Raw genomic sequence first — 48,896 nt, 5'->3', positions numbered from 1 at the left:
TATATTGTTCTCAAGGACATGAAAATTCCCCAGGTAGTCGCTTTTGTCTCCAGTGTGGTGAAAAGTTGTTGGATACACCCATAAGTTATAGTATCCAACCGGGACTAACTTTAGGCGATCGCTATGTGATTGTGCGTCAAATTGGCCAAGGTGGTTTTGGACGCACTTATTTAGCTGAAGATGTCAATCGTTTCCGCGAACTTTGTGTTTTAAAAGAATTCTCCCCCCAAGTTCAAACCGCCTACGTTGTCCAAAAAGCTGAAGAACTGTTTGAGAGAGAAGCGAGTGTTCTCTATAAACTGCAACATCCCCAAATTCCCCGCTTCCGGGAACTGCTTCGGATGAACTTAGGGGGGAAAGAATATCTGTTTTTGGTGCAAGATTATGTGGAAGGGGAAACTTACAATTCGTTGTTAAATACCCGACTACAACAGGGTTTGCGCTTTACAGAGGCGGAAGTACGCCAATTGTTGCTTTCAATTTTGCCAGTGTTAGAGTCTATTCACCCTCTGGCAAAATTAGATTTTTAGAAGATTCTAGCCAGCGAAGTTTGTCAACTAAATTACCAGAAAACGGATTTTACGAGTTTGTCGTGGTTTCCACAGCATCGAAACCAGTAGATTATCAACTCAGCATCACAGTAGAAAATCCTGCCCCTCCCCCATCGCCAACACCAACGCCCACAGAAACACCAGCGCCCACAGAAACACCCACGCCAACGCCAACTCCTACACCAACTCCCACAGAAACCCCCACTCCTACATCGACACCAACGCCAGAGACAGCACCTCAATAAACCGCGTTGCATAGTTGCAGGATGTTTCGCAACTTCCAAAATTCTCCCCCTGCCCCCCCTGCCTCCCCTGCCTCCCCTGCCCCCCGCCTCAAATTATCCCTTGTCCACAACCCCTAAACGCAACGCAATTCGCTTGTATTTCGTTGCATCATAGGGTGTACCTCTGTGCATTACCTGGGAGTTGTCCCAAAAAATAATATCTCCTGGCTGCCAAACATGGGAGTAGATTGGTGTACAGTCTAGAACAGTCGCAAACAAATCCTGCCAGAAACGTTTTGCTTCCTCTGGTCTATCTTCCATACCAACTGCGATCGCAGTGTCCGAACCTAGATATAATCCCTTTTTACCAGTGACTTTATGAGTAGAGACGATGGGATGCAGTTTCTTTGGTACATCCTCTACATTGCTACTCTTAAAAAACATTGGTGGTGAGTGATACATCGACATCTGCTCTAACTGGTGCTGATGTTGATGATCTAGGTTATTATAAGCCTCTATCATGTCAAGAAACTCTGTAGTATGGGGCTGCCCATTTACACCTTCTGGAGGCACTTCCACACCATAAAGCATGACAACATATAGTGCATTCATATCCAGTCCCTCTGTGACAGGGACGCCATCCTTATCATGATGCCATTCCCAAGCAAACTTTCCTACAGGTGTTTCAGTAAGTCCCTTGGGATTACCCAAGATATACACACCCTGGCTTTGCAGGTCTGGACTAATATCGGGATCTAATGTTTTGGTTTTGGAATAGCCAAACATGAAGTCACCAAAGGTTTTGCTAGAAAATTCTCTCAACTGCTGTGCGGTGATGTGTTGCTGTCTAACTACCACAACGCCGTGTTTCCAAAGTGATTCCTTTAATTCACGCGACTCTAGATTTGTGAGGTTGCTAAGATTGCAACCCCGCAGGACTTCAACTCCGAGCCTTGATTGGTGTTTAGTTATTGGAGTCATTGTTATGCAATTATTTTTGGAGCAAACTATATTAACAATTAGTTAGTGTAAATAAAAAATTTGTCTAAATAAACTTTTGATCATTGAGAATTGTTTCGACAGTTTCAGTGGGTATGCAATAGCTAATTTTCCCAACCCAGATAACTACCCAAAAGAGGTTGCAGACAATTCTGTGCGCCAAACGGTAGAACTTTTATTGAATGGCTACTTACAGCAGAACTATGAAATAAACAGGCTTTATCCCTAGTTTTGAGACTTAGGTTGTATATAGGAATCCGGTTTGATTTCTGAAAATATACGTAGGATGTGTTAGCACGGAGAGTACGGCATCAAACTCGTGTTCATAGTGCGTTACGAACTCCGTTCTAACACACTCTACAATACTTAATTTCGTTCAAAAATCAAATAGTAATCCTATATAAGACTAATATTTGATTTCTCAAGAAGCTCCGTACAGATCGAAAAACCTAATTCCCTACTCCCTACTCCCCACTACCCGCCCACGTAGATAATTTCAAAATCAAATACGATTCCTATACTTCACCAGATTGAAATCCTCTGTAATTTGGATAGACATAACTTTTTCAATTCTTTGACAAGCTCCTGTCACATCAAGCTCTTAACTTTAAAAAGATTAGCTTTGGCAAAATAATTATACGCGACAACAACCAGAAAAATCTAGACGAGTTCTTGACTTTGACCTTTTAAAGTCAAGCTACAAAACGATTATAGTCAAATTAATGTTAGCAACTTAATTATCAAAATTAAGAATTGCATTCTAATTGCATTTTTGAATTTCACACTAATCCTCTCGGATTGAAATTTATACCAATTCTCCAACTTGCGGGATCTAAGTTTCTTAATTGCGTTAGCGTCTCTAAGAGTTGTCCATTGCAAATTGGTATTATTTTCCTGTAAATCAACAAGTATTTCTGAAGGTTCAAATAACTATGAATAGTCTATCTACCCAGTCTCTAGAAGAAAGTAATAAAAATGAAAAACCTTTATCTCCTGGTGATTCAGTGCGTGCTTATCTGCGCGAGATTGGACGTATACCTTTATTAACTCATGAGCAAGAGATTAATTTTGGCAAGCAAGTTCAACAAATGATGGCTTTACTTGCTGCCAAAGAAAAATTAGCTATTCAATTAAAACGCCAACCGACACAGCAAGAATGGGTTGAAAATATAAATATCGATGAAAAAGCACTGCTGCAACAGCTACATCAGGGATATGAAGCCAAGCATATAATGATTCAGGCTAACCTGCGACTTGTGGTATCTATTGCTAAGAAGTATCAAAGACGTAACCTAGATTTTCTGGACTTAGTTCAAGAAGGAAGTTTAGGTTTAGAGCGAGGAATTGAAAAATTTGACCCTACTAAAGGGTACAAGTTTTCAACCTATGGCTATTGGTGGATTCGTCAGGCAATTACACGAGCGATCGCCGAACAAGGACGTACTATCCGCTTGCCTATTCATATTACAGAAAAGCTGAACAAAATCAAGCGGATTCAACGTGAACTAACTCAAAAATTAGGTCGTACTCCGACAGTAGTTGATATCGCCAATGAACTATCTTTAGAACCTAAAGAAATTCGACATTATTTACTCTTAGCACGTCAAACTGTCTCTCTAGAATTGCGAGTTGGCTCAGAAAAAGAAACAGAATTACAAGAGATGTTGGAGGATGATGGACTCTCGCCAGAATTATACGCTGACCAAAAGTTTCTCCAACAAAATATTCAAAATTTGTTGGCTAAATTAAATCCCCAGCAACGGGAAATATTAACTTTACGTTTTGGTTTAACAGATGGAAATGAACTTTCTTTAGCGCAGATTGGTCAACGTATGGGTATTAGTCGAGAACGAGTGCGACAGATAGAGCTACAAGCTTTGGCTACTCTACGAAGACATAAGGATAAGATACACAACTATCTAGCTAGTTAATTCGTAATGGGGATTTATACCCCGCCACAAAACTTACTGCTTGTTATTTGCTCTTTACTTAAAACCAGCAGAGTTTGGTAAACTCTAATGCGCGATGTCTACGATAAGCCGATAAGAGCATCTACGCAATCTACAAAAACAGAGATTGAACAGTTAAATCCTTTTGGGTAATGGTGAAGTTACGCTGTTCTGCTGTGGCAATGAATGAAACGATCGCTTCACACGCCACAGCAACAGTTAACATTACTAAGTTTCGTGTCAGGGGATAATCACAAACATCATCATTCACCTCGGAAGGAACGCGATAAACGTCATTCCAAATCACTTCTGCATAATCAGCCGATAGCCCAGCATGAAGACAAGGAATGCTTAATTGTTCAGCATAATTTTTCACTGTTTGACGTGCCACACTATTGTCAAAGACATCGACAATTAGCTGGCTGTCTTTGAGTAGTTGAGTTGTATTTGCTGATGTCAATTCAAGAGTTTTAGCATCAACTTTAGTACCAATTGCTCGATATAAATTATTCGCTAAAATTTTCGCTTTGAAGGCTCCAACATCAGAACGGTAATAAGGCTGAGTCGAAAGGTTACGCTCTTCAATGCGATCGCAATCTATCACTGTAAGTTTATCAAAACCAGACCGAGCTAAGTTTTCTGCAATGTTAGCTCCTAATGCTCCAGCGCCACAAATTGTTACAGGATAATTTTTTAGCTTTGCCATCACAGCATTGCTGCGGTAAAGCTGCTCGTGAAAAAACATGTTCATTGTCTTCACCACTCTTGATGTTCCATTACACCTACTAAGGATTGCAAGTCAAAATCGCGATCGCGTCCACTCAGACAAATACCAGAACTGACAACAGTCAAGTCAGTTTTAGCGATCGCACTAGTGTGGCGAACACCATCAGCAGTTGTCCAATCGACTGTCCAATAATCGCCGCGATCGTGAAATTGATTTAATTCACCGCCGCCCATCCGCAATGCCTTTTTGAGTCGCTTTTCATCTTGTTGGGGTTGAGTAAAGCCCTCAATGCGCCGAGTTGCTAATTCATACACTGTGCGGATTTCTGGAGTAATGCCCTTAAACTGTAATTCCTCAGCAGGAATGAGTTGCTTAACAGCAGATTGCAGAGTTTCAACAATTGCCGGATCGGTACGGCGATCGACTTCCTCGAACCAGCAAGACTGTCCATTCCAACGGGCAATAATTTGCTCAAAGGTAACGCCTTCGGTAACTAAGTGGACTGCGATCGGTTTAACTACCTTCAACCGTTGACGCATATCTGCTTCATTCACAGGGTATGCTAACCAAGTTTGTTTTTGCAGTTGATGTGCTAACCGCAGTCGTATTTGGGGAAAGTGTTGTAGGTATTCTGCAATCTGGGGTAAGTCTGCTTCTTCTACAACCGTTGCTGTTTTCTCATCCACAAGCTGAAAGATGCCCCAACCTTCAAATTTACTAGGCTTTGGACTGAAGGTGTAGATCATCCCAGCTACCCGTGTGCGAACTCGTCCACCTTTGACACAGGGAGCAAGGAATTGGGTTGTAGATAATTGTGCTTGTGCGATCGCAATTTGGTTGATTAGCTTATGGATGTCAGGCATAATTATCTCTATTTACGCATAATTACTCAAGATTTCTCCCAATATATGAGTATATAAAAGAACATCTGTTTTTAATAAAACAGTAATTAGACAACTATTTTCATTGGGTGAAACAATGTTTTTGCATTTTGCATATATTGGAATGTGCTTATTATCGATTGTGATATCTTTCTATGTGAAAGATAAATTTGAGAATTTTCTAGAAAGAAATACAACAATTGCAAATGAAAAATCATTAGAAGATTATAAAAAACTCGTGCGTCTTAATATGTATGGAGCGCTGATTCAAATAGTTTTATTTGTTGGTGCATTTGTTAGCGGTATTGCTTATATTCTTAATCAAGGTTGCACAGGGGTATTTTCATTCTTTCTACTATGGTTTGCTGCTAGTGTTATGAAACAGTTAGGCCAGGTTGAAGAAAAAGTACGTACACTCAGTTGTGCAACTGCTGAACTAGAGCGTCAATACACAAAAATTTCCCATACTTGGAAGAAAAAAGCTTTTCCCGATTTCTAAATTTTATGACTAGATGAATCCAGTAAATACAGTAGCCTTGTATTTATTAAGTAAAATTTCAATTGACCAAATAAATTTAAAAATTATGACTACCCAAATACAACAAATATCAGAGTACAAAAAAAGGTTAGCATCTGCTTACCGGGCAATTTACGCAGTTGGAGTTTTGGGTGTTTTTCTGGGATTACTGGCATTAATAGCTGGCAATCAACTTCCTGAAGGTATGATATTGGGAATTTCGTTTTTACTTTTTGGTTTACTCTATCTAGTTCTAGGCTTTTTTGTACAACGTAAATCCAAACTTGCGTTGGGTATTGCAGTGGGATTTATGCTGCTAAATTTCTTAACTGGCATTCACAATATGATTCAAACAGGTAAACCAGTTGGCTTAATTATTCCCATCGTATTTTTCAGTCAGACATGGGAAGGATTTAAAGCTATACAAGTATTGAAGTCCAAGACTTGAAGTAAATCTGAATGAGAAAACTTCGGCTCATCGTCCTACCCTACTTAATATTTTTTATAAATAGCCTATTAATTACAAATTAGTATCATTATTTCCTCCGTGCAAGTTGGTGGAGCATTGCGTGTTCTCAGTTACTAGAGGGACTCCACTGGTGAGTTGTTACACACTCTTTCAAGGATGACTACTTTTAAGCCTACCTCCCAGGTTCTTCGTACTCCCCGTTCACACACGCCCACTGTATTTGGCAGTGTTACCTTTCCTCTCGTACTAGTATGTAGGCTCCAAGAGTTGGGGCACGCAGGGATTAATAATACATTGTGCTACAAAAATGTAATGGTAATTGCCATACTTCAGAACTTACTTATCCTCTCTTACAGGTAACGGCATATCCAAAATCTCCATTAGCAAATCCAGACGAGAGGGGCGCGTTAGCAATGGGACGATGTTCGGCAAACTATAGTAGTCACCCGCGAAAGTGAACGTATCTACAGGTGTTTGCTGCTGCTTCAGTTGAGTCTCTACCCAGTTGTAATGAGTACCTACACGAACAATCACCACGTTCGGCATTATCGCCAACTCTCGGCAATAATTCTTGTAGACTTCACCGAAGTAAGGAGCCGCATTTTCGCCCTCATCCGTCACTAGGATAATCTGGTCAACCACCTGCTTCTTCTTCCGCATTGCTTCCAATGCACAGCCGATGCTAGTACCACCGCCTGCATTGATGTGCTGGAAAGCACGCTCCCAGTCGCTCAACTCCTTGCCTTTTGCCGTAACAGCGTAAGGAATGGTGTCGAAGGCGTAGACAAACAGTTCTGCCTGAGTGATACTACAAATTTCGCATTCCGATGCGTGTCATTTAGATTTTCTTGTAGCGAAAGTTCCTATTAATAAGGGTTATACGATTTCGCTGTAATAATACAAATACGTTGGTAAGGGCATAGCATTACCATGTCCCAACGAGAAATCTATATCTATTAGGGTTTTCGTGAATTGGTATTACAAATTATTCTTTGCTGAAACTGAGCGATCGCGCAACGTGTTGTAAGACTTGCGAAAGTTTTGCAGTCGGGATGTTAATATTGCATACAATTAACTGCGGTTATCTATCTGAGCGCGTTGTAAACTTCCAGAAAAGTCAACATAAACACTTTTCCATTCCGTGAAAACATCCATTGCAGTAGTTCCAGCTTCGCGGTGTCCGTTACCGGTTTGTTTCACACCGCCAAAGGGCAAGTGTACCTCTGCGCCAATAGTGGGGCCGTTAATATAGGTGATACCTGCTTCGATGTCGCGCATGGCAGTAAAAGCCCGGTTGATATCGCAGGTGTAAACTGAAGAAGAAAGACCGTAATTGCTATCGTTGAGAATTGCGATCGCTTCCTCAAAAGAACTAACTTCAATCAATGCCACCACTGGCCCAAATATCTCTTCACGCGCAACGCGCATATCGGGAGTTACATCATCCAAAATAGTTGGTTGAAAGAAGTAACCGTTTTTCAATGAACCTTCACTGGCAATTTCTCCACCAATTAAAACCTTTGCTCCTTCCTCACGGGCGATATCCAAATACTTGCTCACCTGTTGAAGTTGCTTTTCATTGACAATCGGCCCAATATCTGTATCAGAGTCAGTGCCAGCACCCAAGCGTAACTTGCTGGTACGCTCATAGAGCATGGCGGTAAATTTTTCTTTAATATCACGATGCAAAATCAGGCGACTAGTAGCCGTACATCGTTGACCGGTTGTTCCAAATGCTCCCCATACTGCACCATCAAGAGCAAGTTCCAAATCGGCATCTTCCATTACCACTTGGGCATTTTTACCACCCATTTCTAAACAGACACGCTTGTGAGTGCGTCCGCAAGTAGCGCCAACAAAAGCACCTGTTTCTGAAGAACCAGTAAACGATACCAAATCTACATTTGGATGTTCAACTAAAGCTTTACCCACCTCCTCTCCCACACCATGCACCAAGTTAATTACTCCTGGTGGTAAACCTGCTTGTTGGAAAATTTCAATCAATTTAGTTGCACAGGCGGAGGTGTCTTCGGCAGGTTTGAGGATAACTGTATTTCCACACACCAAAGCTGGCATAGCTTTCCAGCAAGGAATTGCCACAGGGAAATTCCAGGGAGTAATTAAGGCACAAACTCCTATGGGCATCCGCACAGTCATGGCGAATTTATTGGACATTTCCGACGGTGTGGTTTGCCCAAATAGTCGCCGTCCTTCGCCAGCAGTGTAAAAGGCGCAGTCAATACCTTCTTGCACATCTCCCCTGGCTTCTGTCAAGGGTTTACCCATTTCCCGACTGATTAACTGAGCAAGTTCTTCTTTATGCTGGAGTAATATTTCCCCAACACGAAATATGTATTCTGCCCTAGCTGGAGCCGGGACTTTGCGCCAACTGTAGTAGGCTTTACGGGCGGCGGCTACTGCTGTATCTACATCCTTAAGTTGCGATCGGGGAAATGTGGCAACCACTTCGGTTTTGTCAGCAGGGTTGCGACTTTCTAAAGTTGCTTCCCCTACAGCACTCAACCATTGACCGTCTATGTAATTGCGGCAAGATAGGGGAGTTGTCATCTTGAAAATCTCCGGCTGATGATCCACTGGAACTTGTGTACTAAGTTTGCTTGCTTTCTAGGTTATCCTCAAGTTTAAGAAATTGGGGTAAGAAGCAAATATCGATATAAAAATTAAGGCACTAATGCCAACACCCCGACAGGAGAACCAGAACCACCACGCAACCTGAGAATGCCGATCGCTAGAGTAGTACCTTTCGGTGGCAATTGATCCAAATTGGTGAGATTCTCCAATACAATGCGCGGTTTCTCCAACACCAAGTGGTTAATAGCAAAACTGTTATCCTGTCCGGGGTCTACACCATGAGTATCAATTCCTACCCCTGCTATTTGCCGTTCATCCAATAATAATTGAGTCGCATCGCTACCAAACCCTGGAAAGTGGGCAATTCCTTGAGAATCATGATTTAGGAATGCACTTTTATCTAACCACTTTTTTTGCCAACCAGTATTCAGTATAACTACGCAACCAGGATAAATTTCTCCGTATTCTTCTTCCCAAGCTAGAACATCAGCAATGGTCAGGGCATAATCAGGATTAACTGCTGTGGCAAGGCGTTTATCTATGACTACCGCAGGTACAACCAAAGACTGGGCGGGGTATTGGTCAATTCCCACAGCATAACTATGAAAACTGTTAGGGGCGTTGATATGAGTAGCGCTATGTTCCCCCAAGGAGAAACGTCGTAGGTAATAGCTATCATTATTCAGTTCAGCTACAGTTTCAAATTCTACTGGAGGGTCGCCAGACCATTGGGGAATATCTATGTCAATTACATGACTTAGATGGATAACGCGTGTGTAGGTGATACTATTTTGACTTTGGGGTTGTATCATAATTCTTCTTTCCCCCTACTTCTCTTCCCAAACTGCCTCAAGAGCCTGCCTGAACCAAGAAATTCCTTAACCGAATGGTATTGCACTACACCTACGCAAACATAATAATACCATTACAACGTTTTTTAAACGATTAAACTGCAACATTTCTACTATAGGAATCCGGTTTGATTTGGAGAAAATATACGTAGGATGTGTTAGCACAGAGAGTACGGCATCAAACTCGTGTTCATAGTGCGTTACGAACTCCGTTCTAACACACTCTACAATACTTAATTTCGTTCAAAAATCAAATAGTAATCCTATACTATTTCTCCGTATTAGAATAAATAATCCCCCAATTCCTGTAACTTTCAGGTGGTTGGGGGGGTTCAAATGTTGCAGCAAAAAGTGAATTAATCTTAAGTTAACAACTAATAGGTTAACTTTTGATTAAATTTTGGTTAAGATTGTGTAATATTTACAAATCCGGTTGCTGCTTGAATGGAATCACGATCGCAAACTCAGCACCTTCTCCTGGTGCTGAAATACACTGGATTTGCCCGCCATGTTTTTTGACAATAATTTGGTAACTAATTGATAACCCCATGCCCGTGCCTTTACCGACGGGTTTCGTAGTAAAGAAGGGGTCAAATACACGTTTGCGTACTTCCTCAGTCATGCCTGCGCCGTTGTCGGCAATGCCAATGATTATATGGTCTTCTTGGATGAGGGTGCGAATGCGAATTTGGGGAGTAGTGAGTAGGGAGTAGGGAGTAGGGAGTGGTTCTTTCCCCACTCCCCATTCCCCATTCCCCACTCCCTCTTCTAAAGCATCGATCGCATTTGTTAACAGATTCATAAACACCTGATTCATGTGTCCAGCGTGACACATTACTGGTGGCAGGTTGGCGTAGTCTCGGATTACTTGGATTTCGGAATGTCTTGATTTGGCTTTCAGGCGATTTTGCAACAGCAGCAAGGTGTTATCAATACCTTCGTGAATATCCACTGGCTTTGTGCCGTCTTCATCAAGGCGAGAGAAATTGCGTAAAGATAGGACAATCTGCCGAATGCGTTCGGCTCCCATATCCATAGAATCTAAAATTTTCGGCAAATCTTGCTTGAGAAAGTCTAAATCAATGGCGTAGATTTGTTCGTGAATCTCTGGTGTTGGTGGGCAATAGTTTTGTTGATAAAGGTCTACCAAGTGCAGCAAATCCTTGGTATATTCACGGGCGTGGCTAATATTGCCGTAAATAAAATTGACGGGATTATTGATTTCGTGGGCAATACCTGCAACCAATTGTCCTAAACTGGACATTTTTTCAGTTTGAATCAGTTGTGCTTGGGTTTGTTGAAGTTCTAGCAGCGCCGCTTCTAGTTGCTGGGCTTTGTCTTGGGCTGTTTGGGCAGCGATGCGACTTTGGGTGTAAAGTTTTGCTTGGTCAATGGCGATCGCTAGTTGAACTGTAACTGCTTGTAATAATTCTACTTCGCTGTCTAGCCAAGGCCGGAAGCCACTACAAGAACCACAGCTAAATGTGCCAATTTCCCCTGATTGGGTATGTACGGGGAGCGACATAAAAGCAGTGAAACCAAAATCCTGCAAAAATTGCTGTGCAATGTCATCGCTGACAGTCTCAACATCATTAATGCGGATGATTTCTTTGTTCAAGGTTTTGGCTGCGATTAGTTCGATTTCTGCATTAGTTGCTTCTTGCTGATTAAGCAAACAGGGGAAAGAGGAACTTTTCGCCTCATATACTCTCTCCCAGTAGGGTACATCAGCGTCTTGCCGATACCAAAAAAAGGCGCAGCGATCAATCTGGAATAAGTTGCGAATCTCCTGTACTGCGGTTTCCACAATGTAATTGAGATCCAGGGAAGCTCGAATCTGGTTAGAAAGACGATTGAGTAAGGCTTCTCGTTGGGCGCTTTCTCTAAGTGCAACTTCTGCAAGTTTTCGGTCAGTGGTGTCATAGCATATACCAACAAAGTTTAAAACATTACCATTGGCGTCTTTAATAACAGATGAGTTGCTGGTATGCCATCGCCAAGTACCATTTTTGTGTTTTACGCGATATTCAATTGCGTCTTGTTTCTCACTTGTTGTCAAAATTCTTTGAAAATAATCGGCACAGATATGCACATCGTCAGGATGTACAAAGGGAACAAAGGATTTGCCTTCAACTTCTGCAACCTCATGTCCAAAAATTTCTGTCCAGTTAGGAGAAACGTAGGAAAATATCCCTTCAAGTGTTAGGGCAAAAATAATGTTATTGGCGTTTTCGACAATGCTGCGAAACTTGTTATCGCTTTCTCTGAATGCTGCTTGGATGTTGTCGCTGGTGTGGCGGACAAGAATTATGATTTGCTGGTCTGGTAATGGTAATAACCTAGCTTCAAAATTATTCTTCCCGGATGGTAGCGCTAAGGTATATTCAAAACTGACTTCATATTGAGTTTCAAGTACTTGAGTTATTGCTTGGTAGAAGCGATCGCCTACAGCGATCGGTAGGCATTCTCGCAAACTCTTGCCCTGCCAATCTCCTGTTGAGATATACGGGTAATCCAGCTTCCCTGGTTTGTAATCTAGAATACTTCTATCAGCATCAATACGAAAGTATAAATCAGGAAGCGCTTGCAAAATCGCTGCAAATTCTGATGTTTTTTGCTGTAACTGTGCTTCAACTGCTTGGCGTTTTGCAGTTTCAGCTTGTAGTTCTTCTAGTGCTTTTGCTAATTCTATTTCTTCCTCTTCCACCATGATTTGGTTAATGTTGCTCTGCACTTTTTTAGAAAACACTTTTGCCTGCCTGCTCTGCCTAAATTATTAAGGTAATAGTCTGAAAATAGGATTTGTTAATAGATATATAATTTTCATTTCAATCTGTTATTTATTTTAATGCTTTATTTAGTTTTATATTTACAACAATTTCTCTTTTACTGTAAATAAATTAAAAAAATACTAAAGTTATCATTAAGATTAACTTCAGCATATTTGTGAAATTTAAGCTATCCATGTGTCAGGAAATTTGTTGGCTTTGAGTCTTCTTAAAATTCCTTATAAATTCATCTTAACTATGTAATTGCATTGCTCAAAAAGGTGATTTAGCTTTACGGAAACTACATGATTCACTATGAGATGTTTACATCTTTATCAGAAATTCACAATAATCATAAAATTCATATCAAATCAATATTGATTTTTTATCAAGAAGAATCCAGCATGAATTAGAGTCTTGGTGACTCAATACCGTGCGGTTAAGGAATTTCTTGAGAGAAGAATTACTTAACAATAGCTCTCTTTCCTGAAGAGCTTCCCTTACAACGCCAGCTTATCCGAACTGGATTAGAAGTCGCGGCTATAAAGACTAAACCCACGAAGGTGGGTTGGAAATTTTTAATTTTTTATCTTTTGGGCGTAGGTAGACAATGCTAATGTAGTAGCGAATTATATTCACCTAATGCTTTTCGGACATCCTCTTAAAATAAAGGCTATAAAAGGGTGTAATACCCACGTCTTTACTAAGGAGTCTCTAGTTAAATTGTGGTATAAAACTCTACTTTATTAATTCTGACTCCTGTTAGCGGATAGCTAAGGTTTAGCCCATTCTGACTTCTGAATTCTTCTTAAATTTTCCAATTCAAACCTGATTTTTCAAAATTGTCTTGACCGTTCAAAACGCCTCATCCCAAAATTGCAAATTAAATGAGAGAAATGCTAAATGTGATATCAACACGTTGCAACAATGACTAGCAATCGCATTTTATATGTTATAAAGCTCACAGAAATTAATGTTAGGCGGAAACTACTTTATGGAACCAGATAAACTGGGCCGTTTTAAGGAGTACGGCGAATTCATCCTCCGAAAGATAGATTCTGTGCCCCAGCACCCTTCAAAACAAGAAGATTGGGTTCCAGCTAGTCTTGACGACTGTCTCCTGCGTCTGCGGTCAGCTGCCCAGAAAACTGTAGACCTGGCAACTTCACCTGTCAAAATTGGGGTGATGGGGGAATTCAGTAGTGGGAAAACTTTACTTTTAGGCAGTCTAATTGGATATGCTGATGCTTTGCCTGTCAGCGAAAACCCCACTACAGGTAATGTTACCGCCATACACATCATACCGCAAGATGACTTTGCCACTACACAATTAAGTAATTTCACTGTAGATTATCTTTCTCATGAAGGGGTACATGAGTGTCTACGCTTCATGCTAGGGGAAGCCAATAAACGGACAACAGCAGCAGGGCTTCCTCCGATACCAGTATCAAAACTCAACTCTGGCACAGATATTATTGGCTGGTGTGAAGAAGCATGGAATAGCAGTAACAATTTAGAGCTACGTTATTTACTCCGGGAGTTGGTATTATTCCTGCGGGCTTATCAAGCTTATGGGGAAGTTATGTGTGGTGGGCGTTACCAGATTGATGCTACCACGGCCCGCGAAGGGCTACAGCTAGTCGAACAGCCAATGGCAATCCAAACTCTGAAATTTGAAGATTTACCTCCAGCGCATATCCGATTACCAAGTCCACCCCAGAGGCTACCAACAAAGTTATTACAAAACAGTTTCCCACTGATCCGCCGCGTGGATATTGATGTAAAAATATCACGGGAAATTTGGGATTTTGCAGGTGCAGCCAAATTTATTCTTATCGACTTTCCGGGATTAGGGGCTGCTAATTCGGGAGCTAGGGATACCTTTTTGTCACTGCGAGAATTGGCAGAAGTACAAACAATTTTGGTATTGCTAAATGGTAAATCTCCTGGGAGCGATCGCGCCAATAAAATCTTTACGATGATGCAGCAGCAGCGACCAGGACAAGACCTGAAAGATTTAATTCTCGTCGGTGTGGGTCGCTTCGATCAACTACCCCTAGATAGCGAAGGTGGCGAAAGAGAACTTGACCAATTAATTGAAGATAGCCATTTACAAGAAGAAACCGTTTTCCAAAAACTCAAAGTTCTGCAAACTACCATTGACGGTGCAGAAGCGTTTACAACTCAAAAAGACCGCATCGTTTTACTATCGCCCCTGTTGGGACTAGCTGAATTAGCAAAACGTTCTAGTAGCGTGAAAGCAGGCTCAACAGAGTTTTTGGCTAACTTAGACTATCCTGATTATTTAGATCGATCTAAACGGCTACAAGAAAAATGGCACCGCTTAAGTGAACAACTATTAGGATCTAACACTCGCAGTTATTTGGGCAGACAGCTAGGTTACTTTAGTCAAGATGGGGGACTTAGTAAGCTGCGGGAATTGATTCAAACCCACGTAGCGACTCATGGTCTAAAGCAACTATATGAAGATACTCGGAGATCGGCTGATGTAGTGAGTCAGCAACAAGATCACTTGAAGGACATCATAGATGAAATTCACGAGCAAGGTATCCCTACAGGTGATAGTCCCGCCTTTATCGAGTTGCGCTTTATGGTCGAAAGCTTAGATAAAATCTATCGGAATTTTCAAAAAGATTTAGGGAAAGAACCACTCAAAGACCGGCGCGGTGTTGTCGTCAGCGATGTAGTAAAAGACGAACTCACTTTTAGAATCCTGAATTGGAACCAGTGGACTTTACTCTTCAACAAAGCTAACAATGGAGCGATCGCTCTGGCAGAATCTAAAGGTGCAGCCGGGAAATTATTTGATCGGGGAAATCGCGTCAATAGTTCCCTTCCAACTAAGAGCGATGATTTTTATCCAGTATTTGAGAAAACCGTTAAAGAAGTAGAAGATTTTGCCCGCGATCGCATCCATCAAGCAGTGGTAGATTTGTTAAATCAATTGTCAAATTATGTCGCCCCAGAGCGCGAACAATTGCAGGCATTTTTCCATCCAGATATGGAACAAGAAATCGAAGAAAAATTTGGTTTTGAAGATGCCGATCTATTTTACAAATTATTACTAGGATGCGATCCTAATGAATGGAAAGAAGCAATTATTTCTGAAATCAGTAGTAAAAACAAAACCGTTGCCCCCGAAATTATCTTTCCTCTAGCACGTCAAGACGAGAAACACAACGTTGGTCAAATTTTTGACTGGGCACCAGAAAAAAGTCAAGGTTTACCTAGATCGAGCAACCACCAACTTTTAGTACTGCGGCTGCGAGATGAAATTACTGCTAGCGCCAGCCTCCATCTTGTGCAGTATGTTAGCGAAGTTAATCAGCAAATAAATTCCGAACTTGAAGGTATTTTGGATCAAATTATTCCTAGTTTGCAAAACCTGTCAAAAAAAGAAACTTTGCTGAGATATTTAGCGGCTGGAGACTTGCCATCTGAAATAAAAATTCCTACTTGGTTGCAGATTATTTCAGAACTTGCTGCTGTTTCTTACTTAGATGATTTGAGATAAGCTAACTCAGAAAGTGACTGATTGCGATCGGGTAGGTTTATGAGGATGTATTTGTGAGACGTGATGCAATTTTTTATGCAATTTTCAAGCGTGTCCCAGGATTGTTTTTCGAGTTAGTAGAACAGCCACCAGCCGAAGCTGCTAGCTATCGTTTTGAATCAGTTGAAGTTAAAGAACCAACATTTCGGATTGATGGGGTATTTTTACCTCCACCGGATGCAACATCTCAGACGATCTTTTTTGCTGAGGTGCAATTCCAAAAAGATGAGTTACTGTACCATTTATAAATTTGCCAACTTAAGTCGTGAAGAGGTAGAGGCAATGTTAGGAGTTAAGTTAGAAGAAACTAAGGTTTATCAAGAAGCAAAACTTGAACTTATACCTCGGTTCTTAGATTATGGTATTTCGATAGAAGAGGTTGCCCAGTTACTGAACTTAACTATCGAACAAGTCGAACAAGTAAGACTTGCAACTGAGCAAGAATCTTCAACATCAACTTAATAACTGCTGTAATTTTCATAGCGATCGCCTAGTTTGGGCTACGCCTACGCCGTTTCATATAAAAGCGTAGCCCGACGTAAATATCGCGCCAAATAAAAAAGCCAGTGCTAAAGAGAATCAATGGTACAAGACCAAAGATTCTCTAAATTTGTAATTTTATGATAGAACATTACAGTTTTTAGCCAGGTATAAAACAAACAACAAAAAGTGATACTATAATGAACCCTTTTCAACTCAATAAATATAACGATCAAGAACCAAGCGAGAAACAACAAAAAAGATTTCCAGGATGGTTTGCTTTAGATTTTGGCACATCGAATTCCACAGTTACACTTTTCGATCCAATTGAAGTACCGATCGCAGAAATTCTCCCCAAAGAACAAGAAATGCGACTGCGCGATCGCTTATCACAATGGCTGAGTTCTCCCGCCTCAGTGGCTTTACCAGATGTCAGCGCTGATGATTGGGAAAAGTTTATTGTAGAAATTAGCAGAAATCTAGAAATAGAACCCAGCCGATTGAGTGAAGTCTTTGAAAGTGACAATAAAGAGCGCTTTTTGGAAGCAATTCGCCAAATTGAACTCTCTTTAGGAAATAGCGAGAGATTCCGCCGTGCTGTCAGCAAAAAACTTTACCAAATTTATCATGAGGTGTTTCGCGTCCCTACCCTAGAGTCGCAAAATCTGATTCCAGTTGTGCTGGATATTGATCGCCGCGATACGGAAATTCCTAGCGAGTCGGAAATTTCGCAGTTAAGCGATTTAAAACTGCGAATGGGAAGGGAAGCTAGAGATAACCGAAAAAAAGCGATCGCTCAAGGTACAAGTGGTTCTTTAAAGGAAATTATCAGCAGATTTCACCATTCACCTAAACGCTATTTTGGTCAAGATCGTTTGTTTCCAGTTATTTTGGATGGTGAAGAAGAATTAATTACCGCTAATCAACTGATCCAATGTGCTTGGGCGCATTTAATCGAGTTAACTGAAGATTACCGCCAACGCGCCCAACGCAGGTTTTCAGAAGGAGATTTTTTAACAGCAGTTGTCACCTACCCCACCGTCGCCCCACCAGTTGTTCGCAAGGAAGTTAAGGAATTAGTTGAGCAGTTGGGGATCGATGATGTGCAAACTGCTTATGATGAAGCCGTTTCTGTGGCGATATTCTTTTTATGGCGAGAATTTGGTGGTAATCTCAACATTGGCATCGAGTCATTCAAAACTCGTTGTCGTCAAGCAGGAAACAAATGGTCACAAAATGTTCTCGTTTTGGATATTGGCGGGGGAACCACAGACTTAGCTTTAATTGAACTGACTTTAGAAGATAAAACTCCTAGTTTTGCTGATTATGAAGACCGAGGTTTAGGAGGACGTTACTATAAACTCACTCCCAAACTATTAGGCTCATCTGGTCATTTACAGTTAGGCGGTGAGTTAATTACACTGCGAATTTTTAGATTATTAAAAGTTGCGATCGCAGATTTCTTATTGACATCAGTAACAACAGGTAATATAGAAAGCGAAAAGCTAGAAGATTTAATTAACTCTGAGTTAAACGAGCGCTTTTTAGAACAAGGCAAATTCAAAACTGGTAGTCTTTTAAAATGTCTAGATAAAGAAAATCCAGAAGGCGATATTGCTTACAAAGATGCCCTAGATACTGCCGAGAAAGTATTACCCACTCGTTGGCAACAAGCGCCCCAACGCCTGCAATCATTTTATATCCTCTGGGATCATGCAGAAGCAGCTAAACTGAAACTTGGGCAAAAGCCACCAGCAGATAATTCTCTATTAACCTTCACACTTTCTGAACAACAAATTTCTGAACTGCTCACCCAAAGCGCTGTAAAATTACAAGTTAAAGATCCAAATAGCATCTGCATTACCCTAGATAACCAGCAATTTGAACGAGCCGCAGTTTCCGGAATTAAAGAAGCGATCGGTATTGCCAAAGGATTAATGGAAAGTCGCTTGCGTCCTGATGATATCACCAAAGATTCTTGGAATTCCCAAAAAGTTGATTGGTTAATTTTGTCTGGAAAAACTTGTAATTTAGACATAGTGCAACGCCAAATCTACCAAGAATTTAGTAAGTCTCCATATTTTGTGTGGAATCCAGAGCGAATTACTTTTGTGCTGGAATTTACCAAATTAGCTACCTCCGCCGGTGCTTGCTATGCTGAGAAACTGCGAAGATTGAGATTCGATCCAGAAGAGTCTAAAAGCTTGCTGCGTAAGGGAGCCAACCAGCTAGAAATTGATGTCAAAAATCTGTTTTATTATTTACCCTGCAACTTCAAACGCAAAACTCAAAGTAACGATTTACTAACCATATTCAAGGCTGGACAAGAACTCTATCAACTAGCACCTTCGGAAACTGTTGCCAAAGTTCGGACTGCATGGCAAGGAATCCAATTAACTAATATTATTTACCGTCAAGACTACGAGGATGGAGATTTACGACTATGGGGTAGCTTTGACGGCAAAAATCTCATGAATAAACTAGGAATGCAAGAAGCAGAGTTTTTGAGAAAAATTAAAGTTCAGTTTGAGATTGACCAAACTCTTGAATTTAGTGTATTGCTTTGTCAGGGAAATCCACATTATTTAATTGACATTCCTGGCATTGATTTGGAATCAGTAGTTTCAGAAAAATTACCGCTATTTGCTGATGGTAAATTGAACTGGAATATTGCTGTGGAACGCTTCAATAAAGATTTAAATGATGGTGATATTGCCGTTAATGTTCTTGAGTCCGCAACTGTTGATCAACCAGATGCCTATCATCTTGTGTTTGAAGTAGGAAATGATGGTAGTAAGCTGTTCCAAAAATTTCACTATCTGCGCGATGGCGTGACGAAACCAGGAATTGGGTTAATTAGTAATCCCTTACCTCCCTTCCCGCAAACTGGCCAACACACCTTCTATATTTATCAAACAGACGCTGAAACCAACAGTAAAAAATGGATCAGAATTGGCGCACTCAGCAAACCAGATGTAACAACAGATTACCCTTGCCAATATCGTGTAACTCTCGACGATCAAGGCATTTTGCGGATGCACGCCGGTGAAGTTCCTTACTGGACATCAAACAGTCAAGAATGTCTCAAAGAAGAAGGATGCGTTTATATTGCTGAATTAGAATTGCAGCCCAACGAAGTTGATAAAGAACGCGATCCCTTTTGCGGTATACATTAAACCTTTGCGTTCCTCTGCGCTAACCTTTGCGTTCCTCTGCGTTGAAAAAATTAAGATTTTTAAACGCAGAGGGGCGCAAAGTAAACGCTAAGGGGCGCAGAGGTTTGCCAAGTTTAATTCGCTATAAAAATATTTGGAGGTGAGATTCATGCAGCACTTGCGTCAATTATTAGAGATAGAGAATTCAGAGTTAGCCCAGTTACTGCGGTTTAGTTTGTATGGACTAGAGGCGACTTTAAATCAGGCTCGCACAGAATTACCACTAGATCCAGGATCTAAAATATGCGATGAGGTGCTGCAAGAACTTCATAACCTGTTGGAACCTTCACCTCCACAGCCAAATACTGGTTGGGAAGATACGCCAGATGAGTTAAAACTAAGTCACCTGCGGAAAGTTTTTGATTCTGACTCAGAACTTAATTATTATCTGGGTAATTCCCAACTGCAAAGCACAACTGACTCAGATTTGTGGAATGAGATTCAACGCAAACTGCTACGAGTACCAGAGGATTTAGCTGCAACTTGGCGATCGCGCACCTTAGATTTAGCCCAAGAAGTTGGTGCGATCGCAGATAATTCTAACCTCTATCAACTTCCCTTTATCCGCGACGAAATTATCTACCCCGGACTTAGTGGTACTGTTCAAACTCAGGGATTAACCTTGTATCAACAGGCACTCTCAAATTCTAAAATTCCCCAAGGTGATGTATCTGATTTACCAGCAGCATTCCTATTTTTATATATGAATTTTATCGAAATAGACCCAGATTTACATCATGCTTTAAAGAGCGTTTTTAGCTTCGATGTCATTTCCTTACACTCCAAAGCAGAACAGCGCGATCAATATATTGATGCTTTAAGCGATCGCTTCCAACGCACCCAAAAAGCAGAGAAAAATACTGATCCCCTGTCAATTCTCCATGCTTGGATTGACATGGACGAAGCGATACATTCCCTAGTATTCGTTCCACCGGCTGAACGCTATTCTTGGTGGGGAAAGCTACAACATGAATCACGGCGCATCCTGAAGAAAGTCGCTGACGAAGCTATTAATGCAGGTAATGAAGTGCGAATTCGCCAATTATCGGGACTTTATGCAGATATCTGTGCTTCATCTAAGGATGACTTACAACTAGACTGTGGTGGTATTCCTGGTGAAGTCTTAACTTGTCTTCGAGTATATGCGCGAATTAACCAGGAAGAATCTCCAGGTCGTGTAATATTTCGCTCATCACGTTAATTGCTGGCGAATTTTCTAATTCTTGAGATTATGAGGCAAGGCAGAAGATTTTGCCAATCCCCGCCTTGCCTCATAATCTAATGAAGGTAAAAACGTTTAAACTTATAAAATGCCCCAGAAGTGTAGAATCCCTTGACCAGAAAAGACTTCAAGTGCAACGGCAGATAAAAAACCAATCATTGCAAAACGACCGTTCCAATTTTCGCTCTGAGGAGTGAAGCCCCAGCGCAAAGCATTAGGATCTTCTGGAACCGAAGCCGTAGTCTTCTTAACGTCTGCCATAAATAATACTCCGAGCTTTTATGTTGTAACAGTTATTACTGCCTGTAAAGTAATGTAACAGGTTTTTACGAAAATGCAACATAAACTTTATTTGTATATATTACGGGTACGTAGTTTTATCTTAACAGGTTTGCGATCGCCTACGACGGCAAGCTACGCCCCAACAGCCAATTACCTATGACTCACTACCGGGAAAAAAGATAGGTAAGACAAACGCTGTCAGAATTCCACCCAACACAATCACCTCAATAATTCTGAGGTAAAAATTGTTTTGTATAAAATTATTCATTTCCGCACCAAAGTTCGTTTGTAAGCTAGTCAACCAAGTACGGAAACGACTAGACCATTTAGTAGGGCTATCTTCTGGGCGAAACTTCCACGAAAACATTGAGAGTAACAACGGCGCACCACCCACCTTGGTAGACATCAAAACATGAATCGCCACACAGCCAACCATGACAACCCAGGCACTAAGGTGAAGAGAGTACCAAATATGATGTAGCTGCCCTGCTGGAAGCCATTCTTCCTTCATCATCCTGCCAGAGTTCACAGCCAAAATAGCAGCAATGAGCATGAGAGTATTTGCTAGACGTTGCAAGCTAACCCACCAAATCGGCTTGCCAACCTGGGTTAGTTGCTGCAAAGAATCAGATTGAAGCAAACGCTTTTGTCCAGCATGAAAGCTATAGAGGGCAAAAGCAGGGAGAATAAGCAAGAAAAATAATGCAAAAGTGCCGTGAATACCCTGAATATCCCCAATTTGAGGAAATGGTATTTTACCAAATCGGCGATCGTAAGTGTTGTAAACCAAAAATCCGGTAATAATTGCTGCGATAACTAAAATTCCACTTAAGCCGTGGAGAATTCGCAACAACAAAGGTTGATAGGGTGCAGAACGGGGCATAAAAATAATCCTAAGTAGATGATTGTAGGAGTTTTGAATAGATAATTTAAGCTTTTAGTGAGACAAGAAAATTGCCCTGGATATTTCACATAAGAATTACAATTGTTTTTAATAATAGTGGTTGATCTCTACTGCGTGGTAGCTCAATATTTATATCATAAACAAAAACGTTATCTATTGTTGATAAATTAAGTTAATATGACATTTATGCTTACATATAGTACCTGAAGTTTAGCGCGGTGAGTCTGGTTTTAAGCTTTGAATTAAGTGATGAAGTTTACGCAGTATTGCAACAACAAGCCGAGGTTGCAGGCGTATCTCTTGCAGAATTGGTAGCTACTTCCATAGAACAGCAGTATACTTCTCTAAGACGTGAAAATTCGCAACCTGAAACAGAGAAAGAAGCCGCTCGCCAACGTTTCCGAAGTCATGCTGGAAGCATTAACCTCGGTTACGTTACAGGAGCAGAAAATAAAAGCATTGATGCTGATTTAGTCAGAGCATACAGCAATACATCTGAGGAAACAAATTGAATGCTTATATTAGCCCAAGTGTGACGATTTATAATTATGCTCAAAAGCCCTCTCCGATATCCTGGTGGTAAGTCTAAAGCAATCAATCAAATAGTTGAATACTTGCCAGAGAGCTTTTCTGAATTTCGAGAACCTTTTGTGGGTGGTGGTTCTGTATTTATTTATGTAAGACAAACGTTTCCTGATATCAAAATTTGGATTAACGATTTAAACCGCGAACTCTTCTTATTCTGGAAGGTTGCCCAGTCTGATATAACTCAGTTAGTGAAAGAAATTCGACATATTAAAGTCAAATATACAGATGGAAAATTACTCTTTACAGAATTAACTAGTGTAGATGTAAATAATTTATCTGATTTAGAAAGAGCAGTTAGGTTTTTCGTACTCAATAGAATTACTTTTTCAGGAACTGTAGAATCAGGCGGTTTTTCTGAACAAGCTTTTCATAAAAGATTTACTGATTCTTCAATAGAACGGCTAGAAAAGTTAGAAAATATTCTATCAGAAAATGTCCAAATTACTAATTTAGATTACAGCCAACTATTAAAAGCAGAAGAGAAAAATGTATTTTTATTTTTAGATCCACCATATTTTAGCGCTACAAAATCAAAACTATACGGCAAAGATGGTGACTTGCACACTTCTTTTGAACATCAGAGGTTTGCTAATCTTTTGCAACAATGTCATCATCGCTGGCTAATAACCTACGACGACTCACTGCACATTCGAGAAAATTTTCAATGGGCTAATATCTCAGAGTGGGAATTACAGTATGGGATGAATAACTATAAGCAGAGTGGTGCGGCTAAAGGAAAAGAGTTATTCATTACTAACTACGAAGTTAAACTTTATTTGGAGAAAAAATCACAAGTTCAGGATCTTGCTAATCCACCTTTGCAATTAAGCCTTGAGATTTAAACCTAACTTTGATAGCTTCCAATTTTCCGGTAGGATAACCCCATAGCTCTCAATATAGCTACAACATACAAACCTTAGCTATGATAACTTCCCCAATCCCTGCTCAAGAATCCTCTGCTAGCTGGTATGTCCTGCTGCAACAATTAATAGATGGTCAATCCTTATCCCGTACTCAAGCTGCTGAATTGATGCAAGGTTGGCTCAATGAAGCGGTTCCCCCAGAGTTGTCAGGGGCTATTTTAACAGCGCTTAACTTTAGAGGCATTTCTGCCGACGAGTTAACCGGCATGGCTGAAGTATTACAATCTCAATGTTCCCCACTCAGCACTCAGCACTTAGACTTCACGACTGTAATAGATACCTGTGGCACTGGTGGAGATGGTTCATCAACCTTTAATATTTCTACAGCCGTTGCATTTGTCGCCGCAGCATCTGGTATACCTGTCGCCAAACACGGCAATCGTTCAGCCTCAAGTCTTACGGGGAGTGCAGATGTCTTGGAAGCCTTGGGTGTAAACTTGAGTGCCTCTAGTGAAAAAGTACAAGCCGCATTACAAGAGGTAGGGATCACTTTCTTGTTTGCCCCTGGTTGGCATCCAGCACTCAAGGCGGTTGCCTCATTACGGCGGACTTTGAAGGTGCGAACAATTTTTAATTTGCTCGGGCCGTTAGTAAATCCCTTGCGCCCAACTGGACAGGTAGTGGGCTTATTTACTCCCAAACTTTTGGCAATAGTTGCCGAGGCTTTACAGAATTTGGGCAAGGAAAAAGCGATTGTGCTGCACGGGCGAGAAAAACTTGATGAGGCTGGGTTAGGAGATTTAACTGACTTGGCGGTGTTATCAGATGGAGAAGTGCAGTTAACTAGCATTAATCCCCTAGATTTGGATTTAACACCTGCTTCTATAGGTATGCTTCGGGGTGGCGATGTCCAAGAGAATGCGGAGATTCTCAAGGCGGTACTCCAAGGTAAGGGAACTCAGGCACAACAGGATGCAGTAGCGTTGAATGCATCGTTGGCGCTGCAAGTAGCAGGTTCGATCGCACTCCTCGATCACGCCCAAGGGATTAAAATCGCTAAGGATATCCTACAAAGCGGGGCAGCTTGGACGAAGTTGGAGGAGTTAGTTGAGTTTCTGGCGGATTGATTTGCGATCGCAATTGCGGACGAAACTCTACCACATTACGTTTGATGGTGACATCGTAGTTACCAAAAAAGTCATGTCCTAAAAGTCCAGTTTCTAGTTCCGTACCTGCGATCGCTACTGCTACTCTATTTACTGTTACCCCGCCAACTGCCATCGAATTAACGTAGCCCACAGGAAATTCTACAGCTCTGGAACTCGCGGTATTTGCCTTAGCTTTCCCCACTGGCACTATTCCCAAGGTATTTGCCATCTCTTGGGTAATTACAGTGCCACTGGCTCCCGTATCCACAATCATGTCAAATTGTTGCTGACCATTAAAGGTAACTTCAACAATTGGTGTTCCACCAATTCGCCTTTTAATCGGGGCTGTAAATACTTCCTGAGCTGGAATTACTACTGCTGATGAGGGCAAAGCTGGTTTTGGCGGTAACGGGCTTATTTCTTGTGGAGGCGATAGAGGTGAGGTATACTTTGGTGTGGTTATTCTCTGGGGAACCACAACTACTATCCTCTTCGGTTCGGCAACGCGCACAGGGCGAGGATTAGCTTGTTGTTGGGCATATTTAACTTGGCGACGATATTCAGTAATTTTAGTTTGAGCGATCGCAAATTCTGGGCTTTGTCGCCGGACTCTTTGCATCAGCGCGATCGCATCCTGGTACTGATTCGCCACCAAAATCCAATCACCTGGAGATTGAGCAGATCGGCTGATGCTCCAAGCGCCAACGGCTTTATCTAGCCCCATCTCAAAAAGACTTGGTTCACTTTCAGACGGTAGCGGCTCTAACGGCTGTGCTTCTGGGGTAGAGGTAACTGCTGGTGTTGTTGGTTCAACGGCAGGCTGTACTGATGCCTGCTCCCCAATTGGCGCGGGTTGCTCATTGCCACCAGTCGCAGTGTTCCGTTGGTCTTCACTACAGGCAACACACAAAACCGCTAGAGCGCTTGATAGAAAAATTAGGGTTGCACGGGATAAGAAAGACTGAAGCATAATTAATTTTAACCGTCCAAGCTTTGCCAAAGCCACTCCCGCTAATTTAATTCCCTTTTAATTTTAATTAACTATTCTAAAAACTCCCAATTGTTCAACTCATGGGATAATTAACAATCGCAGTATTGGGGAATAGGGAAGAAGCAGGAGAGGCAGGGGAGACAAAGGGACAAGATGACAAGGTGACAAAAGGTGAGAACTTGCAACAAGTCTTTCCCCCACTCCCCACTCCCCACTCCCCACTCCCCACTCCCCACTCCCCACTCCCCACTCCCCACTCCCCACTCCCCACTCCCCAATTTACTATGCCCTTGTCTGACGCAATACCTGCTTTACTTGTCCTGGCAGATGGAACCACTTATCGCGGTTGGTCTTTCGGTGCTACGGGAACCGCGATCGGAGAAGTGGTATTCAACACTGGTATGACCGGCTACCAAGAAGTCCTGACTGACCCAAGTTACTGCGGTCAAATTATCATTTTTACCTATCCTGAATTAGGCAATACTGGGGTAAATTCTGAAGATGAAGAATCAGATGGGCCCCAAGTTCGGGGTGCGATCGCCCGGAATATTTGTCACCGTCCGAGTAACTGGCGATCGACACAATCCTTACCAGACTACCTTAAACAAAACCAAGTACCAGGGATCTACGGCATCGATACCCGCGCTCTCACCCGCAAAATTCGGATGTTTGGAGCCATGAACGGTGGCATTTCCACAACCATTCTCGATGAGGCAGAATTGCTAGAGCAGGTACTAGCAGCTCCCAACATGGCAGGATTAAATCTGGTTCGGCAAGTTACCACACCAAAGGCTTATGAATGGTCAGATCCCACAATTCCAGCTTGGGAATTCAACTCGGAAGCTGCGGAAAATCTTGGAGAACCCTTTACCGTTGTTGCCCTTGACTTTGGCGTAAAACGCAATATTTTGCGTCGCTTAACAAGTTATGGCTGTCGGGTAATTGTTGTGCCTGCTGATACGCCGCCAGAGGAAATCCTCAACTACAATCCAGATGGTGTGTTTCTTTCAAATGGACCTGGCGACCCTGCTGCCGTCACTGAAGGTATTGCAACTGCCAAAGCGCTTCTGTTAAGTGAAAAGCCCATCTTTGGTATTTGTATGGGACACCAAATTTTAGGTCATGCACTAGGGGCAGAAACCTATAAACTCAAATTTGGTCATCGTGGTTTAAATCAGCCAGCTGGTTTACAACAACGCATAGAAATTACCAGCCAAAACCATAGTTTTGCTATAGACCCAGATTCTTTACCTGCGGCAGTTGTGGAAATCAGTCACCTAAACTTAAACGATCGCACCATTGCTGGAGTCCGTCACAAATCTCTACCTGTATTCTCCGTCCAATATCATCCAGAAGCCAGTCCTGGTCCCCACGATGCCGATTACTTGTTTGAGCAATTTGTTCAAGCCATGCGAACAGCACGTCAAGCCGAGACTGCCGAAGTGAGGTAAAAATAGGGAATGGGGCATGGGGCATGGGGTATGAGACATGGGGACTAACTAGGGACTAGGAAAGAGTTTTCCAATGCCCAATCCCCAATCCCCAATGCCCAATCCCCTAGTAGATTGTAGACAACTTGCTCAAAAACCATCTATACTTGAGCGTTCACTTTAACTCATGAGGAGGGAATTATTGCTGATCCATTGAATCTAACCGTTAGCCTGAGGGGCACTCGTGAAGTCCGGGATAACTGTCAGCTATTCCGCCTCACAGGTTTGTTAGATGCCTTTTCTGAGCCGACATTTCGCAAGGTACTTGGCAGTAAGATTGACGAGGGCCCTAAGCATATTATTTTGGATCTCTCACAAATCGACTTTATTGATAGCTCTGGCTTGGGTGCTTTGGTGCAGCTAGCCAAGCAGGCTCAAACTGCCGAAGGCACTTTGCAAATCGTCACAAATGCCCGGGTAACTCAAACGGTCAAGCTTGTTCGCCTAGAGAAGTTTCTCTCCCTGCAAAAATCAGTTGAAGAAGCTCTAGAAAACGTCAAGTAGTCTTGATTGCTTGAACCGAGAGATCAATTCGGCTATCCAGATTCAACATCGGATAGCTTAATTTTTAAAACTTCTGGCAGAAAACCTCTCTCCTTGTGGGAGAGGCACAAAGCCAGTTAAACTATTATGTTTAAAGTTGAGCAATAATAAAGATATAGACGCCCAGTTCTTGGGTATGTAATTTTTGGATTATTATCGGATAAACAATCAAGTCTGAGAAAATTGTAAGAAATACAAAGCCAGCAGATTTGTTTATAGGTAAACTTGACTTGATAGTGTATAGTTAAAAATTGTCACTTACTAAGTAAGCATGACAATGCGATCAAGTAACAGGGTGAGTTTGATGTCAAAATTTTACCCTATCTTAGGCACAGACCACAAGTAGGCAAAATTAGATTTATGGGCGTTGACATCAGGGCAAGCTAAATGCCAACTCTTAATCAAAAAGATAGAATTAGTAAGTATTTCTGATAGTATTGATTATGCTAAGTATAGGATTATGGCTTACTTCAGAAAAATCAGTCTTTGCAAAGAATGCCTGCCAAATAGAGCCAGTAAAGGAATGATTTATTTGTGAAGTCACAGGAGGAAGAGGTATTAGATGGACAAGATGAAATTTCTAAACAGACTTTATCTTGGACTCAAGCACTCTTGACAACCACAGCGCCATTCCAACAGATTTCCCTCTCACAAGTGCAACAAATTTCTCCTACTGCTTTAGCATATTTGGGGGATGCAATTTATGAGTTGTATGTTAGAATGCTCTATCTGCTGCCATTGCGGCGGACAGGAATTTACCATCGTCTGGTAGTGGAGCAGGTAAGAGCGGAAACACAAGCGCTACATTTGCGATCGCTGATTCCTTATCTGAGGGACACCGAATTAGAAATTGTCCGACGGGGTAGAAACGCCGCTACAGGACGCCCTAAGCGACTTAATCCCGAAATTTATCAACAGGCAACCAGTCTAGAAACCTTAATTGGCTACTTATATCTCACCGATTACCAGCGTCTAACCGAACTGTTGCAAATGCTTCATGTAGAAAAAGAGTGAGAACTTAATTTTACAGTAGCCATATCAGTAGATTTGGTTCAAGAAATTGACGTAATTGTGATGACCAACCATACGCTATATCTATAACTCAAATGCAGAATAAACCCAGAAAAGTCAGAACTTCTAACGAACCCAATCGTGGGCAACCTGTAAAAATTCAGGGTAAGCGTGTTGTTACTAATCCGACTCGCAATCCTAGAAAAATAGATAGCAACCCCGTCTCTAGTACTAATCCGACTCGTAATCCCAAGAAAATAGATGTTGCTAATCCGACTCGTAATCCCAGGAAAATAGATGTTACTAATCCGACTCGTAATCCCAGGAAAATAGATAGCAACCCCATTGACAACTCCCGCCAACGAAATAGCAACTTCTCCCAGCCACCTGTATCTACACCGACAGAAGAAGATAATGATCTCATCTACGGTCGTCATCCAGTATTGAGTGCGTTGCAAAATCAGCGCAATCTCAACCGTCTCTGGATTACTACCCGTCTGCGCTACGACCCCAGCTTTCACCATTTTCTCTTGCAAGCGAAAGAAAATGGCACAGTTATTGATGAGGTTGAACCCAAGCGTTTAGACTATCTTACCAATGGAGCCAATCATCAAGGTGTGGCAGCACAAGTTGCTCCTTACGCTTACATGGAATTGCCCGATCTAATTGAACAGGCAAAAGCTGTAACTGATCCCGTAATCGTAGTGGCTGATGGAATTACTGATCCCCACAACTTGGGAGCAATTATTCGCACCGCCGAAGCAATAGGCGCTCAAGGTTTGGTGATTCCCCAAAGAAGGGCATCTGGGATCACTTCTACTGTGATGAAAGTAGCAGCAGGCGCTTTAGAAAACTTTGCTGTAGCTAGAGTTGTCAACCTCAGCCGTGCCTTAGAAGAATTAAAAGCAGCTGGCTATTGGATTTACGGCACTGCTGCTAGTGGAAGCGAACCTGTGCATACAGTGAATTTCACTGGGCCAATCGTTTTGGTAATCGGCTCAGAAGGTGAAGGTCTGAGTATGTTGACTCAACGCTCCTGTGATTTCTTAGTATCGATTCCTCTACAAGGTAAGACTCCCAGTCTCAATGCTTCTGTAGCAGCAGGTATGACCCTTTATGAAATTTATCGCCAGCGATCGCTAAATACCCTGCACTTAGATAAATTACAAAAAATATCTTTGAAAAAATAACAGTAACAGAGTATAAAGAAATGTAAAAGATAATAAAGCAACATATCGTTTAACACCCTGTAGATGTTTATAAACTGGCTAAAACCATGAAAACCATTTGGCATAACCTCAAGGAAGTGTTAATTAACACATTCGACTTCATCGGCTTGGCTTGGTGGGTAGAAATTGGGACGCAAAATCCCCGTTGTACATACTACTTCGGGCCATTTTTGAGTTCTTCTGATGCAAAATTGTCAAGCGTTGGATATATAGAAGATTTGGAGAGCGAAGGAGCGCAAGGAATTTCTGTAAATATCAAGCGCTGCAAACCTAATAACTTAACAATTGCTGAAGACTTGGGGGAAAGATTTGACCGCAAAGTACAGCCTGCCTTTGGCGGTCAGATTTAAGTTAAGTTAGGCCAGAGAATGGATAAAGATGCGAGAATGCAGGGACGCAAAGACACGGAGAGATTGAGAATTCTTTTACCGCGTTAATGCGTCTTTTTCACTCACCGTGTCACCACATCTTCACTCTCGATTTATTCTTCGTCAATAGTCAAAATTTTTTAAATATTTGGACTATTGACCACCAATTACCTGCGGATGAACTTCCAGCCAATGATCAATGTCATTCAGCACCTGCTGGGGGACTTCCCACGGAAAAAGATGGGCGGTGTTGGGATAGCATTGCCATTGAGAATTGTTGAGGTGTTGAGCAGTTTCTAAGCTGGAACTAGATGTGATGTGGCGGTCTTGTTCACCAGCAAGTACTAAACTAGGACATTCTATTTGTTGCAAATCTAGAAGTCGGTTGTATCCCGATTGAATTTCACTGTAAAGGGCGCGAGTAGCAGCACGAGAGGTTTGCAAATAAGCTGGTACTGCTTCTGTAGCGATATAGTTGTAACTGGTAGATGTATGTTGTTGGATTAAGTAGCGGAAAAGCGATCGCTTGCCAAAAGTATCAATATTCCATTGCCAACTCGGTTTTATATAGTTTATTAAGCCGGCAATGCCAGTATATAAATTATCCTGCCAAGTGATAGGAGGATGACTGCCACGGGGTTTTGCGGCTGTCGCCACCAAAATCAGCCCTGTAATGCGCTCTGGCAAACGTAATGCCAGTTCCATTGCCAGAATACCCCCAAGTGACCATCCCAATACTAGGCACTTTTCAATCTCAAAGCGGTCTAGCAGCGCTTCTAAATCAGTTAAATGGTCATTCATATTAAAATTACCATTCCAGCGACTTTTGCCGTATCCACGTAAATCAGGGGCAAAAGTTTTATAACTTTTTGATAAATGATTAGTAAAGACAGATAGACTACGACCAGTACCAGGATGACCATGTAAGCCGAGAATGGGGAATCCTTGACCTTGGATGTAGACATTGAGACGGAAAGCAGTGGTAGGATGGCGATCGCTCATTACTCGTTGTTCTCCTGTCTAGCGATCGCTTCTATCCCTGTCATATTCGCTTCATCCCTTTCTGCTGTCCGCTCTAAAATTGCCTCAATTCGATCTAGCCTTTTTGTCATAGTAGTTCGTTATATTTATTATTTTTCTAATCTTGTCATACGGCTAGCTACCAAGTATTGCAGTGTTCGATTACAGTTCAAGTTGCTGCATACAGTATTCAAGTGTGAGGAAGTTTGATATCCAAAAAAGGGGAATTAATATCTAAAAGCCAATTTTCATCTACAAATTCTAAATTTTCATCATAGACAAGAAGCAACTCACCGATTCTTTGAGCGTTATGAATTGACTGAGCTATAGCATCAATACCAGAGACTGTGAAAACAAACTTTAGCTTTAGAAACCGTTTTTTGTGAGTAAAGCCAATAGAACTGCTAACTAATTCTGTTTCGAGGCTACGAGGCAAAGTTATTGTTTCATAATACTTATTTTGCTCATCCCAGTAGCCACAAACTTTATAATCACATAGCTTGAGATGTTCTTGAACTAGTCTACGGGCGTCTAAGTTTTCTAAGATTTCAGTCAAATCCCGCCATACTGGATGATTTTTTAATTCTAGTCTTGTCATATTTATTCTGCACTAATGTTCTGTTACTAAACCTGGAAAGTGCAATACACCATCAATAAACTTTGCATGAAATCGCTTATCGCCGCCTTTACCTAACACTTTTGATTTCAAATCGTACCCCTCTTCTTGGGAAGCAACAAGCCCAGCATTAGCACGTGGCGGAACTTGCCCTTTCTCAATCGCTTTTAAATGTTTGCCATTATGGTCATACTTGATTCCCAGTTTTATTTGCTCTTGGCTAAAGGAAACTAGTAAATCACTCGTTGTTTGATATATGATATCAGATTCAATATCTGCCCAGTTATTGGGTAGAGCTAGCATTTAATTTACTGTTGATGACAATTTTACACCTTTGGCCAAATGTGTTCAAATTAAACCCTTTAACTTATCACAGTTTTAAGAAATTGGTTCAAAAACCATTTGAGGGATCAACACTTCGTCTTGTAATTGCCCTACACCTAAAAAGCGAGTCTCTTCATCATAAACTCGCACTATTTCAGGAACATCGAAAGTTAGAGAAATTCGCTGACCTTGACACCATTTTTGAGCAGATGTTGCTGGTAAAGTAACCGATGACAAATGTTGTAAAGCTGCATCTGGAAAAATCGGTTGAAATGTATCGGCTTGTAGTTTAGTTTCTAAGTCGCTCAAAGTGAGACTATCTGTTAAATTGAAACCACTGCTTTGAGTGCGAATCAAAGCGGCAAGAGTGCCACCAGTTTCTAAAATTGCACCTAAATCACGAGCGATCGCTCTAATATATGTACCAGAACCACAGGCGATCGCCACATCCAATTCGGGAAAATCCCCTTCTCTCCAGTCCAAAATATCTATCTGAAAAACTTCCACTGTTCGCACTGGAACTTCCACCGTTTTACCTTGGCGTGCTAAATCGTAAAGGCGTTTACCATCCACTTGAATTGCACTGTAACTCGGTGGTATTTGCTCAATCTTGCCTTCAAATTGTGGTAATACATTTTTCACCTGTGCCAAACTCAATCCAGCACAAGGTTGAGAAGTGATGATTTCACCTTGTAAATCATCGGTTGTAGTACGCACACCCAAGCGAATAGTGGCAATGTACGCTTTGTTTTCTGGCAGATATTGCAACAATCTTGTGGCTTTACCAAGGGCGATTGGTAAAACCCCTGTAGCAGCTGGATCTAAGGTTCCCGCATGTCCTACACGTTTGAGGCGCAACAATTTTCGCACTCGCGCTACGCAGTCGTGGGAAGTCCAGTCAAATGGTTTGTTTAAGTTGAGAAAACCCTGAGATAACACAAAATCGATACTTACAGCTTCTAAACTCTATTAAATACTTATTTAATGCTCAAAGCATTAATATTTAGTAATTAAAGCTTAACCAAGCATTAATTTATACACATTAATCAGATTCAAGACATTCTGTAAGCAGTTTACAGAATGATACACAAAAAATGCAGATAACGCCAAGCATGTACAGTAAATACCACGTTGTCGCTTATAAGTGACAACACATAAAATTGTCATAAATCAAGAAATATTATAGAAAAATTAATAAAAGTTTTTCTTATATCTTTAGGTTGAGCAATTGTGCTTGGTCTGAGTTTTTTTGTGTTTCTATACACGACTCAAGGAAATGAGGATTTTTCTGAACGTTTAACCTATTTTACTTTAACTACCAGAATAGTAATTGGTGGGTTGACTATTGGTCTAATATTTTCCCAAAAAAGCATCGATAGGGTTTTATGAACATAAATCAAATGAAAAAAACAATCTTCACTACTACATTAATTCTTTGTTCTTTATTGATTGTGAGTTGTGGCGACTCTGACAATAGCGATTCTCAAAAGAATAAAGTTAATCAAGCAAATACTGCGACAACTACCCCAGTTAATTCTGAATCTATCTCTGCAAATAAGGGAAAGCTAGATAATATTGAAGTTAGCAAAAAAACTAGTAATTCAACATCAAATGAAAATACACCTATTAAAAATAAAAAAGTTAATGAAGCTCCTAAAGATAAACCGATATTGGGTACTATCAAAGACATGCAAAATGGAGACTTAAAATGCTACGTTACTGTTGTCGATGAAAAGGGTAAATTATATGAAAGTGTGGGTGCATCATTTGATATTTGCGAACCAGAGAAATACGTCAACAAAAAAGTACAGATGTATTATGGGCTAGAAAACGTCAATGATTGCCAAAGTTCTGAGCCTTGCGGGAAAACAATCAAAGAATGGCTGATTACCAAACTAGAAATTCGAGATTAGGTCAAGTTGATGATAGGGATAGTTGTCCTATTGGGAATATCTTCGGTAAGCTGACTGTAACTTTGGTTCCTTGCCCTACTTGACTAGACAAGCTAATATCGCCACCATGTAACTCTACGCAAGCTTTAGCGATCGCAAGCCCTAATCCTGTACCGGGTATTGTATCAACGTTACTTCCACGGCTGAAGGATTGAAACAAATTTTCTTGATCTGCCATCGGGATACCAATTCCCTGATCTTTGATATAAAAGATTACTTCTGATTCTTTACCAATGAGGTGGAATTCTACAGTACCTCCATCTGGAGAGTATTTAATTGCATTGGATATTAAGTTAGTAAAAATTTGCTGCAAAAGTCCGCGATCGCCCCAAAAGTTCTGGTTATTACCAGTAATTTGAAAAATCAATTCATGGCGATCGCCTACTGTTTCTCGCTCTTGTTCGATCAGATCAGCAAAAAATTGCAGTAAATCGAGCTGTATTGGCTGAAATTTTGGTTTTTCCAGTTCAAATTGGTTAACCAGAAGCATATTATCCACAAGTTTAGACATATACCTGGCTTTCTGTTCAATGATTCCTAAAAACCTCTCTTGTTTAGACTCATCTAATTGCTGGCTATGTTTTACCAAAGTTGATGCAGCAGCAAGAATTGAAGTTAGCGGCGTTCGATACTCATGGGAGACTGTGGCAATAATTTGCGATTTAAATATATTGAGTTGCTTTTCTTTGGCAAGTGATGCTTGAGTTTGGGCTAGCAATTCGGCTTGTTGAATGGCGATCGCTAGTTGCACCGAAACTTCATTGAGCATTTGGGCATCATCAGTTTGCCACTGTCGTTCCCCGGAATTATGGTGAGCAATCAGCAAACCCCAAAGCTTGGGGGTTGGGTTCCCATTGTTACTCAGATTAATGGGAACTACTAGATTTGTCTTAGCATTAAATTGCTCTTTCAGGCTGACACAATTACACAAGCCAAGCTCGTAAATGTAAGGGATGGGGGATTGGGGATTGGGTAGAAGAGGCAGAGAGGCAGGGGGCAGGGTGCAAGGGGGAGAATGAGTAATTAATTTACCTCTTTCCTTTCTTTGCTCCCCTGCTTCTTTCCGTGTTTCGATGCGATCGCACAATTCTATAGTGCGGCATGACTCAACTGAGGAGGCAACTATTTTACCGTCTGCATCTGGGGCGAACTGATACACCATCACGCGATCGCACTTCAGAAGTTGCTGTACCTCGGCTACAGCTGTAGTCAAAATTTGCTCTAGGTTAAGAGACTGGCGAATTCTTAAAGCAGTGGTGGCAATTAAACGCTGTCTCTCCTGAGTTTTGTAGAGTTGGGCTTGCAAGCACGATTGCTTAATGGCGTTACGGACTGTTAGTTGCAGTACATCTTGTGTCAGATGTTGCTTGACCAAATAATCCAACGCACCCCGTTTCATTGCTTGCACAGCTATCTCTTCATCACCACGCCCTGTCAGCATAATCACAGGGACGGAAGTCTCAAATATCTTCTGCTGCATCTGATCGAAGAGTTCTAACCCACTCATATCAGGTAGGCAAAAATCCAGCAAGATGACATCAAAGCGCATTTTTTGGCACAAATCAATTGCTTCCTCTGCACAGTCTGCCTCCAAAATCTGGTAGGACTGGTGCGGATCTTTCAACAGATATCGACGATAGATTTTTCGATCTGCTGCACAATCATCGATGATGAGTAGCGTCCATGTGTCCAACATATTAAGTATGAGGATTGGGGAGCCATGTAGATCCCTTTTTTCCAGATGATGTTTTTATTGCATAATTCTAAAAATAATATAAAATAAGTGTAAATAAAATCTAAATTCTTTAGAAATTCTAAAGTAATTTAAGCACGAAGATAAATAAGAAAATGGGGAAAGCGCATCTAAAAGAGACAAGCAGACACAGTGGCTCAAAGAGGAAAATGTCTCTGTGTCCTTTAAGCAGTCTCCTTTGTTATCCTTTCCCTATAATTGATTCATCAAAAGAGAATAAAAAAATTAATCCAAGGCTGGCGGCATATTGGCTTCAAGCCAATAGTCCACGAATGCTTGAATCGTCTTTTTTAGTTCCTGAGCATCCATCGGCTTTACCAGATATCCATTTGCGCCCTTTTGGTAGCACAGTTCAATATCCTTGGGGTTAGATGATGTGGTAAAAACAACGATGGGGATTTCCTTGAAACTCTTGTCTTGCTTGAGCCTATCTAAAATGTCACGGCCATCAATACCTGGCAAATTCAGATCGAGCAAGATAACAGAAGGTCGTAGTGCTACTTTAGAGTTGCGTAAGGCTTCGCTTCCTAGTTGATAAAGGAAGTCTAAAACCTCATCCCCATTAGTACAACGATGTATGGGGTTCTGGACGGACATGCGCCGCATCAGACGTTGTAGCATCCGAAAATCTTCATTGCTGTCCTCAACAACGAGTAGAGGTTCATGAAGTTTTTTTGTCATTCGTGGTCTTAAAAGAGCTTAACAAAAATATATATTTGGTTATTATCTTAAACTATTCCAGCGTGAAATAGAAAATCGAGCCAACGCCTACGGTAGATTCAACCCAAATTTGGCCGTTATGAAGCTCAACAATCTTCTTAACAATAGCTAGTCCAGCACCTGCTCCTCCACCGTACTTTTCCTGAGAGTGGAGCCGCTTAAATAGTCGAAAGATAGTTTCTAGGTGATGCTGTGGAATTCCAATACCGTTATCTCGGATATAAAAGATTGGGGATTGGGCATTGGGCATGGGGCATGGGGCATTGGGCATTGGGCATTGGGCATTGCTCAATACTTCCCCTGCTCCCCCTGCTCCCCCTGCTCCTTCTTGAGAAAGGTAGCCAATCTCAACCCATTGCTCTGGCTTGTCGTTGTATTTGAAGGCATTACCCAGCAGATTACTAAAGACTTCATTAACGAGAACTCGGTCACATTGAACTGTTGGTAAAGGTCGAGGAATGCGAATATCCACGAGTGCGGAGTCTTGGCGACTAGCACGAAAGATTTCAATCACTTGGGTAACTAATTCGTTGAGGTCAGTTGCTTGCTCTCGCAGTTGTGCTTGTCCTAACTGCGAGAGTCGCAGTAGAGCATTAATGAGGGTTTCCATGCGTACAGACAAGGAAACTACTGTTTGCAAGCACTCAATTCCGTCATCATCTAATACTTGGGCATAGTCTTCTAGCAACACCGTTGAGAAGTTATAGATTCCCCGCAAAGGCTCTTTGAGGTCATGGGAAGCGGCGTAGGCAAAGGATGCTAGTTCTTGGTTGCTGCGCTCTAACTCTAGGTTGATTTTAGCTAACTCATCCGCCTTAGATAGTACAATACCAACGATCGCATTACTCAGAGCGATCGCACTCTCAAGTTCACAAGTTTCCCAAGGTAGAGAAGTTAATCTAACCGTTTCTTGCCATTGTTCAAAGGATTTTCGTGGAGATAGGCTAAAGCTACCATCTGCCTGAGCTTGAATGGATTCGTTGGGATTACCTGCCCAGTTTACCGTTTGGATAACTTCGGGGCGAAACCAAAGAATATAATAACGCCGGACTTTAGAAATTCGCAGTAGCAGCAATCCACTAGCAGTATCTTTAAATCTGAGCGCCTCTGGGTAAAGCTTCGGCAGAGAATCGGTGGAAAACAGGTTATCACTAACTTGAATATCCGCCCATTCAATTAATGCCCGAACTTGATGAATATTCGGTGTTGCTCCTACGAGGGTAATTTCATTATCCAGACAAACCGCCGCTCCAGTGGCACTAACAAGATCGAGTAAGCGGATTTCAGGTTTAATTAAAGCATCAATAAAATTATCTGCTTGAGAAATAGACTCTAAAAAATCAGCCTGTAGTGATTTAAGTTTTACCTTATAGTTCCATTCCGAATAACTAATTTTGTGCGCTAATTCAGAAGACACAATCTGTCCCAAAAATTCGCACATCTTTAGCACTTCATAAGAAATATACTTTGGTGTTAAGTGATGGCAAGATATTAATCCCCAAAGTTTCTGCTCTTGAATAAGCGAAATCACCAAAAGAGCCTTCACTCCCATATTTTGATGATATTCAGCACAACACGAATCAAAACTTCGTAGCAGAGAGTAACTTAAGTCAAGATGCTGATGTGTTGTCGGATTTTCCTTTGGAACTAGTTTAATAGGTTCGGCAGTCAAATCGGGGAGAAATCGCAGAAAGCAGCGCGTGTATAATTCCCTAGCCTGCGCTGGAATATCTGTTGCGGGATAGTGGAGTCCTAAATAAGGTGATAAATCTTCTCGTTTGACTTCTGAAACAACAGAACCCGCTCCCGACTGGTCAAATTTATAGACCATTACCCGATCAAAACCGATAATTTTTTGGACTTCTTGTGCCACTACATGCAAAAATTCTATCAGGTTTGATGTTCTCTGCATTTTGGCGATCGCTTCACCCGCCAAAGCATGAAAGCCTAAAAAACTTACCTCAGATTTTGAGTCTGTCGGTTCTAACTCCAGAATCACAGCCTCTTCTGTACGATGAGCAATAGCGTCAAAATCTTGTTGCCGATGCAAAGTATTTATTGATACTTTAAACGCATTAGGACTGCCAATTTTTTTTACCAAGCACTGCTTTACAGTTTCTATTTGTTGAGCTTCTAGCAAATAGCTCAACGGTTTACCAAGCAAATCTTCTGGCTCTTTGCCCAAGTGTTCTTGGGTATTGTTGCTAACTTGCAGTATCTCTAACTGAGTACTGAGTGCCAGTAGAACACCATGAGGTTGAATAGAGCCAGGTATGTGAATAGGTTTGCGATCGTGGTTAGTCAGAGCAGTAGCTTGGGTAGTAGTATTTTCAAACTGCCTCATAAATCAACTTATGTAAAGCTGATTTTTACAATAGCGCAATTAAATGTCACATTTCTTTAAAGTATATGCCAAGTAGTATGAATGCGAGGAAATTTTTTATAAATGTTGATAACAGAATAAAGGTATTTCCTGCGACCGAGTAATTACTGGATTCAGAATTGATTGCAAAGCATTTATGATGCTGATAGAATGCTGAAATTCAGTATTTTCCCTACTGCTCTTAAAATAAATGTAATTAAAACACATAGCAGTATCCGACTGGAGTCATACAAATATTTATTTAGGAACATAACTTTATGACCTCAACCACAACTTATACTTACGATGCCGACGGCAAACTGATATCCCAGAACATAGACAACAACAATGATGGGACAATAGACTCAGTTATTACCTACGGCTATAACCTGACATTCTATAGTCGTGACGACAACGGCGACGGCATCGCTAATTATGTGCAAACCTCTACTTATAATGCTCAAGGCAAGCTGACATCCTTAAGTCGTGACGACAACGGCGACGGCATCGTTAATTATGTCGAAACTTATACTTATGATGCCAACGGCAACAAGACATCCTTCATTCGTGACACCAACGGCGACGGCATCGCTGATTATGTCACAACCTATACTTATATTTATAATGCTCAAGGCAAGGTGACATCCTTAAGTCGTGACGACAATGGCGACGGCATCGCTGATTATGTGGAAACCTCTACTTATAATGCCAACGGCAAGGTGACATCTTTTAGTCGTGACGACAATGGCGACGGCATCGCTAATTATGTGCAAACCTCTACTTATAATGCTCAAGGCAAGCTGACATCCTTAAGCACTGACACCAACGGCGACGGCATCGCTGATTATGTGGAAACCTCTACTTATAATGCCAACGGCAAGGTGACATCTTTTAGTCGTGACGACAATGGCGACGGCATCGCTAATTATGTGCAAACCTCTACTTATGATGCCAACGGCAAGGTGACATCTTTTAGTCGTGACGACAATGGCGACGGCATCGCTAATTATGTGGAAACCTCTACTTATGATGCTAACGGCAACCTGACATCTTTTTCTTTTAGTCGTGACAACAATGGCGACGGCATCACTGATTACGTGGAAACCTCTACTTATGATGCCAAGGGCAACGTGACATCCTTAAGTCGTGACAACAACGGCGACGGCATCACTGATTACGTGGAAACCTCTACCTATGATGCCAACAGTAACCGGACATTCTCATTCTATAGTCGTGACGATAACGGCGACGGCATTGCAGATGTAGTCGCAACCTCTACTTATGATGCTAAGGGCAAGTTGGCATCTGAAAGCTTTGACACCAACGGCGACGGCATTGCAGATGAAGTCGCAACCTATAGTTATACTTATGATGCCAACGGCAACTTAACATCCGAAAGCGGTGACTACAACAGCGACGGCACTCCTGAAGAGGTCACAACCTCTACTTATGATGCCAACGGCAACGAGACATTCTATAGTCAAAACTTATTCGGCTTCATTCAAGCTCGCAGAGCCGCTAAATATGACGCCAAGGGCAGGTTGACATCCAAAATTATAAGTTTTTTTAACAGCAATGAAGCCTACGGTGACTCTATCACAAACTACACTTATGATGACAACGGAAAATTGACATCCAAATTTGAGGGTAATGACTATGACCGCGATGGCATCACTGAAAACTCCATAACCTATACTTATGATGCCAACGGCAACGAGACATCCTTTAGTCGTGACAACAACGGCGACGGCATTGCTGATTCTTCCATAACCTATATTTATGGAAGCGCAACCGCCAGTTATGACTTCAATAATGATGGTGTAATTGATACGGTTGGTATCTATAGCTACGATGCTAAGGGAAAATTAACTACACAAAAGATTGATAATAATCGTGATGGCATCATTGATGAGGTAACAGCTTACAGCTACGATGCTAACAACAGACTAGCAGCACAGGTAGTTGACAAAAATAATGATGGACTGGGTGACGAGATTACCACTTACAACTACGATGCCAATGGCAAACTGACTGACTCAGATATTGACAATAACAGCGATGGTATTATTGATGTAGTTGTCAGTTATTTATATAATGCCAACGGTCAACTCCTCAGTACAACCACCAACGATGCAAATGTACCGAACAAAACTTTATACGGTAGCAACTGTAAAGATACACTCACTGGTGGAACTGGCAATGATCAAATTTTCGGGAAAAACGGCAACGATAAACTATTTGGATTAGCAGGAAATGACAAACTAGTTGGTGGTAACGGTAATGACATCCTTAACGGTGGCGCTGGTAGTGATACCCTAACAGGTGGTTGTGGGAATGATGAATTTGTAATCAATAACCTAAGTGATTCACTGCTGTCTCGTTTTGATAAGATTACTGATTTAAAAATCGGTGAAGATAAAATTGATGGTCTGAATGCAGTTTCTGCAACTAATTTGCTTCAACTTGGCCCGGTTGCAAGTTTGAATCTGTCAGACGTACAACAAATATTGACTACAACTGCTTTTGTGGCTAAAGGTGCGGCAACTTTTACCTTGGGTACAAGCAGTCATGGGCGAACTTTTGTGGCACTCAATGATAGTACTAATGGATTTTCTGCCCTCACGGATGCTGTTATTGAGATTAGTGGCTACAAAGGCGACTTAACTAATTTAGTGATTGTCTAATATCAATTCTCCATAACCTTGCACTCAGTTATTACTCCTTCTCTCTTGGCGTATTTGGCGGTTCTTTTAATAATTAAAAGTTCTTGAGCCATTTTGAGAGTCTGCTATTGTCGCGGTTTTGACCCAGGAAATTCGCAAGCTTACCTTGAAGTGTATACTAACGTTTGACGATAGTAACGCAAAGCGATAGAATTGTGATTGTTAATTTTAAATCTGAAGAGACAAAGCTTATCTTTGACGGCTTTATATCTTCTCAGTATCCGGCCAATATCCAAAAAACCGCTTTACGAAAACTGCTTATTATTGACGCTGCAACATCAATTAACGATTTACGCGTTCCACCTGGTAATCGTTTACAAAAGCTACTTGGCAATAGGAAAGGGCAGTACAGTATTCGTATTAACGAGCAATGGCGAATCTGCTTTCTGTGGACGGATGAGAACAATGCTTCGGAAGTTGAAATAGTAGATTACCACTGACGCCTAAAAATAATTATGAACAACAATCGTTTGCCAAATATTTACCCTGGAGAAATCTTACAAGTAGAATTTTTGGAGCCACTCAATATCACTCCTTATCGATTAAGCAAAGATATAGGTGTAGCTCAGACAAGAATTAGTGAAATTTTATCTGGAAAACGTACTATCACAGCAGATACGGCTTTGCGTTTATCTCGCTATTTTGGTAACAGCGCTCAGTTTTGGTTAAATTTACAAACGCAATACGATATACGTCAAGCTCTTGAAGAAAATTTAGAAATTTATAATCAAATACCTACACTTTCGTTGAATGATGTAATCTAATACTTCTTTCTATCAACATTATCCGATAAAGCTGGTGCAACTGTATCATCACTACTGCTGACAATCATCACTGGAGTTTTGATTTGAAATAAGCCAGCTTTGCCGAAAATAAAACTACTATGGGATTAACTGCGATCGCAGCTTTTACTCTCTCATCCCGCAGGTTATAATCCATTTTGGAGATGTTTTTCACCTCAGTATAGCCCGCACTTCTCTACGAGTGCACGAACTAGGGTATATTAGCGCAGAAAGTACAACACCACAAGCTTGGAATGCTGCCGTACTTTCGTCTAACACACCCTACAAGACTACTGAGATTTTTTCAGAAATCAAATATGATTTCTATAGCTAAATACACTGCTAAGAAGCAGATTTCGTCAATTAGAAGTATATGGCCAGAAGTATGAATGCGATCGCATATCATCTTGTACCTGTTTTCGCAGCAAACATGGACATTGCGCCAGAACTCGCCGGAGAATAAACAAACTAATTAGACTTGTGGCTTTCTAAAAAATTAGTGTCTAAAACCCTTGCTCTGCCTGGCTCGAAAAATTCAAAAACTTTATTAGACGACAAGTCTATTGTTTATAGTCAAATAAAAATCATCACATGCAACAATGCAACACCAATATCCAACATCCAAAATCCGAAGCTGACTATGGTGTTGGGAAGTTTTTTTTTGCGGGTTTGTCTCCTTTAACATCCAGCAATTGTGTTAATTCGGTTGTATTCAATGACTTGACGAGACTCAAACCAAGCGACTTACTAGAAATGCTTTGAGTGTAGGCGGCGTTAAGGTAGGGGGTGTATTGCGGTCTTTCTACAACATAAGTTTGGAAGAAAGGTAAACTTAAAACATTCATGTAACGACGCGCTTGGGAAGCGTCGCCAATCATATCGGCAGGTAATGCTACTTGTTGATTGGCCGGGTTGGCATTACCAATAGTGGAAAAGTGAGTGCCACCTACAAGCATGACGAGATATTTTTGTGAATTCGCCAACCAGGAGAAAGGGAGAATTTGCTCGGATAAAGCTGGTGCAACTGTATCGTCACTACTGCTGACAATCATTACTGGAGTTTTAATTTGACTTAAGCCAGCTTTACCGAAAATAGAACTAGTAATGGGATTAACTGCGATCGCAGCTTTCACTCTCTCATCCCGCAGGTTATAATCTTTGCCATACTTGCTGATGCTCAATTCTAAAGCGCGACACTGGAGCATTAAAGACATATTCCAGGTATTTTGCAGTGCTGCTGGTTGACAGTCTTGTTTTAACTGCTCAAAGTTGATTTTAGCCCCTGCCAAGGCTAAGGCTGTGTAGCCTCCCAAAGATTGACCAAATACTCCGACTTGTTGCAGATTTAACCGACCTTTAAACCGTGAATCAGATTGATTACCTTTTTCCAATTCATTCAAGATATATGTTACGTCCATTGGTCGGTCTTGAAATTCACCTGGTTCTGCGATTTCATTGACGTGTCCATTCAACAGAGAATGCAATTGTTTAGCATCACTACCAGGATGATTGGGAACGACGACGGCAAATCCGTAAGAAGCTAGATGCGTGGCTAAATATTGAAAGTTGCTGCTATCTAAACCTAACCCGTGAGAAATTACAATTACGGGTGCGGCATTCTGGACATTAGGAATATAAACATCAGTTAATAAAAGCCGATTGCGTGTTGAGTCAAAAAACTTTTGGGTGTATTTTTGCGACTTAAACTTTCCCGGAACCTTTAAATCAGGTAATTGCGATAAATTTGGTTCTTTGATGGTAGCAGCTTCTATTTTAGACTCTTGAGAAACTGCTGCGATCGCCCGATGGGTTTGGTTAACAAGTTTGTCTAATTCCGTAGCTATTTCCAAAGTCTGCGCTACGTCAAGGCGAATACTGCTGGTGGGATATTTACGCAACACATTCAATAGTGTCAAGCCTTCCGATTCACCAGAGGCTAAAATTAGCGCCGAACGCAAAGCACCAAATCCTGGTTCTGGATGACTGGTTTTGATAATTTGCGCCAACCGATGCAGCAACAACTCTCCTTGGGGTGTGTAGAGAAGTTGCGAAACTACTACCGGACTAACTTTCACACGATTAAGTAAAATCTGCCGCAATTCTTGAAGCTGTTGAAGAGGCAAATATTGCTGATAGGCTGCCAAGTCTTCATTAATTATACCTGTTTTGGCATATTTTTCTAAAGTAGTGACTGAAATGGAAAGCTCTAAGGCTGAATAAGATGCATAAATCCGCTCTGCTGCCAAGATAGAATTGCTAATTCCAAATGTTGGCAGCACCATTGAAAGAACCAGCAATAGGGAATTTTTTCTCAGGGTGCTGGCCCAATTACCAAACAAACTATTCATCGCTCAACTGTTTCGGTAGTCTGGTTTTATCAAGTGTTGGCTTTGGTAGTTATTCGGACACCCTGCTTGGTTTACTTAAAGTTATTAGCCTGGATTTTATCAAAACAGAATTTAGGAGTCAGTAGTTAGAATTCTCTAGTAATTAATTCTGACTCCTGAATTCTGAATTCTTTTTCAAGAATTTTCTCTTGGCTATCAATTCAAAAATCAGATCCTACAGAGTCACACAGATGGTTAAAGTATCCATCTTATAAGAGGCTGACCCCGTAGTTTGCCTTCACTAGTAAATCATAACAAATAAAAAATGCTCTGCCTCAGTATTTATGTTGTAGCTTTGAAGATGGCACGATTTTACTATATCAAAAACCCAGTATTAATCCTGAAAACTATTCTTATTAATTAGCTTTTCCCAAGGCGATCGCTACTGAACCTGTGACTACTAAACCTGCGCCTAATATAGCTATGAAAGTGAAGTTTTCTGATGGTATCCAGTTAGGTGCAATAACTGATACAACTGCAACTGTTATTAATGTCACAATGGGAGCTAAAGCTATTACTGCACTAACTCGTGATGCTTCCCAATGTTCTAATGATTCGGCAAAAGCACCGTAAGCGATTAAAGTATTAAAAGCACAAAAAACTAGCATTAATAAATGAAAGCTATCAAGTATAAAAAGTGATTGTATTTTGGCTAGAGGAGTGAATAATAAAGCACAACCTCCATAAATAATCAGCATAATGCTAGGGGAAGATAAAGATTGTAATAACTGCTTTTGCGCCAAAGCATAAATAGCCCATGACGTTGCTCCTAGCGCAATCAAGCTACTACCTAGTATGTATGTGCCATGCGCTGTAATTAAATTTGTCAGTTGTTCCCAAAAAAATAAAAGATAACCGCAAGTCATTACACTGACACCAATCCATTGATATAGCCGATAACGTTCTTTAAAAATCACTAACCCTCCGAAACCTAATAAAAGGGTAGATAATTGAATGAGAACTTCAGCGTTAGCAGGCGATGTTAGTGCTAAACCTTGCATGAAGAGCAAGTAATTAATCCCTAAAAATAGTGTAGCGATCGCTAATAATTTCCAAGAAGCAGAACGCAGTTGTTCTAACTTTGGTAATTTACCGCGTATTCCTAAATACACACCAAGTAGTAAAAAAGATATTAAAAAGCGAAACCAAATAACTGTATAGACATCAAGTACTTGCAGAGCGATCGCCAGAGCAATAGGTAAAATGCCCCACAATAAGACCGTTAATAGCGATAAGGCTAGCCCTAAACGCCAGCGACCAGAAGTTTTATGTAGTGACATTCAAATATTTTACCCAGAGTATGGCAGATAATAAATTAAAACGTATCCAATTTGTATACCTAAATTTTATCAAGCTTTTGTATATAAAGCATGTTAATAACCTGCTAAATGCAAGTTAAATGTAGAATAGCTTACGTACTTTACTGAATCTCTTTATAGTCTGATAGCGTTTTTTGATCACATAAAATTTGTAAATTGTCTAATTACTTTACATGAATATTACATTTGAAATTTGATTCCAGATGTATAATTTTTTCGGTGTTAATTTACTACAAAAACTCTATGGGGATCATACCCATAATAAGCTTAGTAGTCTTTATTACTAGCTTATCAATTTACTTGCTACTGACCTCAAGAGGTCGGTTTTTGCTCAAATCTTTGGTAACAAAAATAAAACGCCAAGGGTGGAAATTCAGGAATAACAAGATTAACTACCTGAGATCAAGATTTTCAAAGACTATAACAATTGCTGCCATTATTTTGGCAGCAGTAATAGCTGGAAATACTGTATCGGCACAGGTTACGCCGCCGCCTTTAACTTCGCTCAAAAGCGTATCGGTTCCAGAGCCTAACAATCTAGGAGACTTTGTAAAAGACAAAGTAGCTGCAATCAAGTTAGGAAAGGCTCTTTTCTGGGATATGCAAGTTGGAAGCGACGGAAAGACCTCCTGTGCTACTTGTCACTTCCATGCTGGAGCCGACAATAGATCCAAAAATCAGATTTCTCCTGGACTTTTGCGGATTAACGCTGATGGTACAGCGAATCCGGATACAGTTTTTGATGTAGGTGGTGCGCCAAACTACCAGCTTAAACCGGGAGATTTTCCCTTCCACAAACTGTCAAACCCGAATGATCCTAAAACCGTTGTATCTGACCGAAATGATGTCAGTTCCTCTCAGGGTGTGTTCAATGCTAAGTTTGTTGATGTTAAACCTGGTAGCGCGGAAGACGAAGTAAAAAACGAGCTAGACCCGGTGTTTAAAGTGGGAGGTACGAATGTGCGCCGTGTCCAGCCGCGTAACACGCCAACCGTGATTAATTCAGCATTCAATTTCCGCAACTTTTGGGATGGAAGGGCACAGAACATCTTTAATGGGGTAAATACCTTCGGTTTAAGAGACCCTAACGCCTCTGTGGTGAAAGCAGAAAAGCCAAATCAACTCAAATTTGTCAAAGTCAGACTGAATAATTCGTCTTTGGCTTCTCAGGCGCTTGGGCCGCCACTAAGTTCCTTCGAGCTGTCGGCTGATGGTCGCACTTTTCAAGAAATTGGTGATAAGTTCGGGCGAGTTGACAACAAAAAATCTCTCAGCAAGCTGCCACTAGATAATTTAGATAATCTTGCTGATAATCTAGTTGGGCCGCTACTTAATTCTGTTGATGAACTTACTGGTAATTTGGCGCAAATTGGCAACACTAAATCTATCAACACACTGCTGCAAAATGTTCTGTCACTTAGGGGTACAAAGCTCCCCAGAGTCTTGGGGCGAAAGTTATCTACCCTCAGACCGCTAGGCAAACAGGTTGTGCATCCACAAGATAGTGTTTTAGGTGCAGACAGTAGATATCCTCAGCCCGGACTGAAAGATAAAACCTACGAACAGCTAATTAAAGATGCCTTTAAGCCGGAGTGGTGGAGGTCTAATCGACTCATTCAAGTTGATGCTGAAGGTAGACGGACTTTTGTCAACAACGCTGATAACTCTTCTCAAACCAATGAGTACACGCTGTTAGAGTATAACTTCTCGCTGTTCTTTGGGCTGGCAATTCAGTTGTACGAGTCTACACTCATTGCCAACGATACGCCTTTTGATCGTTTCTTGGCAGGAAACACCACAGCCCTAACCTCTCAGCAGCAACTAGGTAAAGACCTGTTTCAGGGCAAGGCTCTGTGTATTGGTTGCCACGTGGGATCAGAATTAACAGCTGCTTCAGTAAGCAGCGTGGCTAAAGACGGACGAATCAAACGTGCGCCGTTCGGTGCAAAATCCCCTGAAGACAATGGCTTCTTCAATATCGGCGTTAGACCTGTTACGGACGACCCCGGTTTGGGTAGTAATGACCCTGTGCAGAATAATCCGCTTTCAGAAGCACGATTGGCTCAGTTAGGGAAATTTCAGCTTCTCCTGGGCGAAAACCCCCCCACCCTCAATCCACCGTTGATTTCTAGTGAAAAAGTGTTTGCAGACGGAGCTTTCAAAGCACCTGGACTTCGCAATGTCGAACTCACTGCCCCCTACTTCCACAATGGAGGTCAAGCGACTTTAGAGCAAGTGGTTGATTTTTACAATCGAGGTGGTGACTTTGGAGTTCTTCCCCCACTGAATCTGTCATCAGAAGAAAAACAGCAATTGGTCGCCTTTTTAAAGGGACTGACTGATGACCGAGTTAGGTTCGAGAAAGCGCCTTTTGATCATCCGCAACTTTTCGTGCCCAATGGACATCCGGGTAATCAGACATTCGTTACCGACGATGGTACGGGCAATGCTACGAATAGCTTACTAGAAATTCCTGCTGTTGGTAGGAATGGCGGTAGTGCT

At 41.3% G+C, this 48,896-nt stretch carries 41 protein-coding genes and 2 pseudogenes (1 of these 43 only partly in view); 23 read left to right on the top strand and 20 right to left on the bottom strand.

The window, feature by feature from the left end; genetic code table 11:
- A pseudogene (locus tag CDC33_RS10770) lies at positions 1–512 on the top strand (protein kinase domain-containing protein); the annotation flags it as partial.
- A gap of 38 nt (positions 513–550) precedes the next feature.
- On the top strand, positions 551–796 hold the full coding sequence (locus tag CDC33_RS38565) for a hypothetical protein (protein WP_181373962.1): 246 nt from the start codon (positions 551–553) through the stop codon (positions 794–796).
- 93 nt (positions 797–889) lie between these two features.
- Here CDC33_RS38565 and CDC33_RS10760 read toward each other — a convergent pair whose 3' ends face one another.
- Positions 890–1,756, bottom strand: a complete 867-nt coding sequence (locus CDC33_RS10760) for a TauD/TfdA dioxygenase family protein (protein ID WP_109008471.1) — start codon at positions 1,754–1,756, stop codon at positions 890–892.
- Between the two features lie 950 nt (positions 1,757–2,706).
- Between CDC33_RS10760 and CDC33_RS10755 the strand changes: the two genes are divergently transcribed.
- Positions 2,707–3,705 carry an RNA polymerase sigma factor, RpoD/SigA family gene (locus CDC33_RS10755; RefSeq protein WP_109008470.1) on the top strand — a complete coding sequence of 333 codons (999 nt, stop codon included), beginning with the start codon at positions 2,707–2,709 and terminating at the stop codon, positions 3,703–3,705.
- A gap of 130 nt (positions 3,706–3,835) precedes the next feature.
- Here CDC33_RS10755 and CDC33_RS10750 read toward each other — a convergent pair whose 3' ends face one another.
- Together CDC33_RS10750 and CDC33_RS10745 are read right to left on the bottom strand one after the other, a co-directional pair.
- Positions 3,836–4,474: a ThiF family adenylyltransferase gene (locus tag CDC33_RS10750; protein WP_109008469.1), complete on the bottom strand. Its 639-nt coding sequence runs from the start codon at positions 4,472–4,474 to the stop codon at positions 3,836–3,838.
- 5 nt (positions 4,475–4,479) lie between these two features.
- On the bottom strand, positions 4,480–5,313 hold the full coding sequence (locus tag CDC33_RS10745; protein WP_109008468.1) for a hypothetical protein: 834 nt from the start codon (positions 5,311–5,313) through the stop codon (positions 4,480–4,482).
- Between the two features lie 175 nt (positions 5,314–5,488).
- On the opposite strand from CDC33_RS10745, the gene CDC33_RS10740 reads away from it, so the two are divergent.
- Both CDC33_RS10740 and CDC33_RS10735 read left to right on the top strand, forming a co-directional pair.
- Positions 5,489–5,830: a hypothetical protein gene (locus tag CDC33_RS10740; RefSeq protein WP_146195801.1), complete on the top strand. Its 342-nt coding sequence runs from the start codon at positions 5,489–5,491 to the stop codon at positions 5,828–5,830.
- An 85-nt stretch (positions 5,831–5,915) separates the two neighbouring features.
- A complete protein-coding gene (locus CDC33_RS10735; protein ID WP_109012533.1) occupies positions 5,916–6,296 on the top strand; it encodes a hypothetical protein in 381 nt (126 codons plus the stop codon).
- A gap of 357 nt (positions 6,297–6,653) precedes the next feature.
- On the opposite strand, the pseudogene CDC33_RS10730 reads toward CDC33_RS10735, so the two are convergent.
- The 4 genes and pseudogenes from CDC33_RS10730 to CDC33_RS10715 form a co-directional block, all read right to left on the bottom strand.
- Positions 6,654–7,133, bottom strand: a pseudogene (locus tag CDC33_RS10730) (hypothetical protein); the annotation flags it as partial.
- Positions 7,134–7,388: 255 nt separating this feature from the next.
- On the bottom strand, positions 7,389–8,885 hold the full coding sequence (locus CDC33_RS10725; protein WP_109008466.1) for an aldehyde dehydrogenase family protein: 1,497 nt from the start codon (positions 8,883–8,885) through the stop codon (positions 7,389–7,391).
- A 113-nt stretch (positions 8,886–8,998) separates the two neighbouring features.
- On the bottom strand, positions 8,999–9,721 hold the full coding sequence (locus tag CDC33_RS10720; RefSeq protein ID WP_109008465.1) for a cyclase family protein: 723 nt from the start codon (positions 9,719–9,721) through the stop codon (positions 8,999–9,001).
- A gap of 460 nt (positions 9,722–10,181) precedes the next feature.
- Positions 10,182–12,509 (bottom strand): PAS domain S-box protein, encoded by a 2,328-nt coding sequence (locus tag CDC33_RS10715; protein ID WP_369694294.1) that lies wholly within the window; start codon positions 12,507–12,509, stop codon positions 10,182–10,184.
- 1,013 nt (positions 12,510–13,522) lie between these two features.
- Between CDC33_RS10715 and CDC33_RS10710 the strand changes: the two genes are divergently transcribed.
- The 5 genes from CDC33_RS10710 (at position 13,523) to CDC33_RS10695 (ending at position 20,998) form a co-directional block, all read left to right on the top strand.
- Positions 13,523–16,063 (top strand): P-loop NTPase family protein, encoded by a 2,541-nt coding sequence (locus CDC33_RS10710; protein WP_109012531.1) that lies wholly within the window; start codon positions 13,523–13,525, stop codon positions 16,061–16,063.
- 53 nt (positions 16,064–16,116) lie between these two features.
- Positions 16,117–16,350 (top strand): DUF2887 domain-containing protein, encoded by a 234-nt coding sequence (locus tag CDC33_RS41915; protein WP_439956595.1) that lies wholly within the window; start codon positions 16,117–16,119, stop codon positions 16,348–16,350.
- Positions 16,328–16,564: a hypothetical protein gene (locus CDC33_RS41910; RefSeq protein ID WP_439956594.1), complete on the top strand. Its 237-nt coding sequence runs from the start codon at positions 16,328–16,330 to the stop codon at positions 16,562–16,564. Before CDC33_RS41915 ends, CDC33_RS41910 begins: the two co-directional genes overlap by 23 nt.
- Before the next feature lie 218 nt (positions 16,565–16,782).
- A complete protein-coding gene (locus tag CDC33_RS10700; protein WP_244919197.1) occupies positions 16,783–19,758 on the top strand; it encodes an acetate and sugar kinases/Hsc70/actin family protein in 2,976 nt (991 codons plus the stop codon).
- Positions 19,759–19,906: 148 nt separating this feature from the next.
- Complete coding sequence (locus tag CDC33_RS10695; RefSeq protein WP_109008464.1) at positions 19,907–20,998, top strand: hypothetical protein; 1,092 nt, start codon at positions 19,907–19,909, stop codon at positions 20,996–20,998.
- 102 nt (positions 20,999–21,100) lie between these two features.
- Here CDC33_RS10695 and CDC33_RS10690 read toward each other — a convergent pair whose 3' ends face one another.
- Together CDC33_RS10690 and CDC33_RS10685 are read right to left on the bottom strand one after the other, a co-directional pair.
- The gene (locus CDC33_RS10690; RefSeq protein ID WP_109008463.1) at positions 21,101–21,280 is read right to left on the bottom strand and encodes a CAB/ELIP/HLIP family chlorophyll-binding protein; all 180 of its coding nucleotides are present in this window, start codon (positions 21,278–21,280) and stop codon (positions 21,101–21,103) included.
- 175 nt (positions 21,281–21,455) lie between these two features.
- Complete coding sequence (locus CDC33_RS10685; protein WP_109008462.1) at positions 21,456–22,184, bottom strand: cytochrome b/b6 domain-containing protein; 729 nt, start codon at positions 22,182–22,184, stop codon at positions 21,456–21,458.
- A gap of 239 nt (positions 22,185–22,423) precedes the next feature.
- On the opposite strand from CDC33_RS10685, the gene CDC33_RS10680 reads away from it, so the two are divergent.
- The 3 genes from CDC33_RS10680 to trpD all read left to right on the top strand — a co-directional run bounded on the left by CDC33_RS10680 (position 22,424) and on the right by trpD (position 24,783).
- The gene (locus CDC33_RS10680) at positions 22,424–22,717 is read left to right on the top strand and encodes a hypothetical protein (RefSeq protein WP_109008461.1); all 294 of its coding nucleotides are present in this window, start codon (positions 22,424–22,426) and stop codon (positions 22,715–22,717) included.
- Positions 22,718–22,753: 36 nt separating this feature from the next.
- Positions 22,754–23,635 (top strand): DNA adenine methylase, encoded by an 882-nt coding sequence (locus tag CDC33_RS10675; RefSeq protein ID WP_109008460.1) that lies wholly within the window; start codon positions 22,754–22,756, stop codon positions 23,633–23,635.
- 80 nt (positions 23,636–23,715) lie between these two features.
- Complete coding sequence (gene trpD / locus CDC33_RS10670; protein WP_109008459.1) at positions 23,716–24,783, top strand: anthranilate phosphoribosyltransferase; 1,068 nt, start codon at positions 23,716–23,718, stop codon at positions 24,781–24,783.
- Here trpD and CDC33_RS10665 read toward each other — a convergent pair.
- Positions 24,713–25,774 carry a retroviral-like aspartic protease family protein gene (locus CDC33_RS10665; RefSeq protein ID WP_109008458.1) on the bottom strand — a complete coding sequence of 354 codons (1,062 nt, stop codon included), beginning with the start codon at positions 25,772–25,774 and terminating at the stop codon, positions 24,713–24,715. The genes trpD and CDC33_RS10665 overlap by 71 nt on opposite strands.
- Before the next feature lie 305 nt (positions 25,775–26,079).
- On the opposite strand from CDC33_RS10665, the gene carA reads away from it, so the two are divergent.
- From carA to CDC33_RS10635, 5 genes are all read left to right on the top strand, one after another.
- On the top strand, positions 26,080–27,246 hold the full coding sequence (gene carA / locus CDC33_RS10655; RefSeq protein ID WP_109008456.1) for a glutamine-hydrolyzing carbamoyl-phosphate synthase small subunit: 1,167 nt from the start codon (positions 26,080–26,082) through the stop codon (positions 27,244–27,246).
- Between the two features lie 192 nt (positions 27,247–27,438).
- Positions 27,439–27,789: an STAS domain-containing protein gene (locus CDC33_RS10650; RefSeq protein WP_199326607.1), complete on the top strand. Its 351-nt coding sequence runs from the start codon at positions 27,439–27,441 to the stop codon at positions 27,787–27,789.
- Between the two features lie 573 nt (positions 27,790–28,362).
- The gene (locus CDC33_RS10645; RefSeq protein WP_109008455.1) at positions 28,363–28,842 is read left to right on the top strand and encodes a Mini-ribonuclease 3; all 480 of its coding nucleotides are present in this window, start codon (positions 28,363–28,365) and stop codon (positions 28,840–28,842) included.
- Between the two features lie 92 nt (positions 28,843–28,934).
- On the top strand, positions 28,935–30,029 hold the full coding sequence (rlmB, locus tag CDC33_RS10640) for a 23S rRNA (guanosine(2251)-2'-O)-methyltransferase RlmB (protein WP_109008454.1): 1,095 nt from the start codon (positions 28,935–28,937) through the stop codon (positions 30,027–30,029).
- Positions 30,030–30,115: 86 nt separating this feature from the next.
- Positions 30,116–30,418, top strand: coding sequence for a DUF1816 domain-containing protein (locus tag CDC33_RS10635; RefSeq protein WP_109008453.1), 303 nt, complete (start codon positions 30,116–30,118; stop codon positions 30,416–30,418).
- A 171-nt stretch (positions 30,419–30,589) separates the two neighbouring features.
- On the opposite strand, the gene CDC33_RS10630 is transcribed toward CDC33_RS10635, so the two are convergent.
- The 4 genes from CDC33_RS10630 to truB form a co-directional block, all read right to left on the bottom strand.
- Positions 30,590–31,438: an alpha/beta fold hydrolase gene (locus CDC33_RS10630; protein WP_109008452.1), complete on the bottom strand. Its 849-nt coding sequence runs from the start codon at positions 31,436–31,438 to the stop codon at positions 30,590–30,592.
- A gap of 208 nt (positions 31,439–31,646) precedes the next feature.
- Positions 31,647–32,054 (bottom strand): hypothetical protein, encoded by a 408-nt coding sequence (locus CDC33_RS10625; protein ID WP_109008451.1) that lies wholly within the window; start codon positions 32,052–32,054, stop codon positions 31,647–31,649.
- 12 nt (positions 32,055–32,066) lie between these two features.
- Entirely contained in the window at positions 32,067–32,375 is a 309-nt protein-coding gene (locus CDC33_RS10620; protein ID WP_109008450.1) for a hypothetical protein, read from the bottom strand.
- A 75-nt stretch (positions 32,376–32,450) separates the two neighbouring features.
- Positions 32,451–33,335 (bottom strand): tRNA pseudouridine(55) synthase TruB, encoded by an 885-nt coding sequence (truB, locus tag CDC33_RS10615; protein ID WP_109008449.1) that lies wholly within the window; start codon positions 33,333–33,335, stop codon positions 32,451–32,453.
- Positions 33,336–33,796: 461 nt separating this feature from the next.
- Between truB and CDC33_RS10610 the strand changes: the two genes are divergently transcribed.
- Complete coding sequence (locus tag CDC33_RS10610) at positions 33,797–34,309, top strand: hypothetical protein (protein ID WP_109008448.1); 513 nt, start codon at positions 33,797–33,799, stop codon at positions 34,307–34,309.
- A 1-nt stretch (position 34,310) separates the two neighbouring features.
- On the opposite strand, the gene CDC33_RS10605 is transcribed toward CDC33_RS10610, so the two are convergent.
- From CDC33_RS10605 to CDC33_RS10595, 3 genes are all read right to left on the bottom strand, one after another.
- Positions 34,311–36,044: a hybrid sensor histidine kinase/response regulator gene (locus CDC33_RS10605; RefSeq protein WP_109008447.1), complete on the bottom strand. Its 1,734-nt coding sequence runs from the start codon at positions 36,042–36,044 to the stop codon at positions 34,311–34,313.
- Positions 36,045–36,326: 282 nt separating this feature from the next.
- Positions 36,327–36,782: a response regulator gene (locus tag CDC33_RS10600; RefSeq protein WP_100901603.1), complete on the bottom strand. Its 456-nt coding sequence runs from the start codon at positions 36,780–36,782 to the stop codon at positions 36,327–36,329.
- Positions 36,783–36,834: 52 nt separating this feature from the next.
- The gene (locus CDC33_RS10595; protein WP_109008446.1) at positions 36,835–39,165 is read right to left on the bottom strand and encodes an ATP-binding protein; all 2,331 of its coding nucleotides are present in this window, start codon (positions 39,163–39,165) and stop codon (positions 36,835–36,837) included.
- A 296-nt stretch (positions 39,166–39,461) separates the two neighbouring features.
- Between CDC33_RS10595 and CDC33_RS40325 the strand changes: the two genes are divergently transcribed.
- From CDC33_RS40325 to CDC33_RS10580, 3 genes are all read left to right on the top strand, one after another.
- Positions 39,462–41,867: a bluetail domain-containing putative surface protein gene (locus tag CDC33_RS40325; RefSeq protein WP_146195799.1), complete on the top strand. Its 2,406-nt coding sequence runs from the start codon at positions 39,462–39,464 to the stop codon at positions 41,865–41,867.
- A gap of 164 nt (positions 41,868–42,031) precedes the next feature.
- Positions 42,032–42,346 carry a type II toxin-antitoxin system RelE/ParE family toxin gene (locus CDC33_RS10585; RefSeq protein WP_280524406.1) on the top strand — a complete coding sequence of 105 codons (315 nt, stop codon included), beginning with the start codon at positions 42,032–42,034 and terminating at the stop codon, positions 42,344–42,346.
- Positions 42,347–42,361: 15 nt separating this feature from the next.
- On the top strand, positions 42,362–42,670 hold the full coding sequence (locus tag CDC33_RS10580) for a HigA family addiction module antitoxin (RefSeq protein ID WP_109008445.1): 309 nt from the start codon (positions 42,362–42,364) through the stop codon (positions 42,668–42,670).
- Positions 42,671–42,737: 67 nt separating this feature from the next.
- On the opposite strand, the gene CDC33_RS41200 is transcribed toward CDC33_RS10580, so the two are convergent.
- The 3 genes from CDC33_RS41200 to CDC33_RS10570 all read right to left on the bottom strand — a co-directional run bounded on the left by CDC33_RS41200 (position 42,738) and on the right by CDC33_RS10570 (position 46,355).
- Positions 42,738–42,863, bottom strand: coding sequence for a hypothetical protein (locus CDC33_RS41200; protein ID WP_280524464.1), 126 nt, complete (start codon positions 42,861–42,863; stop codon positions 42,738–42,740).
- A 463-nt stretch (positions 42,864–43,326) separates the two neighbouring features.
- Entirely contained in the window at positions 43,327–45,036 is a 1,710-nt protein-coding gene (locus CDC33_RS10575; RefSeq protein WP_109008444.1) for an alpha/beta hydrolase, read from the bottom strand.
- A gap of 395 nt (positions 45,037–45,431) precedes the next feature.
- On the bottom strand, positions 45,432–46,355 hold the full coding sequence (locus CDC33_RS10570; RefSeq protein ID WP_109008443.1) for a DMT family transporter: 924 nt from the start codon (positions 46,353–46,355) through the stop codon (positions 45,432–45,434).
- A gap of 282 nt (positions 46,356–46,637) precedes the next feature.
- Between CDC33_RS10570 and CDC33_RS10565 the strand changes: the two genes are divergently transcribed.
- Positions 46,638–48,896, top strand: the 5' portion of a protein-coding gene (locus tag CDC33_RS10565; RefSeq protein WP_439956593.1) for a cytochrome-c peroxidase. It continues 21 nt past the right edge of the window; only the first 2,259 of its 2,280 coding nucleotides appear in the window; its start codon is at positions 46,638–46,640; its stop codon lies beyond the right edge, outside the window.

The sequence above is a fragment of the Nostoc commune NIES-4072 genome (genome assembly GCF_003113895.1).
In the GTDB taxonomy this organism is placed as follows: Bacteria; Cyanobacteriota; Cyanobacteriia; order Cyanobacteriales; family Nostocaceae; genus Nostoc; species Nostoc commune.
Note: the sequence above shows the minus strand (reverse complement) of the source record. Positions and strands in the feature narration are given on the sequence as shown.

What these genes read in the sequence shown, in the direction of transcription:
- CDC33_RS10760 (WP_109008471.1), bottom strand. Translation starts at nt 1,756, where the DNA reads ATGACTCCAATAACTAAACACCAATCAAGGCTCGGAGTTGAAGTCCTG.
- CDC33_RS10755 (WP_109008470.1), top strand. Translation starts at nt 2,707, where the DNA reads ATGAATAGTCTATCTACCCAGTCTCTAGAAGAAAGTAATAAAAATGAA.
- CDC33_RS10750 (WP_109008469.1), bottom strand. Translation starts at nt 4,474, where the DNA reads ATGAACATGTTTTTTCACGAGCAGCTTTACCGCAGCAATGCTGTGATG.
- CDC33_RS10745 (WP_109008468.1), bottom strand. Translation starts at nt 5,313, where the DNA reads ATGCCTGACATCCATAAGCTAATCAACCAAATTGCGATCGCACAAGCA.
- CDC33_RS10735 (WP_109012533.1), top strand. Translation starts at nt 5,916, where the DNA reads ATGACTACCCAAATACAACAAATATCAGAGTACAAAAAAAGGTTAGCA.
- CDC33_RS10725 (WP_109008466.1), bottom strand. Translation starts at nt 8,885, where the DNA reads ATGACAACTCCCCTATCTTGCCGCAATTACATAGACGGTCAATGGTTG.
- CDC33_RS10720 (WP_109008465.1), bottom strand. Translation starts at nt 9,721, where the DNA reads ATGATACAACCCCAAAGTCAAAATAGTATCACCTACACACGCGTTATC.
- CDC33_RS10710 (WP_109012531.1), top strand. Translation starts at nt 13,523, where the DNA reads ATGGAACCAGATAAACTGGGCCGTTTTAAGGAGTACGGCGAATTCATC.
- CDC33_RS41910 (WP_439956594.1), top strand. Translation starts at nt 16,328, where the DNA reads ATGAGTTACTGTACCATTTATAAATTTGCCAACTTAAGTCGTGAAGAG.
- CDC33_RS10700 (WP_244919197.1), top strand. Translation starts at nt 16,783, where the DNA reads ATGAACCCTTTTCAACTCAATAAATATAACGATCAAGAACCAAGCGAG.
- CDC33_RS10695 (WP_109008464.1), top strand. Translation starts at nt 19,907, where the DNA reads ATGCAGCACTTGCGTCAATTATTAGAGATAGAGAATTCAGAGTTAGCC.
- CDC33_RS10690 (WP_109008463.1), bottom strand. Translation starts at nt 21,280, where the DNA reads ATGGCAGACGTTAAGAAGACTACGGCTTCGGTTCCAGAAGATCCTAAT.
- CDC33_RS10685 (WP_109008462.1), bottom strand. Translation starts at nt 22,184, where the DNA reads ATGCCCCGTTCTGCACCCTATCAACCTTTGTTGTTGCGAATTCTCCAC.
- CDC33_RS10675 (WP_109008460.1), top strand. Translation starts at nt 22,754, where the DNA reads ATGCTCAAAAGCCCTCTCCGATATCCTGGTGGTAAGTCTAAAGCAATC.
- trpD (WP_109008459.1), top strand. Translation starts at nt 23,716, where the DNA reads ATGATAACTTCCCCAATCCCTGCTCAAGAATCCTCTGCTAGCTGGTAT.
- CDC33_RS10665 (WP_109008458.1), bottom strand. Translation starts at nt 25,774, where the DNA reads ATGCTTCAGTCTTTCTTATCCCGTGCAACCCTAATTTTTCTATCAAGC.
- carA (WP_109008456.1), top strand. Translation starts at nt 26,080, where the DNA reads ATGCCCTTGTCTGACGCAATACCTGCTTTACTTGTCCTGGCAGATGGA.
- rlmB (WP_109008454.1), top strand. Translation starts at nt 28,935, where the DNA reads ATGCAGAATAAACCCAGAAAAGTCAGAACTTCTAACGAACCCAATCGT.
- CDC33_RS10635 (WP_109008453.1), top strand. Translation starts at nt 30,116, where the DNA reads ATGAAAACCATTTGGCATAACCTCAAGGAAGTGTTAATTAACACATTC.
- CDC33_RS10630 (WP_109008452.1), bottom strand. Translation starts at nt 31,438, where the DNA reads ATGAGCGATCGCCATCCTACCACTGCTTTCCGTCTCAATGTCTACATC.
- CDC33_RS10625 (WP_109008451.1), bottom strand. Translation starts at nt 32,054, where the DNA reads ATGACAAGACTAGAATTAAAAAATCATCCAGTATGGCGGGATTTGACT.
- CDC33_RS10620 (WP_109008450.1), bottom strand. Translation starts at nt 32,375, where the DNA reads ATGCTAGCTCTACCCAATAACTGGGCAGATATTGAATCTGATATCATA.
- CDC33_RS10610 (WP_109008448.1), top strand. Translation starts at nt 33,797, where the DNA reads ATGAAAAAAACAATCTTCACTACTACATTAATTCTTTGTTCTTTATTG.
- CDC33_RS10605 (WP_109008447.1), bottom strand. Translation starts at nt 36,044, where the DNA reads ATGTTGGACACATGGACGCTACTCATCATCGATGATTGTGCAGCAGAT.
- CDC33_RS10600 (WP_100901603.1), bottom strand. Translation starts at nt 36,782, where the DNA reads ATGACAAAAAAACTTCATGAACCTCTACTCGTTGTTGAGGACAGCAAT.
- CDC33_RS10595 (WP_109008446.1), bottom strand. Translation starts at nt 39,165, where the DNA reads ATGAGGCAGTTTGAAAATACTACTACCCAAGCTACTGCTCTGACTAAC.
- CDC33_RS40325 (WP_146195799.1), top strand. Translation starts at nt 39,462, where the DNA reads ATGACCTCAACCACAACTTATACTTACGATGCCGACGGCAAACTGATA.
- CDC33_RS10580 (WP_109008445.1), top strand. Translation starts at nt 42,362, where the DNA reads ATGAACAACAATCGTTTGCCAAATATTTACCCTGGAGAAATCTTACAA.
- CDC33_RS10575 (WP_109008444.1), bottom strand. Translation starts at nt 45,036, where the DNA reads ATGAATAGTTTGTTTGGTAATTGGGCCAGCACCCTGAGAAAAAATTCC.
- CDC33_RS10570 (WP_109008443.1), bottom strand. Translation starts at nt 46,355, where the DNA reads ATGTCACTACATAAAACTTCTGGTCGCTGGCGTTTAGGGCTAGCCTTA.